At 66.7% G+C, this 56,855-nt stretch carries 50 protein-coding genes and 1 tRNA gene (1 of these 51 only partly in view); 27 read left to right on the top strand and 24 right to left on the bottom strand.

Annotated elements, in window-relative coordinates; translation table 11 throughout:
• Positions 1-94: 94 nt before the first annotated feature.
• Positions 95-424 (bottom strand): hypothetical protein, encoded by a 330-nt coding sequence (locus IEX50_RS06995; protein ID WP_157175023.1) that lies wholly within the window; start codon positions 422-424, stop codon positions 95-97.
• Positions 421-1,050 (bottom strand): acyloxyacyl hydrolase, encoded by a 630-nt coding sequence (locus IEX50_RS06990; protein WP_229673710.1) that lies wholly within the window; start codon positions 1,048-1,050, stop codon positions 421-423. Before IEX50_RS06990 ends, IEX50_RS06995 begins: the two co-directional genes overlap by 4 nt.
• 141 nt (positions 1,051-1,191) lie before the next feature.
• On the opposite strand from IEX50_RS06990, the gene IEX50_RS06985 reads away from it, so the two are divergent.
• Together IEX50_RS06985 and IEX50_RS06980 are read left to right on the top strand one after the other, a co-directional pair.
• Positions 1,192-1,818, top strand: coding sequence for a hypothetical protein (locus tag IEX50_RS06985; RefSeq protein ID WP_157175025.1), 627 nt, complete (start codon positions 1,192-1,194; stop codon positions 1,816-1,818).
• Positions 1,818-2,054 (top strand): helix-turn-helix domain-containing protein, encoded by a 237-nt coding sequence (locus IEX50_RS06980; RefSeq protein ID WP_157175026.1) that lies wholly within the window; start codon positions 1,818-1,820, stop codon positions 2,052-2,054. The genes IEX50_RS06985 and IEX50_RS06980 overlap by 1 nt, the downstream gene beginning before the upstream one ends.
• 7 nt (positions 2,055-2,061) lie before the next feature.
• Here the strand turns inward: IEX50_RS06980 and IEX50_RS06975 are convergent, their stop codons facing one another.
• The 4 genes from IEX50_RS06975 to hisI form a co-directional block, all read right to left on the bottom strand.
• Complete coding sequence (locus IEX50_RS06975) at positions 2,062-2,580, bottom strand: hypothetical protein (protein WP_157175027.1); 519 nt, start codon at positions 2,578-2,580, stop codon at positions 2,062-2,064.
• On the bottom strand, positions 2,580-4,373 hold the full coding sequence (locus IEX50_RS06970) for an acyl-CoA dehydrogenase C-terminal domain-containing protein (protein WP_157175028.1): 1,794 nt from the start codon (positions 4,371-4,373) through the stop codon (positions 2,580-2,582). The genes IEX50_RS06975 and IEX50_RS06970 overlap by 1 nt, the downstream gene beginning before the upstream one ends.
• A 54-nt stretch (positions 4,374-4,427) precedes the next feature.
• Positions 4,428-4,847 (bottom strand): MerR family transcriptional regulator, encoded by a 420-nt coding sequence (locus tag IEX50_RS06965; RefSeq protein WP_157175029.1) that lies wholly within the window; start codon positions 4,845-4,847, stop codon positions 4,428-4,430.
• 266 nt (positions 4,848-5,113) lie between these two features.
• A complete protein-coding gene (hisI, locus tag IEX50_RS06960) occupies positions 5,114-5,473 on the bottom strand; it encodes a phosphoribosyl-AMP cyclohydrolase (RefSeq protein WP_157175030.1) in 360 nt (119 codons plus the stop codon).
• 106 nt (positions 5,474-5,579) lie between these two features.
• On the opposite strand from hisI, the gene purF reads away from it, so the two are divergent.
• Both purF and IEX50_RS06950 read left to right on the top strand, forming a co-directional pair.
• A complete protein-coding gene (purF, locus tag IEX50_RS06955; RefSeq protein ID WP_157175031.1) occupies positions 5,580-7,055 on the top strand; it encodes an amidophosphoribosyltransferase in 1,476 nt (491 codons plus the stop codon).
• Positions 7,056-7,154: 99 nt separating this feature from the next.
• Entirely contained in the window at positions 7,155-7,868 is a 714-nt protein-coding gene (locus IEX50_RS06950; protein ID WP_157175032.1) for an SDR family NAD(P)-dependent oxidoreductase, read from the top strand.
• A 260-nt stretch (positions 7,869-8,128) separates the two neighbouring features.
• On the opposite strand, the gene IEX50_RS06945 is transcribed toward IEX50_RS06950, so the two are convergent.
• From IEX50_RS06945 to IEX50_RS06930, 4 genes are all read right to left on the bottom strand, one after another.
• Positions 8,129-8,905: an enoyl-CoA hydratase-related protein gene (locus IEX50_RS06945; protein WP_157175033.1), complete on the bottom strand. Its 777-nt coding sequence runs from the start codon at positions 8,903-8,905 to the stop codon at positions 8,129-8,131.
• 21 nt (positions 8,906-8,926) lie between these two features.
• A complete protein-coding gene (locus IEX50_RS06940) occupies positions 8,927-9,976 on the bottom strand; it encodes an enoyl-CoA hydratase/isomerase family protein (protein ID WP_184075042.1) in 1,050 nt (349 codons plus the stop codon).
• Positions 9,977-10,061: 85 nt separating this feature from the next.
• The gene (locus tag IEX50_RS06935; protein ID WP_157175035.1) at positions 10,062-11,207 is read right to left on the bottom strand and encodes an acyl-CoA dehydrogenase family protein; all 1,146 of its coding nucleotides are present in this window, start codon (positions 11,205-11,207) and stop codon (positions 10,062-10,064) included.
• Between the two features lie 95 nt (positions 11,208-11,302).
• On the bottom strand, positions 11,303-12,124 hold the full coding sequence (locus IEX50_RS06930) for a nucleotidyltransferase family protein (RefSeq protein WP_229673709.1): 822 nt from the start codon (positions 12,122-12,124) through the stop codon (positions 11,303-11,305).
• Positions 12,125-12,173: 49 nt separating this feature from the next.
• Between IEX50_RS06930 and IEX50_RS06925 the strand changes: the two genes are divergently transcribed.
• Both IEX50_RS06925 and IEX50_RS06920 read left to right on the top strand, forming a co-directional pair.
• Positions 12,174-12,881: a phosphocholine cytidylyltransferase family protein gene (locus IEX50_RS06925; protein ID WP_157175037.1), complete on the top strand. Its 708-nt coding sequence runs from the start codon at positions 12,174-12,176 to the stop codon at positions 12,879-12,881.
• A gap of 3 nt (positions 12,882-12,884) precedes the next feature.
• Complete coding sequence (locus IEX50_RS06920; RefSeq protein ID WP_157175038.1) at positions 12,885-14,048, top strand: hypothetical protein; 1,164 nt, start codon at positions 12,885-12,887, stop codon at positions 14,046-14,048.
• Between the two features lies 1 nt (position 14,049).
• Here IEX50_RS06920 and IEX50_RS06915 read toward each other — a convergent pair whose 3' ends face one another.
• The 4 genes from IEX50_RS06915 to IEX50_RS06900 form a co-directional block, all read right to left on the bottom strand.
• Positions 14,050-15,171 carry a CDP-alcohol phosphatidyltransferase family protein gene (locus tag IEX50_RS06915; protein ID WP_157175039.1) on the bottom strand — a complete coding sequence of 374 codons (1,122 nt, stop codon included), beginning with the start codon at positions 15,169-15,171 and terminating at the stop codon, positions 14,050-14,052.
• Between the two features lie 178 nt (positions 15,172-15,349).
• Positions 15,350-17,818, bottom strand: a complete 2,469-nt coding sequence (gyrB, locus tag IEX50_RS06910; RefSeq protein ID WP_157175040.1) for a DNA topoisomerase (ATP-hydrolyzing) subunit B — start codon at positions 17,816-17,818, stop codon at positions 15,350-15,352.
• A gap of 61 nt (positions 17,819-17,879) precedes the next feature.
• A complete protein-coding gene (gene recF / locus IEX50_RS06905) occupies positions 17,880-18,962 on the bottom strand; it encodes a DNA replication/repair protein RecF (RefSeq protein WP_157175041.1) in 1,083 nt (360 codons plus the stop codon).
• A 137-nt stretch (positions 18,963-19,099) separates the two neighbouring features.
• Positions 19,100-19,702 carry a TlpA family protein disulfide reductase gene (locus IEX50_RS06900; RefSeq protein WP_229673708.1) on the bottom strand — a complete coding sequence of 201 codons (603 nt, stop codon included), beginning with the start codon at positions 19,700-19,702 and terminating at the stop codon, positions 19,100-19,102.
• A 16-nt stretch (positions 19,703-19,718) separates the two neighbouring features.
• Between IEX50_RS06900 and argH the strand changes: the two genes are divergently transcribed.
• The 4 genes from argH to galU are packed head-to-tail and all read left to right on the top strand — an operon-like array spanning position 19,719 to position 23,482.
• Positions 19,719-21,089 carry an argininosuccinate lyase gene (gene argH / locus IEX50_RS06895; RefSeq protein ID WP_157175042.1) on the top strand — a complete coding sequence of 457 codons (1,371 nt, stop codon included), beginning with the start codon at positions 19,719-19,721 and terminating at the stop codon, positions 21,087-21,089.
• Entirely contained in the window at positions 21,086-21,328 is a 243-nt protein-coding gene (locus IEX50_RS06890) for a hypothetical protein (protein ID WP_157175043.1), read from the top strand. The genes argH and IEX50_RS06890 overlap by 4 nt, the downstream gene beginning before the upstream one ends.
• Before the next feature lie 7 nt (positions 21,329-21,335).
• Complete coding sequence (lysA, locus tag IEX50_RS06885; RefSeq protein ID WP_157175044.1) at positions 21,336-22,619, top strand: diaminopimelate decarboxylase; 1,284 nt, start codon at positions 21,336-21,338, stop codon at positions 22,617-22,619.
• On the top strand, positions 22,616-23,482 hold the full coding sequence (gene galU, locus IEX50_RS06880; RefSeq protein WP_157175045.1) for a UTP--glucose-1-phosphate uridylyltransferase GalU: 867 nt from the start codon (positions 22,616-22,618) through the stop codon (positions 23,480-23,482). The genes lysA and galU overlap by 4 nt, the downstream gene beginning before the upstream one ends.
• A gap of 48 nt (positions 23,483-23,530) precedes the next feature.
• Here the strand turns inward: galU and IEX50_RS06875 are convergent, their stop codons facing one another.
• On the bottom strand, positions 23,531-24,202 hold the full coding sequence (locus IEX50_RS06875; RefSeq protein ID WP_157175046.1) for a hypothetical protein: 672 nt from the start codon (positions 24,200-24,202) through the stop codon (positions 23,531-23,533).
• Between the two features lie 457 nt (positions 24,203-24,659).
• Here IEX50_RS06875 and IEX50_RS06870 point away from each other — a divergent pair, with 457 nt between their 5' ends.
• A complete protein-coding gene (locus tag IEX50_RS06870; protein WP_229673706.1) occupies positions 24,660-25,250 on the top strand; it encodes a hypothetical protein in 591 nt (196 codons plus the stop codon).
• A gap of 2 nt (positions 25,251-25,252) precedes the next feature.
• Here IEX50_RS06870 and IEX50_RS06865 read toward each other — a convergent pair whose 3' ends face one another.
• A complete protein-coding gene (locus tag IEX50_RS06865) occupies positions 25,253-26,569 on the bottom strand; it encodes a sigma-54-dependent transcriptional regulator (protein WP_229673704.1) in 1,317 nt (438 codons plus the stop codon).
• Positions 26,570-26,580: 11 nt separating this feature from the next.
• On the bottom strand, positions 26,581-28,407 hold the full coding sequence (locus tag IEX50_RS06860) for a sensor histidine kinase (protein WP_198350605.1): 1,827 nt from the start codon (positions 28,405-28,407) through the stop codon (positions 26,581-26,583).
• A 180-nt stretch (positions 28,408-28,587) separates the two neighbouring features.
• Between IEX50_RS06860 and IEX50_RS06855 the strand changes: the two genes are divergently transcribed.
• From IEX50_RS06855 to IEX50_RS06840, 4 genes are all read left to right on the top strand, one after another.
• Positions 28,588-29,931, top strand: coding sequence for a dicarboxylate/amino acid:cation symporter (locus tag IEX50_RS06855; RefSeq protein ID WP_157175048.1), 1,344 nt, complete (start codon positions 28,588-28,590; stop codon positions 29,929-29,931).
• Positions 29,932-29,980: 49 nt separating this feature from the next.
• Entirely contained in the window at positions 29,981-31,477 is a 1,497-nt protein-coding gene (locus IEX50_RS06850) for an alginate export family protein (RefSeq protein ID WP_157175049.1), read from the top strand.
• Between the two features lie 90 nt (positions 31,478-31,567).
• Positions 31,568-32,872: an MFS transporter gene (locus IEX50_RS06845; RefSeq protein ID WP_157175050.1), complete on the top strand. Its 1,305-nt coding sequence runs from the start codon at positions 31,568-31,570 to the stop codon at positions 32,870-32,872.
• Between the two features lie 85 nt (positions 32,873-32,957).
• Positions 32,958-33,338, top strand: a complete 381-nt coding sequence (locus tag IEX50_RS06840) for a cupin domain-containing protein (protein ID WP_157175051.1) — start codon at positions 32,958-32,960, stop codon at positions 33,336-33,338.
• Positions 33,339-33,569: 231 nt separating this feature from the next.
• Here IEX50_RS06840 and IEX50_RS06835 read toward each other — a convergent pair whose 3' ends face one another.
• Positions 33,570-36,416, bottom strand: a complete 2,847-nt coding sequence (locus IEX50_RS06835; protein WP_157175052.1) for a PAS domain S-box protein — start codon at positions 36,414-36,416, stop codon at positions 33,570-33,572.
• Positions 36,417-36,578: 162 nt separating this feature from the next.
• Between IEX50_RS06835 and IEX50_RS06830 the strand changes: the two genes are divergently transcribed.
• Together IEX50_RS06830 and IEX50_RS06825 are read left to right on the top strand one after the other, a co-directional pair.
• A complete protein-coding gene (locus IEX50_RS06830; protein ID WP_157175053.1) occupies positions 36,579-37,418 on the top strand; it encodes a class I mannose-6-phosphate isomerase in 840 nt (279 codons plus the stop codon).
• 97 nt (positions 37,419-37,515) lie between these two features.
• Entirely contained in the window at positions 37,516-38,442 is a 927-nt protein-coding gene (locus IEX50_RS06825; protein ID WP_157175054.1) for a DUF808 domain-containing protein, read from the top strand.
• Positions 38,443-38,455: 13 nt separating this feature from the next.
• Here IEX50_RS06825 and IEX50_RS06820 read toward each other — a convergent pair whose 3' ends face one another.
• Together IEX50_RS06820 and IEX50_RS06815 are read right to left on the bottom strand one after the other, a co-directional pair.
• On the bottom strand, positions 38,456-39,316 hold the full coding sequence (locus IEX50_RS06820) for a transcriptional regulator (RefSeq protein ID WP_157175055.1): 861 nt from the start codon (positions 39,314-39,316) through the stop codon (positions 38,456-38,458).
• Entirely contained in the window at positions 39,306-40,472 is a 1,167-nt protein-coding gene (locus tag IEX50_RS06815; protein WP_229673702.1) for a GNAT family N-acetyltransferase, read from the bottom strand. Before IEX50_RS06815 ends, IEX50_RS06820 begins: the two co-directional genes overlap by 11 nt.
• A 155-nt stretch (positions 40,473-40,627) precedes the next feature.
• On the opposite strand from IEX50_RS06815, the gene IEX50_RS06810 reads away from it, so the two are divergent.
• Positions 40,628-42,106, top strand: coding sequence for a lipopolysaccharide biosynthesis protein (locus IEX50_RS06810; protein ID WP_157175830.1), 1,479 nt, complete (start codon positions 40,628-40,630; stop codon positions 42,104-42,106).
• Positions 42,107-42,240: 134 nt separating this feature from the next.
• Here IEX50_RS06810 and IEX50_RS06805 read toward each other — a convergent pair whose 3' ends face one another.
• Positions 42,241-43,323, bottom strand: coding sequence for a polysaccharide deacetylase family protein (locus tag IEX50_RS06805; RefSeq protein ID WP_157175056.1), 1,083 nt, complete (start codon positions 43,321-43,323; stop codon positions 42,241-42,243).
• Between the two features lie 77 nt (positions 43,324-43,400).
• Entirely contained in the window at positions 43,401-44,018 is a 618-nt protein-coding gene (locus IEX50_RS06800) for a DNA-3-methyladenine glycosylase family protein (RefSeq protein ID WP_157175057.1), read from the bottom strand.
• An 84-nt stretch (positions 44,019-44,102) separates the two neighbouring features.
• Between IEX50_RS06800 and IEX50_RS06795 the strand changes: the two genes are divergently transcribed.
• Positions 44,103-44,420 carry a 2Fe-2S iron-sulfur cluster-binding family protein gene (locus IEX50_RS06795; protein ID WP_157175058.1) on the top strand — a complete coding sequence of 106 codons (318 nt, stop codon included), beginning with the start codon at positions 44,103-44,105 and terminating at the stop codon, positions 44,418-44,420.
• A 197-nt stretch (positions 44,421-44,617) separates the two neighbouring features.
• Here IEX50_RS06795 and rlmB read toward each other — a convergent pair whose 3' ends face one another.
• Positions 44,618-45,367, bottom strand: a complete 750-nt coding sequence (rlmB, locus tag IEX50_RS06790; protein ID WP_157175059.1) for a 23S rRNA (guanosine(2251)-2'-O)-methyltransferase RlmB — start codon at positions 45,365-45,367, stop codon at positions 44,618-44,620.
• A 140-nt stretch (positions 45,368-45,507) separates the two neighbouring features.
• Between rlmB and IEX50_RS06785 the strand changes: the two genes are divergently transcribed.
• From IEX50_RS06785 to IEX50_RS06755, 7 genes are all read left to right on the top strand, one after another.
• A tRNA-Tyr gene (locus IEX50_RS06785) sits at positions 45,508-45,594 on the top strand.
• 180 nt (positions 45,595-45,774) lie between these two features.
• The gene (locus IEX50_RS06780; RefSeq protein ID WP_157175060.1) at positions 45,775-47,022 is read left to right on the top strand and encodes a tyrosine-type recombinase/integrase; all 1,248 of its coding nucleotides are present in this window, start codon (positions 45,775-45,777) and stop codon (positions 47,020-47,022) included.
• 28 nt (positions 47,023-47,050) lie between these two features.
• Positions 47,051-47,767, top strand: a complete 717-nt coding sequence (locus IEX50_RS06775) for a replication protein A (RefSeq protein WP_229673700.1) — start codon at positions 47,051-47,053, stop codon at positions 47,765-47,767.
• A gap of 913 nt (positions 47,768-48,680) precedes the next feature.
• Positions 48,681-51,674 (top strand): TonB-dependent receptor, encoded by a 2,994-nt coding sequence (locus IEX50_RS06770; RefSeq protein ID WP_308419284.1) that lies wholly within the window; start codon positions 48,681-48,683, stop codon positions 51,672-51,674.
• 116 nt (positions 51,675-51,790) lie between these two features.
• Positions 51,791-52,495 (top strand): response regulator transcription factor, encoded by a 705-nt coding sequence (locus tag IEX50_RS06765; protein WP_157175062.1) that lies wholly within the window; start codon positions 51,791-51,793, stop codon positions 52,493-52,495.
• A 210-nt stretch (positions 52,496-52,705) separates the two neighbouring features.
• Complete coding sequence (locus IEX50_RS06760) at positions 52,706-54,154, top strand: sensor histidine kinase (protein ID WP_157175063.1); 1,449 nt, start codon at positions 52,706-52,708, stop codon at positions 54,152-54,154.
• Positions 54,151-55,350: an alkaline phosphatase gene (locus IEX50_RS06755; protein WP_157175064.1), complete on the top strand. Its 1,200-nt coding sequence runs from the start codon at positions 54,151-54,153 to the stop codon at positions 55,348-55,350. Before IEX50_RS06760 ends, IEX50_RS06755 begins: the two co-directional genes overlap by 4 nt.
• Before the next feature lie 287 nt (positions 55,351-55,637).
• Here IEX50_RS06755 and IEX50_RS06750 read toward each other — a convergent pair whose 3' ends face one another.
• Entirely contained in the window at positions 55,638-55,952 is a 315-nt protein-coding gene (locus tag IEX50_RS06750; RefSeq protein ID WP_184075041.1) for a hypothetical protein, read from the bottom strand.
• Positions 55,953-56,357: 405 nt separating this feature from the next.
• Between IEX50_RS06750 and IEX50_RS06745 the strand changes: the two genes are divergently transcribed.
• Positions 56,358-56,855: the 5' portion of a M16 family metallopeptidase gene (locus IEX50_RS06745; protein WP_184075040.1), read on the top strand. The gene runs 2,337 nt beyond the window's last position; 498 of the gene's 2,835 nt are visible here — the first part of the coding sequence; its start codon is at positions 56,358-56,360; its stop codon lies beyond the right edge, outside the window.

Raw genomic sequence — 56,855 nt, 5'->3', positions numbered from 1 at the left:
GCGTGATTGTGGCGAGGGGCGGCGGGACGGTTCCGGTCGTCGGAAGAAGGCGTGGCGGAAAGACGATAGGATCGGAGCGCCGCATGGCGACGCACTAGCGCTTCCTCTTCGGGGCTTCTGCGCTCCATGGCACGTCCTTCGCGACCAGGGCATTCATGGCCGGCGCAATACAGGCGCGCATCTCCTCCACCGTCTTCACCTTCGCGACGCAGGCGAGTGCGGCGTTGCAGACCGCCGAGTCCAGCGCGGGATCGTCGCTACGACGTTTGAAGATGCACCGGGTGACGCCGGTCGCTTGGTCGAGCTTGGTCGTCATCCGGAGCCGCTTGAGCCGCTCCATCCGGCGTGCCGTCACGACGATATCGTCCGTTGCGGCGGGTGGCGGGACGGTCTGAGCCACAAGTGCGAAGGCCAGCAGGATCATCGCCGCGGGCCAAAAGTGCGCACCAGCCGCAGGCCGAGACTGTCGAGGCCGGGATTTTGCAGGGAGAAGAGTTGGCGATGGCTGAAATGTTCCCAGGTCGCCTCGATCGCCCAACGCTTATCGAGGCGCACGCCCAGCGACGCGTTCGGGTTGAACAACAGCTGCGACCCGAACGATGTGTGCGTCCGGTAGATGGCATAGCGACGCCTCGCCTGGCCGATCGGCAGGCCGGGTTCGAACGGATCGGGCGTGAAGCGGTAGCCGTCGTGAACGGTCAGCCCGATCCCGATCTGCCCATAGACCGGACCCCGGAAGATGTGCTGCCGCCATTCGGCGCCGAAACTGGCAAAACTGGTGCGGCCGGCAGTATTGATCTGCACTTTGGCGGTCAGCCGCGGCTTCAGGGCGAACCGCAAGGGCGCGCTACGGTAGACCAGCTGGACATCGATTGTTCCGTCTTCTTCGCTGCCCTCGTAGATCTGGCCGGCGGGGAGCCTAAGCAAATCGAATATCAGCTCTTCCCCCAGCGGGTGAAAGTTCGACCCGTGGTGCAGTACGCCGACGGCAACTTCCGATCCCGCCCAGCGCGATGGCCGGTCACGCGGCATGGCGTCGTCCTGCGCCATGGCCGAGGTGGAGGCGAGCGCCAGCGCGGCGCCAATGACGCTGTTCCGAGATATCATGTGACCCCCTTGAGGACGGCTGTCGCATCGCCGTTGCCTATGGTGTATTATCACAATAAGTTTTCGTCAAACAGAAAGAAGACCTTGTCCGACAGCTATATTCTTCCCCCGCGGAAGGCGTTTATCTGCCGGATGGCCGGTGTCGTGTTCCTGCTAGTCGCGACGATCTGGGGCGGGGCAACCGTTTCGCAGTCGATCATGCCGGGATGGTCGCTGGCGTGCAGCGACTCGGGTGCATGCCACCCGGACGTCGACCCCGGCGCCCTGTTGCCGGACGCCGAACGTGCATCGGTTTCGAGCGACCCTGCGGCGCGTGCGCGTTTCGCCGCCTATGCCGCCCGGCCGCGCGTTCGCGCGGGGCTGGCCGGCCTGATCCTGTTCGACGAGGTCTTCCTGATCTTCCTGTTCGTGGCGGTCGGATTGACGTTGCGGCGGCTTGGGGGAGCTGGCGGGCCGGTTCTTGCGCGCGCCTTGCCGTGGTTAAAGCGGGGCGCACTGTCTGCGGTTCTCTGGGCGATTGTGCAGCCGCTGACCGACAGTTTGCGGGCGATGCTCCTGTTCCCGGGGACGCCGAGCGGTGCGTCCTGGTATATCGCGCTTGATCTGACCGTTGCCGGGCCGGCGATGTTGCTGGCGATCGCCGCCTACGCCACCGCCTGGGCGCTGGAGGCCGGGATCAGGGCCGAGCGCGATCTGGCGACCTTCGTCTGATGCCCGTTATCGTGAACCTCGACGTGATGCTGGCCCGCCGCAAGGTGCGCTCGAAGGCGCTGGCGGAGGCGATCGGCATTACCGAGTCGAACCTGTCGTTGCTCAAGTCAGGCAAGGTCAAAGGCGTACGCTTCTCCACCCTCGCCGCGATTTGCCGGTATCTCGAATGCGAGCCGGGCGACATCCTGGCCTATGAGATCTCGGACGACGATCTTCGCCTGGACGACAGCGAGTAGGTTTTGCTTACGGAGTCTCGCGGACGCCGAACAGGCGAGCGAGCGCCAGATTGGGGTGGTCGGTGCCGCAGCCGGGGAGGGCGCGGACGGTGCCGGCGGTAGCGCGCTCGCTGAGATAGTCGGAGCCGTCGGGGCAGGGGGTCGCAGGGCCGCCGGTGGTGATGGCGGTCGCGATGCGGCCGGACATGTAATCGAAGGTTTCTGGCGCGAGCCGCTTCGCCTCGCGTGTGTCCGGCGTCCAGGCGCCGTCGCGGAACGACAGTGTGACGATCGTGCGTTGCGACTCGGTGCCCGTGCGGCGCGCGTCGAAGATGGTCGCGACGGTGCCGCCGGGCGCGATGTCGGTGAAGCGGAACGCATCGCCGGCGAGTGCGGGGAGGCCGGAGGCGGCAACGATCCGGGTCAGGTCGCGCGTGGCGGCCGCGCCGGCGGAGAAGGCGGGAGTCGCGGCCGGAGCCGGCGGCGAAGCGGGCGCAGCGGTGACCGGTTGGAGCATGAGCATCAGGCCGGTCACCACTGCAAACATCAGAAAGCCTCCACCGGCAACGCCATGATCGCGTCCGCGCCGCCTTCGATCTTGCGACGCAGGCTCCCCGTATCAGGCAGCACGCGCTCCGCATAGAAGCGTGCGGTGACCAGTTTCGCTTCGTGGAAGGTCCGATCGCCTTCGCCCGCCGCGATCGCCGCACTGGAGGCGCGGACCATCTTGAGCCACATCCAACCGAGCGTCACGACGCCCATCATGGTCATGTAGGGATAGGCCGCGGCGCCGGCGTTGTTGGGGTTGGCCATCCCGTTCTGCATAAGCCACATCGACGCGGTCTGCAGGTCGCCCGCCGCCTTTTCCAGCCGGCCGGCATAGTCGGCGGTGGCGGGGTCGGCCTTCGCCTCCGCGATGTCGCCGCCGATCGCCTGGGCCAGCGCCATCAACGCGCGGCCGCCATTCTGGCCGATCTTGCGGCCGACGAGGTCCATCGCCTGGACGCCGTTGGTGCCTTCGTAGATCTGCGCGATGCGGGCGTCGCGGACATATTGCTCCATCCCCCATTCGCGGATGTAGCCGTGGCCGCCGTAGACCTGCTGCGCGTTCGTCGCGATCTCGTACCCCAGATCGGTGACGTAGCCCTTGATCACGGGGGTGAGCAGCGAGATAAGGTCGTTGGCGGCGACGCGCTCTTCCTCGGTCGCGGCGCGGTGCGCCAGATCGACCTGGAGCGCGCCCCAGAGACATAGCGCGCGCGCGCCTTCGAGCTTGGACTTGGCGTCCATCAGCATGCGGCGGACGTCCGGGTGGACGAACAGCGTGTCGGCCTTCTGGTCGAGATCGGCTGGGCCGGTGAGCGCGCGGCCCTGGCGGCGGTCCTTCGCGTAGGCGACGGCGTTCTGATACGCGACCTCGCCGATCGACAGGCCCTGGAGCCCGACGCCGAGGCGGGCGGCGTTCATCATGATGAACATCGCGGCGAGGCCCTTATTCTCCTCGCCCACCAGATAGCCGGTCGCGCCGTCATAGTTCATGACGCAGGTCGAGTTGCCGTGGATCCCCATCTTCTCCTCGATCGAGCCGCAGACGACGCCGTTGCGGGTGCCGGCGTTGCCGTCTGCATCGAGCAGGAACTTGGGCACGATGAAGAGCGAGATGCCCTTCACATTGTCCGGCGCGCCTTCGATCTTGGCGAGGACGAGGTGGATGATGTTGGACGTCAGATCATGTTCGCCGGACGAGATGAAGATCTTCGTGCCGGTGAGCGCGAAGCTGCCGTCGTCGTTGCGCGCCGCCTTGGTGCGGATGAGGCCGAGATCGGTGCCGCAATGCGGCTCCGTCAGGTTCATGGTGCCGCCCCATTCGCCCGAGATCATCTTGGGCGCGTAGGTGGCCTGCTGCTCGTCCGAACCCTTGGCCAGGATCGCCGCGGTCGCGCCCATGGTGAGGCCGTTATACATGCCGAACGCCATGTTGGCGGAGATCAGATACTCCTCGAACGCGGTCGACACGACGTGGGGCAGGCCCTGTCCGCCGAACCGTTCGATGCCGCCGAGCGTGGCCCAGCCGCCCTCGACGAACTGCGCATAGGCTTCCTTGAAGCCCTTCGGCGTCGTGACGCTGCCGTCCGGGTGGCGGGTGCAGCCTTCATGGTCGCCCGACTGGTTCAGCGGGAACAGCACTTCCTCGCAGAAACGCGCGCCTTCGGTCAGGACGGCTTCGACGGTGTCGGCGCTGGCGTTTTCGAACCCGGGCAGGTTGCCGTAATGTTCGAGACCGAGGATCGCATCGAGGATGTAGCGGGTGTCGCGCACCGGCGCGGTGTAGGTCGGCATCGGTCTCTCCCAAGACAATCTGGTTGGTCGGCCTGTTCGGTCGGGGGGCGGGGGCTATTTGTGGGCGGCTTCGTCGGCAGCGGCCACGACCGCCACGAAACTTTCGAGTTCCAGGATCGCCGCGTCGATATCCTCGCGCTGACGCCGGAGCAGCTCCATCCGGGCGTTGCACTTGTCGAGCGTGACGTGGCGCTGCGTCTCGCGTCCGTCGCCGATGTCGTACAAATCGATCATCTCGCGGATGTCGGACAGGCTGAACCCGACGCGCTTGCCGCGCAGGATCCAGGCGAGGCGCGCGCGATCGCGTTTCGAATAGACGCGGGTCAGGCCGATCCGCTGCGGCGCGATCAGCCCTTCGTCTTCGTAGAAGCGCAGCGCACGCGCGGTGACACCGAACTCCTCCGACAGGTCGGAGATGGTGAAGCTGTCCCGGTCATGGGCATCGGGGGTGTGGATCGCAGCATGCTGGGGCATGCGGCGCTTTTATGACAGGGTGACGTTCACGTCAACGTCAAAGGGTTCCGTAGGGGGAGGGTGGATTGTCCTAGGTGTTTGGCGTGGGGTGTTTGGGGTCTCCCTCTCCCCTCCGGGGAGAGGGTTGGGGAGAGGGGCTTGCCTGGGGTGGTTTGTGGGACGGCGTGGCTGAGCGTTTTGCGAATCTTGCTGCTCTTCTTGGGGCTTGGTTACCGCAAGCCACTCCCCCTCTCCCAACCCTCTCCCCGTGGGGGAGAGGGCTTTTGTCAGTCCTCGACGACCACTAGTTTTTCGCCTTCGACCCTGCGGTAGAAGCATGTCCTCGCCCCCGTGTGACACGCCGGTCCCGCCGGTTCGCAGCGGAGCCAGAGGGCGTCCTGGTCGCAGTCGATGCGGATTTCGACGACCTTGAGGACGTTCCCCGACTCCTCGCCCTTGCGCCACAGGCGGGCGCGGGAGCGGGACCAGAAGACCGCTTCGCCGCCGGCGATCGTGGCGGCGAGCGCGTCGGCGTTCATGTGGGCCAGCATCAGAGGTTCGCCGGTCGTGGCATCGGTGACGAAGGCGGTGACGAGGCCGTTCGCGTCGTAGCGCGGCGCCACGCGGTCGGTGGTTTCGATGGTCATAAACCCGACCGTAAGCCGGGTCGTTAAGAAGTTCGATGACAAATAGGCGACAAGGCCGACAAGCAGGCCTATGGGACCGGCATCCGCCGCCACCACGGATCACCCCATGATCATCACGAACCCATTCGACTCCGACCTGAACGGAGACAAGCTGCGTGAGGAATGCGGCATCTTCGGCATATGGGGGGCCGAGGGGACCGCCGCCGCGATGGTCGCCCTCGGTCTCCACGCGTTGCAGCACCGCGGGCAGGAAGCCGCCGGCATCACCAGCTGGGACGGCACGATGTTCCATACGCACCGCGCGATGGGCCATGTCGCCGGCAATTTCGACCGCGACGATGTGATCCGCGCGCTGCCGGGCGACGCCGCCTGCGGGCATGTACGCTATTCCACGACGGGCGAGACCGCGCTGCGCAATGTCCAGCCGCTGTTCGCTGAGCTTTACAGCGGCGGGTTCGCGGTCAGCCACAACGGCAATATCTCGAACGCCGCAAAGCTGCGCAACGAGCTGGTCCGGCGCGGGTCGATCTTCCAGTCGACGAGCGATACCGAGACGATCATCCACCTGGTCGCGATGTCGTCGTACCGCACGCTGCTCGACCGGTTCATCGATGCGCTGAAGCAGCTCGAGGGCGCCTATTCGCTGGTCTGCATGACGCCGGAGGGGATGCTGATCTGTCGCGATCCGCTCGGCATCCGGCCGCTGGTGATGGGGCGGCTGGGCGAAAGCTATATCTTCGCGTCAGAGACCGTCGCGCTCGACGTGTGCGGGGCGGAGTTCATCCGCCATATCGATCCGGGCGAGCTGGTGATCGTGTCCGACAAGGGGCTGCGCTCGATCCGGCCGTTCGCCGAAGTGCCGCCGCGGCCCTGCGTGTTCGAGCATGTGTATTTCAGCCGGCCCGATTCGATCGTCGACGGGTCGTCGGTCTACTCGGTCCGCAAGGCGATCGGCGCGCAGCTGGCGATCGAGGATCCGGTCGAGGCCGACATCGTGATCCCGGTGCCCGATTCGGGCGTACCGGCGGCGATCGGCTATGCGCAGCAGTCGGGCATTCCGTTCGAGCTGGGGATCATCCGGTCGCATTATGTCGGCCGCACGTTCATCCAGCCGGGCGACAAGGTGCGTCACCTTGGCGTGAAGCTGAAGCACAATGCGAACCGCGCGCTGATCAAGGGCAAGCGGATCATCCTGATCGACGATTCGATCGTGCGGGGCACCACGTCGGTCAAGATCGTGCAAATGATGCGCGATGCAGGCGCGACCGAGGTGCATATGCGGATCGCGTCGCCGCCGACGCGGCACAGCTGCTACTACGGCGTGGATACGCCGGAACGCGCGAAGCTGCTCGCCGCGCAGATGACGGTGCAGGAGATGGCGCGTCATATCGATGCGGACAGCCTGGCGTTCGTCTCGGTCGACGGCATGTACAAGGCGCTCGGCGAGAGCGGGCGCAAGGAAAGCTGCCCGCAATATTGCGATGCCTGCTTTACCGGGGACTATCCGACGCGGTTGACCGACCAGGAGGATGTCGCACCGGCGGACCAGCTGTCGCTGCTGGCGGAGCGGGTTCCGGCTTGATCAGGAAGCGCGCTCGATCGTGATCCTGACGGACGTCGGCTTCCTTTGTCGGAATGACGGGACCGACGGCCTTTCGAAACTTGCAGGCGAGTGAGAAGCATGACCAATCTTCCCCTTCAGGACCGACTGGCGCTGGTCACCGGTGCGTCGCGTGGGATCGGGGCGGCGACGGCGGAGGCGCTGGCCGCCGCGGGGGCGCATGTGATCCTGACCGCACGGACCGCCGGCGGGCTGGAGGAGGTCGAGGAGCGGATCTTCGCGGCGGGTGGGAACGCCACGATCGCGCCGCTCGATATCGGCGAGAGCGGGGGCGTCGCTAAGCTGGCGTCGGCGATCGGCGGGCGCTGGGATGCGCTCGATATCCTGGTGCTGAACGCGGCCTCGCTCGGCACGCTGACGCCGGTGTCGGCGATCGACCCGAAGGAGCTGGCGAACCTGCTGACGCTCAACATCTCCGCGCAGCAGGCGCTGATCGCGGCGTTCGACCCGATGCTGCGGATGAGCGACCGGGCGCGGCTGGTGATGCTGACGTCGTCGGTGGCGACGCGGCCGCGGGCTTATTGGGGTGGTTATGCCGCCACCAAGGCCGCGCTGGAGACCTTGGTGCTGACCTACGCCGACGAGATGGTGGGGATCAGCTCGCTGCGCTGCGCGATCGTCGATCCGGGTGCCACCGCGACCAAGATGCGCGCGCGGGCGTTTCCGGGTGAGGATGCTGCGATGCTGAAGCCGCCAGCGGTGGTGGGGGCTGCGATCGCGCGGATGGTGGTGGATGATTTCGAGAATGGGGCTCGGGTTCGGGTTGGGGCTTAGCCCTCACCGGTATTACGATCGCTGAACCAGCGGCACGTCACCCCGGACTTGATCCGGGGTCCCGCTTTGTCCCGCCGTGATTGAAGAGCGGGATCCCGGAGCAAGTCCGGGATGACGGTTTGGGGTAGGTTTAGAGTGAAGCTGACAGCGGAGCTAAGCTCACGCCTCGGCTGATTTCTCTGGTGGAGAGGTAGCCCCACCCCCAACCCCCTCCCCTGAAGGGGAGGGGGCTTTATGTTACGCCTGCCTTGCGCGTTGCGTTACCGCCCCGTCCACTCCGCTACGCGCTTCGCGACGAAGGCGGCCATGCCTTCCTTCTGGTCCTGCGTGCCAAAGAGGGCGTGGAAGAGGCGGCGTTCGAAGGCGATGCCTTGGCCGAGCGGCAGGTCGAACGCGGCGTTGACCATTTCCTTGTTCGCGATTGTCGCCAGCGGGGCCATGGCGGCGATCACAGTGGCGGTCTTGAGGGCTTCGGCGATCAGGTCCGCCATGGGGACGACGCGGGCGACGAGGCCGGCGCGTTCGGCCTCGTCGGCGCCCATCATGCGGCCGGTCAGGCACATTTCCATCGCCTTCGCCTTGCCGATCGCGTGGGCGAGGCGCTGCGATCCGCCCATGCCGGGGGTGACGCCGAGCTTGATTTCGGGCTGGCCGAACTTCGCGGTGTCCGCCGCGATGATGAAGTCGGCCATCATCGCGACCTCGCACCCGCCGCCGAGCGCGAAGCCGGAGACCGCGGCGATCCAGGGCTTGCGCGTCCGGGTGACCTGTTCCCAGCCGGCGAAGAAGTTGGCGGCGTACATTTCGGCGAAGCCCTGCGCCTCCATTTCCTTGATGTCCGCGCCGGCCGCGAACGCCTTGTCGCTGCCGGTCAGGACGAGGCAGCGCTGGTCGGGGTCGGCGTCATAGACGGCGAACGCGGCGATCAGGTCGGTCAGGGTCTGCGTGTTGAGCGCGTTCAGCGCCTGCGGGCGGTTGAGCCGGACCAGCGTTACCGCGTCGTGGCGTTCGATCAGGAGCGTTTTGTAGTCGGACATTCGGATCTCCTTTGGACGAGGTTACAGCCGGACCGGTTCCCATTCCTCGGCCGCGGGGAGCGGGGCGAAGATGGTGTCGAGCATGTGGTCGGTGACCGCCTCGGGCGTCGCGGGGTCCCAGCGGGGGGCGTTGTCCTTGTCGATCAGGAGCGCGCGGACGCCCTCGGCGAAGTCGGGGCGCTGGCAGATGTGGACGGCGACGGCATATTCCATGCGCATCTCGTCGGCGAAGCTCTGCATGCCGGAGCCGTCGGCGAGCAGGCGGAGCGAGACCTTGCAGCTGAGCGGGGACTTTGTCGCGAGTAGCGCGCGTTGGGCGGCGGCCCACTCGCCGGGGTCTGCCTCGAGCGCGGTCAGGACCTCCTCATAATCGTCGGAGGCGAACAGCCGGTCGATCTCCGGCTGGCGGTCGAGGATCGCGGCGGGCGGGGGCGTCACGGCAGCGGCGTCGAGGATCGTTTCGATCGCCTGCGGATCGGCGGCGATCGCGGCCTTTACGCCGTCGAGCGCATCGGACGGGATATAGTGGGTGGCGAGGCCCAGTGTGCAGGCCTCCGCGCCGTCGACCCGCGCGCCGGTGAGTGCGAGATAATGACCGATGCGGCCGGGCAGGCGCGACAGGTACCAGCCGCCGCCGACGTCGGGAAACAGGCCGATCGTGGTCTCCGGCATCGCCAGCACGGTGCGTTCGGTGGCGATCCGGTAGCGGGTGGGCAGCGCGATGCCGACGCCGCCGCCCATGACGATGCCGTCCATGAACGCGACGGTCGGCTTGGCGTAGGTAAAGAGCAGGTGGTTGAGCTGATATTCGGTGCGGAAGAAATCGCGGGCGGCCTGGCCGTCGCCCGCCGCGCTCGATGCGATGCCGCGCACGTCGCCGCCGGCGCAGAAGCCGCGGCCGTCGGCATGGTCGATCAGCACCGCCTCGATCTCGGGATGTTCGCGCCAGTCGGTCAGCGCCGCGATCATCGCGGTGCACATCGCCTGATCGAGCGCGTGGATCGGTTTGGGGCGGTTGAGCCGCAGGCGGGCAATGCGGCCTTCGGGCGCGGCGATGATGGTGTCGGTCATGGTCATCCCCGGCTTGTACCCCGGCGCAGGCCGGGGTCCAGATGCAACTGTTGCGTCCAGGCCCCGGCCTGCGCCGGGGAACGGATCAGGCTTCGCGCAGCATCTCGCGGGCGACGATGCTGCGCATGATTTCGTTGGTGCCTTCGAGGATGCGGTGGACGCGCAGGTCGCGCCAGAAGCGTTCGATCGGATAGTCCTGGAGATAGCCGTAGCCGCCGAACATCTGGAGTGCGCGGTCGACGACCGAGGAGCCAGTGTCTGTGGAGAGGCGCTTGGCCATGGCGGCGAACTTGGTCGCGTCGGGCGACTTGGCGGAGACCTTGCCGGCGGCGGCGTAGAGCAGCATGCGCGCAGCCTGGAGGTCGGTTTCCATGTCGGCCAGCACGAACTGGGTGTTCTGGAACTCGACGATCGCCTTGCCGAACTGGCGACGGTCGCGCGTGTAGCCGATCGCTTCGTCGAGACAGCGTTGCGCGCCGCCGAGCGAGCAGGCGCCGATGTTGAGCCGGCCGCCGTCGAGGCCGGACATCGCGATGCGGAAGCCCTGGCCCTCCACCCCGACGAGGTTGGCGACGGGCACGCGGACGGCGTCGAAATTGACCTGCGCGGTGGGTTGCGAGTGCCAGCCGAGCTTCTTCTCGTTCGCGCCGAAGCTGACGCCCGGCATGTCGCGTTCGATCACGAGTGCGGAGATGCCCTTGGCGCCCTCCTCCCCAGTGCGGACCATCGTGACGTAGATCTCGTTCTGGCCGCCGCCGGAGATGAACGCCTTCGAGCCCGTCACGACATAATGGTCGCCGTCGCGGACCGCGCGGGTCTTGAGTGCGGCGGCATCGGAGCCGGAGCCGGGCTCGGTCAGGCAATAGCTGCCGATCCGGTCACACGTGACCATCGAGGGGAGGTAGCGGGCCTTGAGATCGGGCGAGCCATAGCTGTCGATCATCCAGGCGGCCATGTTGTGGATCGAGATGAACGCGGAGGTGGAGGGGCAGCCGTAAGCCATCGCCTCCATGATCAGCGCCGCCTCCATCCGGCCGAGGCCGATGCCGCCGGATTCTTCCGACACGTAGATCGCGCCGAAGCCGAGGTCCGCGGCGGCCTTGATCGTGTCGCGCGGGAAGATGTGGTGTTCGTCCCACTCCGCCGCGTGCGGGGTGATCGCGTCGGCGGTGAAGCGGCGCGCCAGCTCCTGGATCTCGCGCTGATCGTCGGTGAGGTCGAATTGGGTCATCTCTGGCCTATGGCTTTTTTGGTTTGGCGGCGAAGGTCGGCAACCATTGTCGTTGCATATGAAACTAAAGCAAAGCGCGAAATGTCCCAGCTTCGTCAAGTCCGGGCGTCAGCCTGGTGGGCGGCCAGGATGCGTTCGGCCAGCGTGTGGTCGGCGGGTTTGTCGACGTCGATCGCGGCTTCGGCCTGCGGCAGGGCGACGAGGCGGGCGTCGAGGCCGAGGCGGCGGCCGGCAGTGCGGAGCGCGTTGGGGCCGGAGATGGTGCGGGTGACGGCGCGCAGGGCGAGCAGCGGGCCGAAATGCCAGAAAAGCTTGAGCGCGCGTTTGCGGTCCTGTTCGGCCTGCGCCCAGAGCGCTAGGGCGGGTTGCGCGCGCGGGGTGCGGAGCGCGAAGAGGTTGGCACCGCTATAAGCGCCGCCGCGGAAGTGGAGCCAAGTGCGTTTCGCGTCGGGATAGGCGGCGAGCATCGTGCGGCGCTCGACCATGCCGACCGCGACGTCGGCCTCGCCCGCGCCGGTGAGGAAGGCGGCGACCATATCGGGGGTCAGCAGCGGATGGTCCGCGGTAGTGACCAGCACGGGCCACGGTGCGGTGGGGGTGCCGGCGACCGCGGCGATGCTGCGCGAGATGCCGCCCTGGCTTTGCGTGAAGGAGAGGCGCGGTTCGGCGGCGCGCCAGCCCTGCGCGAGCGCATCGGGGGCTTGTCCTGCGACGACGATCCGGTCGATCTCGGGGCAGGCGAGCAGGGTGCGCAGGACGCGGTCGAGCATGGGTAAGCCGCCGACCGGGATCAGCGCTTTCCATTCCGCCCCGAACGCGTCCGCCAGCGGGTCGATTCCGGGGCGTTGTCCGGCAAGCACCAGTGCGGTCCAGCGCGCTTCCGGGGCATTCCCGCCGGTCATCCCGTTTTTCGCCACAATGTCTCCGTCTAACAGGTCGTTCCGATACCGGAACCGGATGGTCCTGATGTTTGTCCAAAATGCGGTGATCCTGAGCGCGGGCAGGGGTTCGCGCCTGCTGCCGCTGACGCAGGATCGGCCGAAATGCCTGATTCCGGTCGGCGGGCGGGCGATTCTGGATCACCAGATCGATGCGCTGGCGGCCGCGGGCGTGGCGCGGACGACGGTGGTCGGCGGCTATCTGTCCGACCGGATAACGGCGCATCTGGCGGGCGGGACCGCCGCGGCGGACATGCGGTTCAATCCGTTCTGGGCGGTGTCGAGCAGCATCGGCAGCGTGTGGACGGCGCGCGACCTGTTGCACGGCGACTTCGCGATCGTGAACGGCGATACGGTGTACCGCCCCGCGCTGATCCGCGAGGGGCTGGCGCAGGTGGAACCGGGCATCGCGCTGTTCGTCGAGCCCGCGCCGCAACCGGAGATCGACGACATGCGCGTGGCGGTGACGGGCGGCATGGTGCGCGCGGTGGGCAAGACGCTGGACCCGGCCGACGCGCCGTTCCGGTCGCTGGGTATCGTGGTGGGGCGCGGCGACGACGGGCGCTATCGCCGGATGCTGGACGCGGTGATCAGCGAGCCGGACGGGATCCAGAGCTTCCACCACCGCATCGTCCACGAACTGGCGCAGGCGGGGCCGGTGCAGGCGGTGGTGCTGCCCGGTGGCGGCTGGGTGGAGATCGACCGGCCCGAAGATATCGCGAACTGGGCAGGCTGAGCCATGGGCCGCACGCGCATCACCGATGTCGCCGTCCTGTGGCTGGGCGAGCCGTTATTGATTCCGCATCTGTGGCCGATCGTCGATGCGCTGGCGCGCCACCGGCCGGACCTGACGATCGACCTGTGGGTCAGCACGTCGATGCACGAGGCGCTGGTGATGTCGTGGTTGCAGCCGCATCATGGCGGTTTGCGGATCCGCCGTGCGCCGGGATTCGTCCACATTACCGCCTTCGCACCGGGGCAGGTCGTGCCGTTGCCGCCGAAGATCCCGATGTTGGCGCGGCTGGCGGGCTATCTCGCGTGGACGAAGGTGGTGCTGTGCGCGGAGCAGACCAGCCTGTGGCTGCCGAAGATGGTGCCGTTCATGCCGCCGTTCATCTTTACGGTGCACGGCGCGGGGCCGCTGAATTGCAGTCGGGCGCGACTGTCGCATGCGCACCGCATCCTGATCCCGAGCGCGCTCGATATCCCGCAGCATAGGGCGCAGGGCGTAGCGGCGGAGCGGATCGTGGTGACCGGCTATGCCAAGTGCAGCTTCGTCGGCGGGCGGCCGGCGCGCGCGCTGTTCGGTGACGACCGGCCGGTGCTGCTCTATGCACCGCACTGGCAGGGGCACCGGTCGTCCTGGCCGGCGTGGGGGCCGGCGATCGTCGCGATGCTGACCGTGCAGCGCGAGTGGAACGTCATCCTGGCACCGCACCAGCGGATGTTCGAGCGGGTGCCGGAGGCGAAGGCGCTGATCGAGGCGGCGGGCCGCGCGGACCATGTCCATGTCGATACGGGCAGCTTCGCGACGGTGGACGGCAGCTATACCGCCGCGGCCGACCTGTATCTGGGCGATACGTCGAGCCAGATCCTGGAATATATCGCGCGGCCGCGGCCCTGCGTGCTGCTGCGTCCGCCGGGGCTGAGCTGGGATGCGAGCGGGAGCGGGAATTATTGGGGCTGCGGCGCGGTGGTGGAGTCGCTGGGCGATCTGTCCGGTGCGATCGCCGACGCGGGGGCGCGGCACGGCGAGTATCGCGCGTTCCAGACCGATCTGGCAGCCGCGGCGCTGGGCGAGTGTGGGCCGGGGGCGCCGCTGAACGGTGCGCGCGCGATCGCGGCGGTGGTGGACCGACGGTGCCGGGTGCCGCGGGCGGGGCTGGTCGCGACGCCGTCCTAGGTCAGGCGTCGAGCCAGGAGCGGATCGGCTGGCCGCGCAGCTTGAAGACCGCTGCCTGCGCCATCTGCGACAAATGGACGACCAGCGAGATCGCGGTCCACCAGGCGACCGCGACGATGCTGAGATCGGGGCGGCCGACCGCCAGGAAGCCGGCGAGGATCACGAAGTTCGGGTTGCGGCGCGCGGTGATGAGCCGGAAGTCGCTGTCGATCTTGCGCCAGACATGGATGTGCATGCCGAACAGCGCGATGAACGCACCCTCGATCAAACGCTGCGCGACGTAGCCGCCGATGATGACCGCCATGACCGCGGTGAACACCGGCGGGCTGAGTTCCAGCCCCCAGGCGTAGAGGCCGAGGCCCCAGGCGACGTACCAGAAGGGCGGGTGGATCAGATCGACGCCGTGATCGAGCAGGTGGCCCCACTTGGACGAGGTGATGGTGCAGCGCGCGAGTTTTCCGTCGACGGTGTCGAGCACCATGAAGAACAGCCCGATCGCGAGCGCCGGCCAGTAGTGGCCGTAGGCGAACAGGATTGTCGTGATGATGCACAGGATCGCGCCGAAGGTGGACACCATGTTGGGCGTGATGCCCGCCGCGGCGCAACGGCGCGTCAGGAACAGCGCCCATTCGGGCCAGAGATATTTGGTGAGTGCGTCGGTCACGCCCTTGTACGCGCCGACATAGCTGGCGCGTTCGACCGCGGCGACGCTAGCCGGAGTGAGCGGGGTGGCGAAGGGCAGTTCGCGCTTGCGGAGCTCGTCGTTGACCATCGCGCCGCCCTGTTCGTGGGCCATGACGGTGAGGCCGGCGGGGATGCGGCCGGCGGCGATATCCTCTGCGGCCGTGCTGGCTTGATCGGTGACGTGGGCGATGACGGGTTTGCCGGCGACGGTCAGGACGTGGTTCGGCTTGGCGGCGAGCGTGCGGAGCCAGGCCGGGTCGAAGGCGTAGCCGGCGTTGACGAGGAGGCTTGGGCGGTGGCCGGGTGCCTCACCGAACGGAAGCTTTGCGGCGACGGCGATGCGGCGCGTGCGTTCGGCTGTATCCATGCCCCAGAGCAGGACGGGATTGTGGCCGACCATCTGGACGGTCGGACGGTCGGTGGCGCGCATATCGGACATGCCGCCCCCCATAGGACACACGGCGCGATCCGCAAATTCTTGGCGGGGCGATCGGCCACGTCGCGAAGCTGCTTACTGCTCGCCGCCCATCGTTCCCCGGCGGAGGCCGGGGCTGGGCGCCGCGGTTTCACCCAGGCCCCGGCCTTCGCCGGGGCACTTTGTTGGTCAGCTCTACGCGTTAGGCGTCCAGATTCGCCACCGACAGCGCGTTGTCCTGGATGAACTCGCGGCGCGGTTCGACGACGTCGCCCATGAGGCGGGTGAAGATTTCGTCGGCGATGTCGGCCTGTTCGACCTGGACCTGCAGCATCGCGCGGTTGCTGGGGTCGAGCGTGGTTTCCCAGAGCTGTTCGGCGTTCATCTCGCCGAGACCCTTGTAGCGCGCGATCGTGAGACCCTTGCGGCCGGCGGCGAGCACCGCGTCGAGCAGTTCGGACGGGCGCGAGATCGGCTTGCCGCGGGTGTCGACGATCGGTTCGTCGTCGTCCGCCGCGTCCGTTTCGGCTGGCTTCGGCGGGGCCTTCTGCGCGACGAGGCGGGAGCCCTGCGCATAGGCGTCGGCCTGTTCGGCGGCGAGGACGTGCATCTTGCGCGCTTCGGCCGAGGCGACGAACGCCGCGTCGATGACGTGATGGTCGGTCACGCCGCGCCAGTGACGCTGGAAATGATAGCCGCCGTCTTCCGACACGGTGACCGTCCAGCGCGCCTCCGGATCGGCGCGGCCCTGCCAGACCGCGGCGGCCTCGGCAGCGGCCGAGCGGTCCGAAACCTCGGGATCGAACCCGCCGAGCAGCGCGAGCGCCTCGATCACCGCTGCGTCGTAGCGCCGCGGGACATAGGTCATCAGCGTGCGCATGCGGCGGGCATGGTCGAGCAGGCCCTTGAGATCCGCACCCGACCGCGGGCCCTCCGCGGTTTCGAGCGCCATGCCGGACAGGCCGCCGTCGACGAGGTAATCGTCGAGCTGGTTGTTGTCCTTGAGGTACACCTCGGACTTGCCGCGGTTCACCTTGTAGAGCGGCGGCTGTGCGATGTAGAGATAGCCGCCCTCGATGATCGGCCGCATGTGGCGGTAGAAGAAGGTCAGCAGCAACGTGCGGATGTGTGCGCCATCGACGTCTGCGTCGGTCATGATGACGATCTTGTGGTAGCGCAGTTTCTCGATGTTGAATTCATCGAGGATGCCGGTGCCCATCGCCTGGATCAGCGTGCCGACTTCCTTTGACGAGATCATCCGGTCGAAACGCGCGCGCTCGACATTCAGGATCTTGCCCTTGAGCGGCAGAATTGCCTGATATTGCCGGTTACGACCCTGCTTGGCGGAACCGCCGGCGGAGTCACCCTCGACCAGGAACAGTTCCGACTTGGCGGGATCGCGTTCCTGGCAGTCGGCGAGCTTGCCGGGGAGCGAGGCGATGTCCATCACGCCCTTGCGGCGGGTGAGTTCACGCGCCTTCTTGGCGGCTTCGCGCGCGGCGGCGGCGTCGATGACCTTCTGGACGATCGCCTTGCCGTGCGCCGGGTTCTCCTGGAGCCATTCGGCCAGCTTGTCGGCCATCAGCGATTCGAGCGGCTGGCGCACTTCGGAAGAGACGAGCTTGTCCTTGGTCTGGCTGCTGAACTTCGGATCGGGGAGCTTGACCGAAACGATCGCGGTTAGCCCCTCACGCATGTCGTCGCCGGTCAGCGTCACCTTCTCCTTTTTCAGGAGGCCGGACTTTTCCGCGTAATTGTTGATCGTGCGGGTCAGCGCGGCGCGGAACGCGGCCATGTGCGTGCCGCCGTCGCGCTGCGGTATGTTGTTCGTGAACGCCAGGACCTGCTCGTAATAGCTGTCGTTCCATTCGAGCGCGACGTCGATGCCGACATCGTCGCGCTGGCCGTGGATCGCGACCGGATCGGGCATCAGCGGCGTTTTGGTGCGATCGAGATACTTCACGAACGCGGCGATCCCGCCTTCGTAGAACAGTTCGACCGTGCGCGGTTCGGCGTGGCGCGCATCGACCAGGAACAGCCGGACGCCGGAGTTGAGGAACGCGAGCTCGCGGAACCGGTGTTCGAGCTTGTCGAAGTCGAACTCGACGATCTTGAACGTATCGGGCGAAGGCAGGAAGGTGACGCGCGTCCCCTTCTTCTCGCCCGCGTCTCCGACGACCTTCAGCGGGGCGACGGCATCGCCGAGGGCGAAGCGCATGTAATGCTCCTGCCCGTCGCGCCAGATCGTCAGGTCGAGGAAGGTGGAGAGCGCGTTCACGACCGACACGCCGACGCCGTGCAGGCCACCGGAGACCTTGTAGGCGTTGTCGTCGTTGGCGTTGTCGAACTTACCGCCGGCGTGGAGCTGGGTCATGATGACCTCGGCCGCCGAGACGCCTTCCTCGGTATGGATGCCGGTCGGGATGCCGCGGCCATTGTCCTCGACCGAGACGGAACCGTCCGGGTTGAGCGTGATGGTGATGCGGTCGCAGTGGCCGGCGAGCGCCTCGTCGATCGCGTTGTCGCTTACCTCGAACACCATGTGGTGGAGGCCGGAGCCGTCGTCGGTATCGCCGATATACATTCCGGGGCGCTTCCGGACCGCGTCGAGCCCCTTCAGGACCTTGATGGAATCGGCGCCATATGCGTTCGTTTGGGGAGTGCTAGCCATCATGACAATATAGGGACTCGGGGCTCGAATCGGAAGCGAAATGGTCGGGTCTCTCGGGCGGTCAGTCTTGCGCCGGGCGGACCTGGCCCTCAGCGACGGTCAGTCGCGTGGCGCAGGTGCCGAGCCCTTCGAACAGCGCGGGTTCGGTGCCGGTCATCCAGCTCTGGCCGCCGGTGGCGTCGAGGCGGGCGAAGAGTGCGGCGCGGCGGGAGGGGTCGAGGTGGGCGGCGACCTCGTCCAGCAGCAGGATCGGGCGGGCGCCGCGGTCCTCCGCGACGATGTCGGCGTGGGCGAGGACGATCGAGAGGAGCAGCGCCTTCTGTTCGCCGGTGGAGCAGCGGTCGGCGGGCTGTTGCTTGTCGAGGTGCCGGACGACGAGGTCGGTGCGGTGCGGGCCGGTGAGCGTGCGGCCGGCGGCGGCGTCGCGGCCTCGCCCCTGGCGGAGGTCGGATGCGAAGCGGGGGGCGTCTTCCGGTGTCCAGCGATCGAGTGCGAGGTGGGCGCGCGCGAACGGGCCGGGGGGTTGGTCGGCCAGGCGGAGCGTGAGCGCGGCGACGGTGCGGGCGCGTGCTTCGGCCAGGGCGAGGCCGTGTTCGACCATGCCGGCTTCCAGCGCCGCCAGCCATGCGGCGTCGGCACCGGCTTCCTCCGACAGCAAGCGGTTGCGTGCGCGCATCGCGGCTTCGTAGCGCGCAGCGTGGACGCCGTGGCCGGGTTCGCGCGCGATCGTCAGCCGGTCGAGGAAGCGGCGGCGGGCGACCGCGCCTTCGACGAAAATCCGGTCCATCGCGGGGGTGAGCCAGAGGATGGCGAGCCGTTCGGACAGCGCGGCGGCAGAACTGCCGGCGCCGTTGATCCGGACCTGCCGCCGTTCTGGCGCGGTGGCGAGCGTGCCGGTGCCGATGTCGATCTCGCCCGCCAGATGCGCCGCGACCGCGAAGCCGCCGGGGCCGGCGTCGCATGCCATTTCGGACAGAGTCGACTGGCGCAGGCCGCGGCCGGGGCTGAGCAGCGAGATCGCCTCGAGGATGTTGGTCTTGCCGGCACCATTGTCGCCGCTCAGCACGACAGCGCCAGCGCCGCAGGTGAGGGTGGCCTGGCGGTAGGAACGGAAGTCGGTGAGGGTGAGGCGGAGGACGGGCATATGTACTTTTTCCCCCTCTCCCTTTGGGGAGAGGGCCGGGGAGAGGGGGATTGGCCTGGAGTGACGGTCGGTTCAAGCCGCGGCGTTGCTCCCCTCTCCCAACCCTCTACCCGGAGGGGCGAGGGCTTTGGCGGTGTCTAGCTCAGCGCCTTGTCGATGATCGACTTCGCGTCGGCGCCGGTCCAGTCCATGCCGCCGACGACGCGCCAGCGTTCCTTGCCGTCCGCGCCGTAGAGGATCGTGACGGGGAGCGTGTCGGCCTTGACCGCTTCCATGAGGACATTCTGCTTGTCGAGATAGGGCTGGAGCGCGGTGAACTTGTGCGAGGCGAAATAGGGGTCGACCGCGCGCTTGCCGGCGAGATCCTGGCTGACGACCATCAGGTGCAACCGGTCCTTTTCGCGCGTGGCGAGCGCATCGAGTGTCGGCATTTCGGCGAGGCACGGCGCGCACCAGGTGGCCCAGAGGTTGACCATCAGCGGCTTGCCGAGGTTGGCGGTCAGCGTGGCGGGCGCGCCGTCCGGGCCGGTGAACGGGATGGCGGGCATTTTCTCGCCGGCATGGCTGGTGTCGAGCTTGCTGGTGCCGGACGACACGGGGCTGCCGTCCCCCGCCGCGGCCGTCGCGTTGGAAGGATCGGCGGTGGCCAGCGTGTTCGCCGCGGGTTGCGGGGTTTCAGGCTTGCCTCTATCGCAGCCGGCGACTGCCAGCGCGAGGAGCAGGACGATCAGCGGCCGCAAGGAAGACTCCAATCAGATGTGGGGAGGGCGCTTTTCGGAAGGGCCCGCCGCGGTGATGCGTGAGATTAACGCATCCATCCCGTTCGACAAGCGATTGTGGCGCGAAGACATCGCCGGATCGCGCGCCCATGCCGCGATGCTGGGCGCCGCCGGGATCGTTTCGCCCGACGACGCAGCGGCGATCGACGCCGGGCTCGGGACGGTTGCCGGCGAATATGACGCGGATGGCGTGACGGTGGACCTCGCGCTCGAGGACATCCACATGGCGACCGAGCAGCGGCTGGCGCAGCTGATCGGGCCGGCGGCGGGCCGCCTGCACACGGCGCGGTCGCGCAACGACCAGGTCGCGACCGATTTCAAGCTGTGGGTGCGCAGCGCGATCGATGCGGTGCTGGCGGGGCTGGCCGGGTTGCAGGCGGCGCTGGTGATGCGGGCGGAGGAGCATGCCGAGAGCGTGATGCCGGGCTTCACCCATTTGCAGGTCGCGCAGCCGGTGACGCTGGGGCATCACCTGATGGCCTATTACGAGATGGTCGGGCGGGATCGGTCGCGCTTTGCCGATGCGAAGGCGCGGGCAAACCTGTCGCCGCTCGGGTCGGCGGCGCTGGCGGGGACCGGCTTCCCGATCGACCGCGATGCGACCGCGGCGGCGCTGGGGTTCGATGGACCGACCGCCAATTCGCTCGACAGCGTGTCGGACCGCGATTTCGCGATGGATTATTTGATGGCCGCCACGACGTGCGCGGTCCACCTGTCGCGACTGTCCGAGGAGTTCGTGATCTGGGCGTCGCAGCCGTTCGGGTTCGTGGCGCTGTCGGACGCCTGGTCGACCGGATCGTCGATCATGCCACAGAAACGCAATCCGGATGCGGCAGAGCTGGTCCGCGGCCATTCGGGGCGGATCGCGGGGTGCATGATGGCGCTGACCATGACGATGAAGGGGCTGCCGCTGGCCTATTCCAAGGACATGCAGGACGACAAGCCACCGGTGTTCGAGGCGCACGACCTGCTGGCGCTGTCGATCGCGGCGATGACCGGGATGGTGGAGAGCGTGACGTTCCGCACCGACCGGATGCGCGCGGCGGCGGAGGCGGGTTATTCGACCGCGACCGACCTGGCCGACTGGCTGGTGCGGGTGGCCGACGTGCCGTTCCGCGAGGCGCATCATATCACGGGGCAGGCCGTACGGCTGGCCGAGACGACGGGGTGCGCGCTGGACCAGATCCCGATCGATGCATTGCGCGCGATCGATCCGCGGATCGACCGGCGGGTCTATGACGCGCTGTCGGTCGATGCGTCGGTCGCGGCGCGGGTGAGCCACGGGGGCACCGCGCCGGTCCGGGTGCGCGAAGCGGTCGCGCGGGCGAAGGAGGCCCTGGCGCTATGAGACGGTTGATCCTGGCCCTGACGGTTTGTGCCGCGCTGACGGCGTGCGGGCGGCGCGAGGCGTTGCAGCCGGCGGAAGGCGCGTCGCTGCCCGTCGCGCCGTCGCAAGCGCGGGTGCAGCCGACGGTCGACGACCTGCTGACGCCGACGCCCAGCGCGCGGCCGGACCGCAGCGAGGAAGTGCTGCGCAAGTCGGAAATCCGGCAGGACGACCGCTTCGACCTGCCGCCGCAGCGTTGACGCACGCATGAACCATTTCGAACTGCGCGGCGGCGTGATGCATGTCGAGGACGTGTCGCTGCCCGTGCTGGCCGCCGCGGTCGGGACGCCGGTCTATGTCTATTCCACCGCGACGATCCTGCGCCATATCGCGGTGCTGCGCGAGGGGCTGCGTCAGGCGGAGAGCGGCCCGGACGGCCCGTGGATCGCGTTCGCGGTGAAGGCGAACCCCAATCGCGCGGTCCTGGCAACGATGGCGCGGGCGGGCCTCGGTGCCGACGTGGTGTCGGCGGGCGAGATGCTGCGCGCGCTGGCGGCGGGCATTCCGGCGGACCGGATCGTGTTTTCCGGCGTGGGCAAGACCGCGGACGAGATGGCGCTGGCGCTGACCCACGGGGTCGGCCAGTTCAACGTGGAAAGCGAACCCGAGGCGGCGACGCTGTCCGCGGTCGCGACGCGGCTGGGGATGACGGCGCGGGTCGCGTACCGGATCAACCCGGATGTCGATGCGGGCACGCATGCCAAGATTTCGACGGGCAAGTCGGACAACAAGTTCGGCATCCCCTACGACACCGCAGTCGCGGCCTATGCGCGGGCGGCGGCGTTGCCGGGCATCCGCGTGCAGGGCGTGGCGGTGCATATCGGCAGCCAGCTGACCGACCTGAAGCCGCTGGAGGCGGCGTTCGAGCGGGTCGGCGGGCTGATCGGCGAGCTGCGCGCGGCGGGGCATGTGATCGTGACGGCGGACCTGGGCGGTGGGCTCGGCGTGCCGTACGATCCGTCTCATCCCGCGCCGCCGAGCCCGGGTGACTATGGCGCGATGGTGGCGCGGGTAACGCGCGGCTGGAACGTGCGGCTGATGTTCGAGCCCGGGCGGCTGATCGTCGGCAATGCCGGCATCCTGTTGTCGACCGTGGTGCGGGTGAAGGAGGGGTCGACGAGCCCCTGGGTGATCCTGGACGCGGCGATGAACGACCTGTTGCGTCCCAGCCTGTACGATGCGTGGCACGATATCCGCGCGGTCGCCCCGGCGGGGGAACGGTTCGTCGCCAACGTGGTCGGGCCGGTGTGCGAAAGCGGCGATACCTTCGCGACCGCGCGGCCCATGGACTCGGTGGTGGAAGGCGACCTGGTCGCATTCATGACCGCCGGGGCCTACGGTGCGACCATGGCGAGCACGTACAACAGCCGCGCGCTGACGCCCGAAGTCCTGGTCGACGGCGCGGAGTGGGCGGTGGTCCGCGCGCGCCCGCCGATCGAAACGCTCATCGCGGCCGACACGCTGCCGCCCTGGTTGGAGGAACAAGCATGACCCAAGTCCGCACCGCCGTCTTCCCCGTCGCCGGCCTCGGCACGCGGTTCCTGCCCGCAACCAAGGCGGTGCCAAAGGAGATGCTGCCCGTCGTCGACAAGCCGCTGATCCAATATGCGGTGGACGAGGCGCTGGCCGCCGGGATCGAGACGATGGTGTTCGTCACCGGCCGCGGCAAGAACGCGATCGAGGACTATTTCGACATCGCGTTCGAGCTTGAGACGACGCTGCACGCGCGCGCCAAGCATGCGATCCTGGAATCGCTGGAAGGCACGCGGCTGGCCCCCGGCAACGTGGCGTTCGTGCGGCAGCAGGAGCCGCTCGGCCTGGGCCATGCGGTGTGGTGCGCGCGGCATTTCATAGAGAACCAGCCATTCGCCGTGCTGCTCGCCGACGAACTGCTATGGAACCCGGGCAATCCCTGCCTGAAGCAGATGGCGGAGACGCAGGACGCCAAGGGCGGCAACGTGATCGCCGTGCTGGAGGTGCCGCAGGCCCATACCAGCCGCTACGGCATCGTGTCGCCCGGCGTGGTCGAGGGTGACGTGACCGAAGTGCTGGGACTGGTCGAAAAGCCGAAGCCCGAGGACGCGCCGTCGCGGCTGGCGGCGATCGGGCGCTACATCCTGCAGCCCGAGGTCATGGAGCTGCTCGGCGCGCAGGAAGCGGGTGCCGGCGGCGAGATCCAGCTGACCGACGCGATGGCCAAGCTGATCGGCGTTCAGCCGTTCCACGCCCAGACCTTTGTCGGCCAGCGCCACGACTGCGGCGACAAGGCCGGTTTCATCCAGGCCAACATCGCACTGGCGCTGGAGAATGCGGAGATCGGCGACACGGTGCGCGAGTATCTGCGGGGGCTGTAACGGCCACGGTCGACCGTCGCGAGGCGCCGGGCCGCTGGTCGGCCGGCGCTAGCGCGTGAAGAGGAAGCCGACGACGAAGACGAAGACGGCCCCCTCCAATATTCCGACCGAAACGATGCCGGCCGCGCGGAGACGGCCGATGGCCAGGACCTTGGCGAACCAGCGGGCCTCGACCGCCCAGTAGTTGACGATGCCGAGCAGCAACAGGATGTGCCCGGCGCTGCGGACGTGCGGTTGCCCGTCCATGCCGAGGCTGGTGCCAACGCTGACGGCGAGGGCGAAGACAGCCGCAGGGTAGCATTGTTCGTAGAATGGCAGCCGCAGCGAGCCGCGGTCGAGGGCGATCCCGCTGCGTCGCACCAGTCGTGCCGCGAGGAAGAGCGGGAACGACGCGAAGACGATAACGCGCAGGACGAGCGCGCTGCCATTGTCGCTGACCAGCCCGGCCAGGCCGTGGTGGTTCGCGATGATCTCGTCCGTCTGGCCGAGGACCGTCGCGACGCTGTGCGCGAGCAGGAGGGCGAGGGCGAGGAACAGCGGGGGGCTCAGCAGGGCGGCATATTGCTGATCGTCGGGGAGTGCTGCCTCACGGTCGATCTGTTCCATGACGTCGATGGGCTTGAGGACTGCTCGCCAAAGGGTGAGCGGGAAGAACAGCAGCCAGCTCATCACTTCGTAGAGAAGTTCGTCGAGCGAGTTCAGCCACTTCATGAAGTCCATGCGGCATCATGCGAGATACATCGAACAGGTGCAACTGCGGATCGATATACGACTAAGGTCGATACCATCGGATGGGGAATGATGGTTACGGTCGTAATATCATTGAACTGTAATAGTTGTGCTGTTCGTGGTTAGCGGCAGTTGGTAGCAGACGAAGCGATGGACGGTTCGGTTCGATCGGCATATGTTTCCTGCTCAGCCGATTTTGGGATCAGTATTGGAACGGGGACCTTTGCAATGCGCTGCTCGAGAATGGTGACGGTCGTGACCGCTTCGATCCTGGGGACGGCCGTGCCGACCGGCGCGTTCGGGCAGGCGACCGGTCTGGAAGACATGGTGGGCGCGGGCCGGACAGGCGGAGGGGGAACTGCAGCGTCGCGGTTATGTGAATACAGGCGGCTCAAAAGGTGACGATCGCAGCTACACCAACTGGTGGAGTGCCGCGCGGGGCCGATGTGTGACGATCGCGACGATGAACGGGCGGTACGATTCGATCACGCCGACCAGCCCACCCGATTGCCGGAAACCGGCGAATGCCCGCCCGGTGACCGACTATTCGGATCGCCCCGCCTATCGTCCCGACCGACCGTCAGCCGCGCGCGACGACGATCAGCCGGTGGTGGATGGCCAACCGGTGAGCCTCGGTCTCGTCTGTTTCGGTGACGGGAGTCGCGACGGGATCGCCAGCGGTACGTCGTGGACGTGGAACAGCCGGCGCGATCGGTATGAATATGGGCGGTACAACGAGACGCGGAAGGAACAGTTCGACGCGTCGCTGACGGTGCAGACATGGGACGGCGGCGGGCGCATCCGACTGCCCAAGTCGCTGGTGCCGCCGCTGAACTCACGCGGGAGCGACGGGTGGTGGGATCTGTCGGACGTCGTGGTGGAGCCCGATACGATCCGAGCGACGTACCGGCTCAACGGTTTGAATAAGCCCAAGGTGGTGATCGACCGCCGCACGGGGCGGATCACCGTCAAAGGCTTCTCCGACTACGGGTTCCGCGGGACGTGCGACACGATCGGGCATGAGCCACGCCGGTTCTGACTTCACCCGCCCCGGTAGCTGTCCAGCTCGATGCCGTGGCGCGCGACCTTGTCGTAGAAGGTCTTGCGGGGGATGCCGAGCATGGTGAGCGCGGTGCGGACGTCGCCGGCGGTCTGTTCGAGGGTGGTGCGGAGGATGGCGGCTTCGAACCGTTCGACGCGTTCGGGGAGGGTGGCGTCGGGGGTGGCGGCCTCGGGGGCGGGGGCGTCGACGCCGAGCACAACGCGTTGGGCGAAGTTGCGCAGTTCGCGGACGTTGCCGGGCCAGTCATGGTCGGCGAGCCGCGCCTGGACCGCGGCGTCGATGCGCGGCACGTCGCGAGCGAAGCGGGTGGCGGCGAGCGTGAGGAGGTGGCCGAACAGCAGCGGCACGTCCGCGCGGCGTTCGCGTAGAGGTGGCACGCGCAGACGGACGGCGTCGAGCCGGTAGAGCAGGTCGGCCCGGAACCGGCCGTCGGCGACCGCGACCGCCAGATCCTCCTTGGCCGCCGCGACGATGCGCAGGTCGAGCGTGCGGGGGGCCTCCGCGCCGATCGCCATGACCTCGCGCTCCTCGATCACGCGGAGGAGCTTGCCCTGCACGCCGGGGGTCATACTTTCGATCTCGTCGAGGAAGAGCGTGCCGTGGTCGGACGCCTCGATCCGCCCGACGCGCGCGAGCCGCCCGCTGCCGCCATAGACGTTTCCGAACAGCTCGCCCTCCGCGATCCCGTCCGGCAATGCGGCGCAGTTGACGGCCACGAACGGCCGGGCGCGGCGCGCGCTGCCGCGGTGGAGGAGGGTCGCGACCATTTCCTTGCCGGTGCCGGTTTCACCCTCGATCAGGATGTCGACCTCCGCCTGCGCGACCTGGACGATGGTGTCGCGCAGCCGGACCATGACGGCGGTTTCGCCGATCAGCGCGTCGCCGCCGGCCGCCTGCTCCGCGGCGGCGCGCAGGGCCCGGTTGTCGAGCACGAGGCGGCGGGTGGCCATGGCGCGGCGCGCGCTGGCGATCAGGCGGTCGGCGGCGAACGGCTTCGTCACGAAATCATGCGCGCCGTCCTTGAGCGCGGCGACCGCCATCGCGACGTCGCCGTGGCCGGTCATGAGGATGACGGGGATCTCCGCATCGATCGCGGCGATGCGGCGGAACAGCTCGGTCCCCTCCATGCCCGGCATGCGCACGTCGCTGACCACGATGCCGGGGAAGGCGGGGTCGATGCGGGCGAGGGCGGCGGCGGGGCGGTGTTCGGCGATGACGTCGATGCCGGCGAGTTCGAACGCCTGCGCCAGTGCGCCGCGCAGGCCGTCGTCATCGTCGACCAGCAGGACCTGCATGTCGTTCTCCATCAGGTGGCGACCCGGACGAGCGTGGCGCGGAACGCCGCGCCGCCGAGCGGGGAGGCGACCGGTTCGAGCGTGCCGCCGAATTCGGTCATGATATCGCGCGCGATGCCGAGACCGAGGCCGAGGCCGTCCGCGCGGCCGGTGATGAACGGTTCGAACAGCGTGTCGAGCAGGTCGGGCGCGATGCCGGGGCCGTTGTCGGCGATCAGGATGGCGACGCAGTCGTCCTGTGCCACGATCGACAGGCGGACGCGCGCGTCGGGGCGGCCGGTGACCGCCTCCAGCGCGTTCTGGAGCAGGTTGACCAGCACCTGTTCCAGCCGGACGCGGCCCGCGCGGACGGTGGGGAGCGGGCCGGCGGGCAGCACACGTTCGAGCAGGACGCCGGCGGCGCGGAACCGGTCGCCGATCAGCAGGTGCGTGCCGTCGAGGACGTCGGCGATGGCGACGGGGCCGACCTCGCGCGTGCCGCGCCGGGCGTAGCGGCGCAGTTCGGCGGTGATCGTGCCGATCCGCGCGGTCAGATCGACGATCGCGGACAGGTTGCCGCGTGCGCGGTCGGTGTCGTCGCGGTCGAGCAGAGTCGCGGCGTTTTCGGCATAGGTGCGGATCGTGGCGACGGGCTGGTTGATCTCGTGCGCCACGCCAGCGGTGATGGTGCCGATCGAACCGAGCCGATTGGCCTGCGCCAGTTCCTCGCGCGCGGCGCGGAAGCGGCGGTCGGCGCGTTCGCGTTCGGCGACTTCGATACGGAGCTGGTCGTTCGCGTCGGACAGCTCGATTGTGCGGCGCGCGACCTCCGCCTTCAGCTGTTCGGCGGAAGCACGCGTGCGGGCGGCGCGGGCGGCGCGCCAGGCCCAGGCGGCGGCGAGTGCGGCGAGCAGCACCGCGAGGACGAAGGTGGCGGACCGGACCCGCGCGTCGGCGGCGCGGAGTGCGGGGGCGAGGCCGACGACGTGGAGCAGCCGCCAGCCGGGCAGGTCGACCGCGACGGTACCGACGACGATCGGCTGACCGCGGCGGTCGTGCCCGCCGGTGCCTGCGATGGCGAAGGGGGCGGGCGGGAGCGTCTTGTCGCCGAACTGGAGCGAGGTGCGGATCGCGGCACGTTCGGCCGCGGACAGTGGCGCGGTGGTGGTGAAGCGGAGCGCGGGGTCGCTGGCGATCAGCACGATGCCCCTGTGATCGACGACCAGCGTGGTGCCGCCCGCCGCGGCCCAACTGCGGGCGATGCCCTGGAACTCCACCTTCACCACCACGACGCCGATCACGCGCGGGCCGTCCATGATGCGGCGCGCGAGGAACAGCCCGGCGCGGCCGCTGACGTTGCCGAGCGCGAAATACTCCGCGTGGCCGGTGCGGATCGCCTGCACGAAATAGGGGCGGAAGCCGTAGGTGCGCGCGACGAAGCTGTCCGGGCGGCCGGCGTTGGAGGCGGCGACGGTGAAGCCGGCCGGGTCGATCGCGTAGATCGCCGAGGCGCCGGTGCGCGCGGCGAGCAGCGCGAGCTTGCCGTCGAGCCGGCGGGCGGCGGGCGAGGCATCCGAACGTGTCTTCATCGCGGCGCGGACGTCGGGATATTCATCGAGCACGAGCGGGAGCAGCCGGAACTTCTGAAGCTCGCTTTCGAGCAGGCGGGCGTGGGTGCGGGCGGCGCGCATCGATTCGGCGGCCTGTGCCGCGACCGCCGCGCGGCGTGCGACGGCGCCGAACCCGACCGCAAAGGCGAGCAGCACGAGCAGCAGCAGGGCGGGGAGGATCAGTCGCCGGGATACGAGGGCAAGGCGCGGCATCTGCGCCGAATACCGCACAAATGCCGTCTTGCCCATGCGTAACTCCGCACGGGTCCGCAGAGTCCTGGCGGGGTTGGTACTCGTAAGCCGTTCAGAACAAACGATAACCATTTGGTCAGGATTTGATCTCGGCATCGTGCGGAAAAGGGGGCATTGTCGGCCTCAAGGTCGAAGGACGCTCATTCGAGGCGTCCCTGAAGAGGATGGACGAGGTCGATGATCGCACAGGATTATGCCGTAGCCGAGGCGCCGAAGCGCGGACGGGTATGGAACCAGCTTTATTTCCAGGTGGTCGTGGCGATCGTGCTCGGCGCGCTGCTCGGGCATTTCTACCCCGCACTGGGCGAGGCGCTGAAGCCGCTGGGTGACGGGTTCATCAAACTCGTGAAGATGATCATTTCGCCGGTCATCTTCCTGACCGTCGTGACCGGCATCGCCGGCATGCGCGAACTGGGTTCGGTCGGCCGCGTGGCGGGCAAGGCGTTCGCCTATTTCCTGTTCTTCTCCACGCTGGCGCTGATCGTCGGCCTGGTGGTCGCCAATATGGTGCAGCCGGGCGCGGGGATGAACATCGATGTCGCCTCGCTCGATACCGGTGCGATCCAGGATTATGCGGTCAAGGCGCACGAGACGACGATCACCGGCTTCCTGCTGTCGATCATCCCCACGACGCTGGTCAGCGCGTTCGTGGACGGCAACATCCTGCAGATCCTGTTCATCGCGATCCTGTTCGGCATCGCGCTGTCGCTGGTGGGCGAGCCCGCCAAGCCCATCCAGACCGCGCTCGAGAAGCTCGGCCTGATCGTGTTCCGGCTGGTCGGCATCCTGATGCGGGCCGCGCCGATCGGTGCGTTCGGCGCGATCGCGTTCACGATCGGCAAGTACGGCATCGAGAGCCTCAAGAATCTCGGGATGCTGGTCGCGACCTTCTACGTCACCTCCGCGCTGTTCGTGTTCGTGGTGCTGGGTGCGGTCTGCTGGCTGAACGGTTTCTCAATCTTCAAGCTGGTCCGTTACCTGAAGGCCGAGCTGCTGCTGGTGCTCGGCACGTCGTCGTCCGAGGCGGCGCTGCCCAACCTGATCACCAAGATGCAGGCCGCGGGCTGCGAAAAGTCGGTCGTCGGGCTGGTCGTGCCGACCGGGTATTCGTTCAACCTGGACGGGACGAACATCTACATGACGCTGGCCGCCTTGTTCATCGCGCAGGCGTGCAACGTGGACCTGACGCTGGGGCAGGAGCTGTCGCTGCTCGCCGTTGCCATGATCTCGTCCAAGGGTGCCGCGGGCGTTACCGGCGCCGGGTTCATCACGTTGGCCGCGACGCTGTCGATCGTGCCGACCGTGCCGCTGGCCGGCATGGCGCTGATCCTGGGTGTCGACCGGTTCATGTCCGAATGCCGTTCGCTGACCAATTTCATCGGGAACGCGGTGGCCACGGTGGTCGTCGCGCGGTGGGAGAATGCGCTCGACAAGGATGCACTGCACGCAGCACTCGACGGGCGCCCGATGCCCATGCCGGTCGAGACGGCGGCACCGTTGCCGACCGCCGCACGCGCCTGAGTTTTACCGGGCGGCGCCGTGTCGCCGCCCCTGTTACTGGAGTGTCCCGATGATCCGACCGCTATCGCGGACGGCGCTGCTTGCGCTCGTTCCGGCAATGACCATCGCCGCCCCCGCCATGGCGCAAGACGAGCGACGCCCGATCCAGGCCCCCAAGGCACCGGCAACGCCGATCGCCGACAGCTATCCCGCAGGGGCCGCCGGCGACGGTGCGACGACCAACGGGTATAACCTGTCGCGCTGGGCCGAGGACTGGCGCGGGAACAAGGACCCGAAGAAGCGCAACGATATCTTCGACGAACTGAAATATGTCGAGATCGCCAACGACGGCGATGTCTACGCGACGTTCAGCGGCGAGTTGCGGCTGCGGCTGAACCTGACCACCAACCCCAATCTGGCGAAGGGCGAGGCGCAGCGCCAGGACATCAACCGGATCGTCGGCGGCGTCGACCTGCATCTCGGGCCGAACTTTCGGGTTTACGGCGAGCTGGCCCACGGCGGGATCGACGGGCAGAATCTGGGCACGCCGGCGACGAACCTGCGCAACGACCTGGCGGTGCAGCAGCTGTTCGCCGAAGCGAGCGGCGACATCGGCGGCGGGATCGAGGGTGGCGTGCGCGTCGGCCGGCAGGAGTTCACCGACGGATCGAACCTGCTGACGTCGGCCCGCGACAACAACACGCTTCGGTTCGTGCTGAACGGCGTGCGGGCGTTCGCGCGGGGCAAGCGCCTGCGCGCGGACGTGTTCGACTTCACCTACACCGCGTACGGCAGCCAGGGGCTGGGCGACGATCCGCGCGACAAGGATCGGCGCTTCTCCGGTGGCGTGGTCGGCTATGCCGTGCCGACCGACCTGTTCGGCAAGTCCAAGCTGTATGTCGATCCGTTCGTGTACCGGCTGCGGTCGCGGGCGCAGGTTTGGGGGACCACGACGGCGCGCGAGGAGCGGATGTTCGCGGGCGTGCGGGCGTGGGGCGATGTCGGTCCGGTGACGATCGACTGGACCGTGAACCACCAGTTCGGCAATTATGACGGCCGCGACATCGACGCGTGGCAGGCGTTCGTCGCGCAGACCTACAAGCTCGGCACCTCGGCCACCGCGCCGCGGATCGGCGTCCACATGGACTATGGTTCGGGCGGCGGATCGTTCGGCACGGGCAAGCTGAAGACGGCGAGCGGGCTGTTCGGCAACAACATCTATTTCAGCTACGGCCTGTTCCTGACGCCGACGAACTTCATGGGCGTGGCGCCCAACTTCACGTTTAATCCGGTGAAGTCGGTGCGCGTGACGACCGAATATCAGTTCGCATGGCGGCCGAGCGAGACCGATGCGGTGTACCGCGCGAGCGGTGCCGCCTTTGCCCGGACGCAGAACGTCGCCGGGCATGAGATCGGCCAGGTCGCCCGGTTGCAAGCGGTGTGGACGATCACGCCGCGGCTGGCGCTGACCGGGCGGCTGGAGCATCTGAACGCCGGCAACGCGTTCACGCGGGCGGGATATCATGACAGCATGTTCGGCGCGGGCTGGATCAGTTTCCGCTTCTGACGCCGGCAGAGAAGGGGAGCGCCGATCGCGACCGCCGGCTTTGCGTCGCAGCGGCGGATGCGGCAGACGATCGAATACAGGGAGAATGACATGACGGCCACCGACATGGGCCACGCGCCCCCCAGTCGCGGGATGCGATTGAAGTCGATCATTGGCGGATCGACCGGCAACCTGGTCGAATGGTACGACTGGTACGTCTATTCGGCGTTCACGCTGTATTTCGCACCGCACTTCTTTCCGAAGGGCGACCGGACGGCGCAGCTGCTGAGCGCGGCCGCGATCTTTGCGGTCGGGTTCCTGATGCGGCCGATCGGTGCGTGGATCATGGGCGTCTATGCCGACCGCAAGGGGCGCAAGGCCGGCCTGACGCTGTCGGTTACGTTGATGTGCGCGGGGTCGCTGCTGATCGCGGTGACGCCGGGTTATGAGACGATCGGGGTCATGGCGCCGACGCTGCTGGTGATCGCGCGGCTGATGCAGGGCCTGTCGGTGGGCGGCGAATATGGTGCGAGTGCGACCTACCTGTCCGAGATGGCGGGCAAGGACCGGCGCGGTTTCTTCTCCAGTTTCCAGTATGTGACGCTGATTTCCGGGCAGCTGCTCGCGATCTGCGTGCTGCTGATCCTGCAGTCGACGATGGCGGAAGCCGACCTGGACGCCTGGGGCTGGCGCATTCCGTTCGCGATCGGCGGCGTGCTGGCGGTCGTGGTGTTCTACCTGCGCCGCGGGCTGGCCGAGACGCAGAGCTTCACCAAGGCGAAGACGGAGGGTGCGCCCAAGTCCGGGTTCCTGGAGCTGATCACCAAGCATCCGCGCGAGACCGCGACCGTGATGCTGCTGACTGCCGGCGGTACGCTCGCCTTCTACGCATACTCGATCTACATGCAGAAGTTCCTGGTCAACACGTCGGGGTTCAGCCGCGAGATCGCGTCGCAGATCAATGCGGCGACGCTGTTCGTATTCATGCTGATCCAGCCGCTGGCCGGCGCGCTGTCGGACAAGATCGGGCGCAAGCCGTTGATGATCGGGTTCGGCGTTGCTGGCGTGCTGGCGACCTATCCGATCTTCACCGCGCTGGAGACGACGCGCGATCCGGTGGTGGCGGGCCTGCTGGTAATGGGCGCGCTGATCATCGTCACGGGCTACACCTCGATCAACGCGGTGGTGAAGGCGGAGCTGTTCCCCGCGCATATCCGCGCGCTGGGCGTGGCATTGCCCTATGCGCTGGCCAACACGATCTTCGGCGGGACGGCGGAATATGTCGCGCTGTCGTTCAAGGATTATGGCTGGGAGCGGGGGTTCTACTGGTACGTCACCGGGATGATCGCCATCTCGCTGGTGGTGTATATCCGGATGCGTGACACGTCGAAGAACAGCCAGATCATGGAGGATTGATCGGTATCAAGCGGGGGCGCGTTGGACCCCGTGGCCGTCCCGAGGTGTTGACCGACCGAACCAACACCGAAAGGACGGCCGAGCTATGGCGATCTTCAACAAAGACATGATCGAGCAGGCGACCAAAAACACGCTGTACCAGAAGGAAGTGTATCTGGATGACAACATCCAGATTGTGATGATGAGCATCGAGCCGGGCGACGACATCGGCGCCGAGACGCACGAAGCCGATCAGACGACGTTCTTCGTCAGCGGCGAGGGCCAGGCCGTGCTCGACGGCAGCAAGACCAAGGTGACCGCGAACCACGTCGTGGTGATCCCGCAGGGTGTCGAGCACAACATCATCAACAAGGGCGACGAACCGCTGAAGCTGTTCACCGTCTATGCGCCGCCGGCCGAAGAGCCGGGGATCAGCCACAAGACCAAGGCCGAGGCGGATGCCGCCGAGGAAGCCGAAGAGGATTGATCTGCGCGTCGCTGGCTAGCGGCGAGTGAGTGAGAAGCGGCGGCATCCCGAGAGGGGTGCCGCCGCTTTTGTTTGGGGTTGGGAGCTGTTGGCTTCTCGGCTTCGCTCGAAGGGGGATCGCCGAAGCGACCCTCAGCGCCGTTCGGTTCGAGCCTGTCGAGAACTCAGCGCAGAGTTCTCGACAGGCTCGAACCGAACGGGTTTGAAGGGGGGTTTACTCCCCCTCCCGCCTCAGTCGCCGTCGGTCAGGGCGGAGACGGCGGCGAAGAGTTCGGACTGGCGGAAGGGCTTGGCGAGGCGGGGAAGGTCGGGGTCGAGGCTTTCGACCTCGGCATAGCCCGACACGATCAAAACGGGCACGTGCGGCCAGCGGGTGCGGACGGTGCGGGCGAGCGCGACGCCGGTCATGCCGGGCATCAGGTGATCGGTGACGACCAGATCGATCGGGCGGCCGGCGGAGAGCAGGGCGAGGCCCTCCTCCGCCGATGCGGCTTCGGTGACCTTGTAGCCCAGGTCCGCGAGCATGTCGGCGGTGCTGAGCCGAACGAAATCCTCGTCGTCGATGACCAGTGCGTTGCCCGTCGCGGTAGCACCGCGGCCGGCGACCGACGAGGGAGCGGCGATCGATTCCGCGCTGATCGGCAGCCAGAGTTCGATCTGCGTGCCGAGCCCGCGCCGGCTGACGATCGTCAGCGCGCCGCCGAGCTGCGCGGCCAGGCCATGGACCATCGACAGGCCGAGGCCAGTGCCCTTGCCAATCCCCTTGGTCGAGAAAAACGGCTCGATCGCGCGGGCGATCGTCGCCTCGTCCATGCCGGTGCCGGTGTCGGACACGGACAGCCGGACATAGTCGGCGGGCGGCAGGCCGGAGCGGTGGCCGGGACCGACCGCCTCGGATGTGGCGGCGATGGTGAGCGTGCCGCCGTCGGGCATCGCATCGCGCGCATTCACGGCGAGGTTCAAGATCGCCATTTCGACCTGGTTCGCGTCCGCGGTCGCAGCGGGCACGTCGGGCGCGACGTCGACGACCAGCCGGACCTGCGGGCCGGACGTGCTGGTGATGAGGTCGACCATGCCGTCGATCAGTTCGCCGAGGTCGATCGCCGCCGTCTTGAGCGGCTGGCGGCGCGCGAACGCGAGCAACCGCTGGACCAATGTCTGCGCGCGTTCGGCGGACTGCATCGCGCCGGCGATCAGGCGTTGCTGGCGCGCCGTACCGAAGCCGTGGCGTTGCAGCATGTCGAGCCCGCCGATGATCGGGGTGAGCAGATTGTTGAAATCATGCGCGACGCCACCGGTCAACTGGCCCATCGCCTCCAGCTTCTGCGACTGGCGGAGCGCGTCCTGCGCCTGTTCCAGTTCGGCCTGGCGCGCCTTGTCGCGCGTGACGTCGCGGGCGATGCAGTAATAGAGCCCGTCTTCCGGCACGACCGTCCACGACAGCCAGCGATAGCCACCGTCGCGGTGACGCTGGCGATTTTCGTAGCCGGCGAGCGGCTTGTCCTCGCCCAGTTCGACCAGCGCGCGGCGGGCGTCGGCCACGTCGTCTGGGTGGATCAGATCGAACGCGCTACGCCCGACGAGTTCGCGTTCGGTCCAGCCTAGCAGCAGTTCCCAGGCGGGGTTAACCGCCTCGAACAACCCTTCCGCATCGATGACGCAGAGCAGGTCGGGCGTGACGACCCAGGTCCGACCGCGCTGGCGAGCGCGATCGATGACGCGCCGTTCCAGATCGATGTTGAGCGCGCGGAGATTGGCCTCGCTTTCCCGCAGCGCCGCCTCTGCCGCGCGACGGGCGGTGACATTGACGAAGGTGCATACCGCGCCTTCGATCCGGCCGTCGCGCACGATGGGGTGCGCGCGATATTCGACGGGCATTGCCGTGCCGTCGATCCGGAAGAACAGTTCGTCCGGCACTTGGGCGGGTTGCCCGTCGCGCGCGCAGCGGAGGATCGGGCATTCGCTGGACGGATAGGGGGATCCATCGGCATGACTGTGGTGGATGACGTCGTGCAGGCTGTGACCAATGACGGCATCCTCGGACGCGAAGCCGAGCATCGACAGGAACGCCGGGTTGCACAGGGTGGTGCGCCCCTCGGTATCGACGGCGTAGAATCCCTCCGCCGTGGAATCGAGCAGGAGGCGGACATAGGCTTCGCTGTCGCGCAGTGCCTGTTCCGCCTCGCGCCGTTCGTCGATGTCAATGACCGAGCCGACGAAGCCGAGCCAGGCGCCGTCCGCGTCGAACCGCGGGGCGGCGGCGTCGATGGCGTAGCGATATTGGCCGTCCGCCCGGCGGAGGCGATATTCCACGCGGAACGGCGTGCGCGCCGCGTTCGCCTCCATAAATGTGCGTTCGGCCTCCGCGCGATCGTCCGGATGGGTCGCGTCGAGCCAGCCGAAGCCAAGCGCCTGGTCCTCCGTCTGTCCGGTGTAGTCGTACCACAGCCGGTTGAGGTAGGTGCAGCGGCCGTCGGCATCGGTCACCCACATCATGACGGGCGAATGATCCGCCATGTTGCGGAATCGGGCGTCGGCCTCCGTCTGGGTCCGCAACGCGCGGCGCAGATCGATCAGGCGCATGACCTGGCGCGCGAGCCGTTCGAGCGCGCGGATCTGGAGCGGTTCGAGCGTGCGGGGGCGGTAGTCGAGGACGCAGATCGTGCCGATGATATGCCCGTCGGCGGTGCGCAGCGGCATGCCCGCGTAGAAGCGCAGGCCCATCTGCGTCACCAGCGCATTGTCGATGAAGCGCGGGTCGTCGAGCATGTCGGGGACGATCAGCAGGTCGTCGGCGGCGATCGCATGGATGCAGAAGGAGTCGCCCGCGGCGGTTTCGCGGACCTCGAAGCCGACCGTGGCCTTGAACCATTGTCGCTCCCGCTCGACGAAGCTGACCAGCGCGATGGGCGTGTCGCAGATGTCGGCGGCAAGTGCGGCGAGATCGTCGAAGTCGCGTTCCGGCGGCGTGTCGAGGATACCGCAGGCGAGCAACGCGTCCACCCGTGGGCCATCGTCGGGGCGCGGCGCGTGCCACCAGGGTGTTTGGCCGGCCTCGACCTGGGCACTGTCCGTCATTCAGACCCGTTCCTGCTAACCCTGTATCAGCGTGGACCCGTCCCATGCCGATTGATCGGGATTAAGTCCAGTCCGGACAACCCGGCTTTGAAACCACTCGCCGAGACGGTACGTTCCCTCAATGCCGACTCCTTCTAGAGGGGTCCCGTTCAGGAGAATGCGATGCCGGCCGTCCGTCTGGAAACCAAGCGCGTGGAGAAGCCGTGGGGGCGTGAAACCCTTTGGGCCGGGTTCGATCCGGTCGAGCCGGGCGGAGCGAAGGTCGGCGAGATCTGGTTCCAGCACCCCGACGGGCGCGATACCGACCTGCTCGTGAAATATTTGTTCACGAGCCAGAAGCTGTCGATCCAGGTGCATCCGGACGATGCGCAGGCGCAGGCGCGTGGTTATCCGCGTGGCAAGAGCGAGGCCTGGGTGATCCTGGCGGCGGAGCCCGACGCGACGATCGCGATCGGCACGAAGGAGCCGATGACCGCGGACGAACTGCGCGCGGCGTCGCTCGACGGGTCGATCGACGACGACATGGTGTGGCACAAGGTGAAGAAGGACGACTTCTATTACTCGGCCGCCGGCACCGTGCACGCCATCGGGCCCGGCCTGACGCTGGTCGAGGTGCAGCAGAATGTCGACCTGACGTACCGGCTGTACGATTATGGCAGCGATCGCGAACTGCATCTGGACGACGGCGTCGCGGTGTCGGACGCGGTGCCGTACGTGCCGCCCTACACTCCTGCGCCGATCACGGACGGGCGGATCATGATGGCGGACAGCCCGAAATTCGTGCTGGAGCGCTGGTCGCTGACGGGCGAAGGCACGTTGCGCAGCGACGGGCGGCCGATCTGGTTGGTGCCGCTGGCGGGCGACGGCACGATCGACGGCGAACCGTTCCTGGCCGGTGGCGTGTGGATGGCGGACGGCGACACCAAGCTGACGCTGGGTGCCGGGACGGACCTGCTGGTGCTGTACACCGGGCCGGGCGCGAACCCGACCATCTGGGGCTGAGGCCTCAAGCGGCGGGGGCGATGTGCCTCCGCCGCCGACTTATTCGGGCGCAGGTGGGGGCAAACCCTGCGTCGACACGGAACAGGGACAGCATGACATGGCATCGGGACTGGTAGCCCTGCTGGACGATATCGCCGGCATCACGAAGCTGGCGGCGGCGTCGCTCGACGATATCGGCGCGGCGGCGGGCAAGGCCGGGACCAAGGCGGCCGGCGTGGTGGTGGACGATGCCGCGGTGACGCCCAACTATGTCGTGGGGTTCAGCCCGGACCGCGAGCTGCCGATCATCGCGCGGATCGCGAAGGGGTCGCTGCGCAACAAGCTGATCTTCATCCTGCCGGTCGCGTTGGCGCTGAGCGCGTTCGCGCCTTGGGCGCTCAACCCGCTGCTGATGCTGGGCGGCACTTACCTCTGCTTCGAAGGGGCGGAGAAACTGCTCGAGGCGTTCGGCGGCGGGCATGATCATGCGGCCGAGGCGGAAGCGACACTCGATAGCAAGGCGCTTGAGGAACAGAAGGTCGGCGGGGCGATCCGTACCGACTTCATCCTGTCGGCGGAGATCATGGTGATCGCGCTGAACGAGGTGGCGTCGGGGACGATCTGGAACCAGGCGATCGTGCTGGCGGTGGTCGGCGTGCTGATCACCGTCGCGGTGTACGGCGCGGTCGCGCTGATCGTGAAGATGGACGATATCGGGCTGTATCTGTCGCGCAAGCCGTCGTCCGGCATGGCGATGTTCGGGCGGGGCCTGGTGAAGGGCATGCCGATCCTGATGAAGGCGCTCAGCATCATCGGTACGGCGGCGATGCTGTGGGTCGGTGGTGGCATCCTGCTGCACGGGCTGGAGGGGTTCGGCGTCACGGCCCCGGCGCATCTGGTGCATGACTGGGCTGTCGCGGCGGGGTCTGCGATGCCGGCGGTCGGTGGTGCGGTGGAGTGGATCGTGTCCGCGGCCGCGGCAGGTGTGCTGGGTGTGGTCGTGGGCGGTGTGGTCGTCGCGGTGGTGCACCGGTTCAAGCACTGACTTTCCCGAAGGTTCAGTCCTTGCCGAGGATCGTGCGGGCTTTCCCGATCGCGCGGTAGGCAGCGGACTTGGCGTGGTTCTGTGCGGGGAAGCGGGCGGGCATGGCAGGGTCGATGCCGGTGCGGCGCAGGATGGCGTTCAGGCCGTGCGCGCTCGCCTCGCGGTAGCTCCATTCCGATCGCCAGGTGATCGAGAAGGAGATCGAGGTGGCGGGACCGTTGCGGACGAAATGCGGCGCCTTGACCGGCACGTGGACGGCCTGGCCGGGTTCGAGTTCGACCGCGACGCCCTTGGCCAGAAAGGCGTCCTGCCACGGCAGGTTGCGGTGGCCGCCCATGTGGAAGGTTTCGTGCTGGAGCGGGCCGGCGATGGTCGGGTCGTCCGCGGGGAAGACGGTCATCGTCTTGGTGCCGCGAAGTTGCAGCAGGATATTGTGTTCGGGATCGAAGTGGAACGGCGTCATCGAGCCGGGCGACGAGACGAAAATGAAACCCTCCATTTTCAACATCGGGCCGGTGGTGGGGTCCACGACAGGGCGCAGTTCGTGGAGCGTCTCCTCCAGGATCGCCCTGTAGACGGGATCGCGCTCAACGAATTTCAGGACCATCCAGGATCCGTTGTCCTCGATCGATCGGATCGTGGCGGCGATGTCGAGCCCGTTTGCGACGTCCGCCTTCGGATCGACGCCGACGGGCAGGTCGCCGCGATTATACTCCACTTGCGCCGGATCGAGCCGGGTCGCCAGATCGACCAGCGCATCAAGCGCGAAGGCAGGGTGGCCGGCCAGGCTGTGATCGATACGGCCGGGACGCTCGGGATAGAGCGTCTTGAAATCCGCGAGGGCGGCGGGCGCGAAGACGGGCTCAATCGGCATGGGACGGCTCCGGTGAGGATCGGCGGACGCGGGCGGCGAGCCGTTCGGCGAGGCGGGAGAGCGTGAAGGTCAGCCCGCGGCGCGGGCCGGCGAGCGGCACGGTGAGGCGGACCAAAGTACGGCGTTCGCCCCACAGGCTGTTGATCATCGAATGGTTTTCGACGGCGCAGCTGTCCATCCAGGCGATGTCGGTGTGATCCAGAATGTCGAGATTGGCGATCTGGATCAGGACGCCGGGGGAGAAGCGCGCATAGGCCTCGTCGAACGCGATCTTGAACGAGAAGCTGCCGGGCGCGGTGAGGAAGTTGACGAGCATCGCAACGGGCGCGCCGTCGAGGTCGATCCGCAGCAGGTCGAGCCGGCCCGCTTCGTGCGCGCCCCGGAGTGCGGCGCGGAAGAAGGCGGCGGTTTCGGGGCGGCTTGCGAGGGCGGAACCGGCGGTACCCTTCCAGCCCGAGGCCTCCAGCGTCAGGAACGCGTCGGTCCAGGCGTCGAGATCGTCGCCGACCGCGAAGTGGCGCGTGGCGACGGTGCCGGCTTCGGCGAGTCGCTGTTCGAGGCGCTTGATCTCCTTGCGCTTCTTCTTGCGGACGGTGTGCTCGTAATAGGCCGCGGGGCCGAGCGTCGACTGAAGCAGCGCGCGGTCGTGGCGGTGGACGATGTCGCAGGGCCGCCCGCGCGTCGCCGCCGCGGCGACCAGCCCGCGGTGGACCGGGCCGTCCGCGGGGATGGCGGTCAGGTGGAACAGGCCGCGTGCCCAGCGCGCTTCGTCGAGCTGATCGAGGATCGCGCCCCAGAACAGCGCTTCAAGTCCGGCGCGGACGAGCGGCGTGCCGAGGAAGCTGTGATAGTGGAGCGCGTTCTGAACGTGTGCGACGGGCAGCCGGCCATAGTGCCGTGCGATGCAGACCGGCAGCAGGCCGATCAGGACGCGCCCCTGCCGCACGACGAGCAGCCGGATGTCGTTCGCGCCGGGGAGATGCGCCGATGCCGCCGCGAACCACGGTTCGGCGAAGGCGTTAGGTTCCGCGGCATGTGGCACGAGCGCCGCCCAGTCGGCCATCAGCGCGGACATCTGCGCCGCATCGACCGCGCGCACGCACACCGCGACCGCAGGGGCGACGGGCGGCGCGGCGTGGATGCGGTCGAGGTGCATGGTGACTTTCGGGAAGGGACGAATCGTGACGTAGGTTAGCGCGGAAGCGTTACCAGCGTCTTTGCGTTCCATTGTTTGGTCCCCGGTGATCCGTACAAAAGAGCGGTCTTCACCGTTCATGCACCCGAACCGGTGAAACATGCGTAATGAGCGGGATGGTGCCGGAAGAGCGAATCACGGATGCGGGCGAACCCGCGGGCTTTGCCAAGCGGGTGATGACGGCCGTGCTGTGGCGGTCGGGCAGTCAGTTCGCGGCGCAGATGGTGATGTGGACCGCGACGTTCTTCGTCATCCGGTTGCTGCAGCCGTCCGATTACGGGCTGTTCGCGATGACGCAGAGCATCCTGGTGCTGTTGAACCTGCTATGCGGATACGGGTTCGCCAGTTCGCTGATCCAGGCCAAGGAGATCGACGACCGCAAGGTGCGGCAGGTGTTCGGCCTGCTGATCATGCTGAATGGATCGATCGCGCTGGCGCAGGTGCTGCTGGCGCCGCTCGCCGCCGCGTATTTCCGGCAGCCGATGGTGACGCACATGCTGCGCGTACAGGCGCTGATCTACATCTCGACCCCGTTCATCGCGTTGCCGTCCGCATTGCTGGCGCGGCGGATGGATTTCCGGCGGGAGGCGCAGGTCAATTTCGCCGGCGCGATCGCGGGGGCGCTGACTGCGCTGACCTGTGCGTTGGCGGGGGCGGGGGTGTGGACGCTGGTGATGGCGCCGATCGCGCTGTTCTGGACCCGGGCGATCGGCATGACGATCGCGGCGCGCGCGCTGGTGTGGCCGAGTTTCCGGTTCGCCGGGATGGGCGGCACCTGGATGTTCGGCGGCGCGATGATCCTGAGCCAGTTCCTGTGGTTCGTGCAGACCCAGGCCGACGTCGCGATCGGCGGGCGCGCGCTCGCGCCGCATGAACTGGGGCTTTACACGACCGCGCTGTTCCTTTCGCAGATCGTGACGTCCAAGTTCATCCCGCCGCTGAACGACGTTGCCTTTTCCGCTTATGCGCGAATTCAGAACGACCGGGCTGCGGTGGCGTACGGGTTCGGCAAAGCGGCGCGGATCGTCATGCTGATCGCGGCGCCGTTCTGCCTGGGGCTGGCGGCGACGGCCGAGCCGCTCATCCTGACGGTGCTGGGCGAGAAGTGGGCGGAGGCGGTGCCGCTGGTGCGGATCGTGGCGCTGGCGATGCCGGCGCTGGCGATGCAGATCCTGTTCTCGCCGGCCGCGACCGCGCTGGGGCAGCCGGGCGTGCAGGTGCGGGTGAGCGCGTGCGGCGCGGTGATCATGCCGGTGGCGTTCATCGTCGGAATCCATGCGATCGGCGGCGGGATCGGGCTGGCGAGTGCCTGGGCGTGGGGGACGCCGCTGCTGATGCTGGCGACCGCATGGCTGGCGATGCCGGTGATCGGGGTGACCGCGAAGGCGATGGTTCGTGCGGCGTTGCCGGGGCTGGGATCGGGGATCGTGATGGCGCTGGCGGTGCTGGGCGTGGACCAGCTGATCGACATGCGGAGCCCGGCTCTGCGGCTGGCGGTGCTCGTTGTGGTTGGGGGTGCGGTGTATTGCGGGCTGGTGATGACCTTTGCGCGCACAACGGTGCTGGAGGCGATGCGGCTGTTGCTGCGGCGGTAACCCGAGCAATTCGTGCCCCGGCGAAGGCCGGGGCCTCGGTGGGGCTTTGCAGCAGCGGCTTCCTCAACGCTTCGACAGCAGTGTGACGCGGTTTCACCTGGGCCCCGGCTTGCGCCGGGGAACTTGACGGTTGGTTATGCGGTCCTTGGCACCGCGGCGGCGATGATTTCGCTGGCGCGGGCGGGCTTGACGCCGTGGCGGTCGAAGCGGTCGAAGACGGCGTCCCACCAGCTCCAGAAGGTCTTCAGATCGGCCTGGTCGCGCACATAGGGCGTGTGGCCGGGGACGACCGAGGGGGTGTGGAACGACAGGCTGAACAGCGTGATGCCCTCCTCGAGCAGCCGGTCGATCACGGCCAATGCCTCGGCCCGCGGCATCCCCTCCGGCGTCAGCGCGACGCGGTTGAGCAGGCGCAGGCGTGCGAGCGGGCCGCGTAGCGTGACGTGGCGGTGCAGCTGGGAGTGGCGGTTGAGGAGGCCGGTGTAGCCGGCGGTCAGCGGCAGTTCGAGCATCGTCGGCGAGACCCACCAGGGCCAGACCGGGTGGGCGGCAAAATTGGGGCCGGTCTGGTCGCTATAGTCGAACAGCGCGCGGACCGAGACGTCGAGCCGGTAGCCCGCCTCCGCCAGCAGGCCGGCCGTGTTCGGGCCGATGCCGTAGCGCCCGGCGCGGTAGATGACCGGGCGGACGCCGGTGGCGACCTCGATCTGAGTGGTCAGCGCGTGGAGCTTGGCGCGTTCCAGCGCGCGCGGCAGGTTGCCGACGAAGCTGTTGGGTTGGGACACGACCTCGTCATAGGGCGGGTTGACCCAGGGGTGGAGCTGGGTCCCAACCTCGCATTCGCCGGCTTCGATCATGGCGCGGACCGCCTCGGCGCTGGCGGGCGTTTCGACCACGGGGTAGTCGACGAGATAGGTCGGCACGATGCCGCGGTCGATGAACCGCCGGTTGGCGGCGGGCAGTGCCAGCATCGCGGTGGTGGCGCGCGCATCGCGGCGGACCGGCTGTGTCCAGTCAAATTCCTCTTCCGCATCGCCGAAGATCGCGAAGCGGCAACCGAAGTCCGGCGCGAACGTGGCGCGGTCGGTGGCGACCGGCGGACGGTCGAGCCGGCGTGGCGCGGCGGCGTTCACCCCGGACGATTCCTGGTCGGCGGATACCGGCCCGGACTCGACCGTGGCGGCCGTCGGCAGATCATGTACGTTCCAACTATCCATAGGCAGACGGTCCTGTACCTGGACCGGTTTAAAATTTGATACCGCAGGCGTCGTTCGTTGACCAGTGGCGGACGGTTCTAGAGCACGAGCGTGTTGTAATGCGCCCAGGCGAAGATCGCGGCCGCCCCGCGATGTGGCCGCCAGGGTTCGGCCAGCGCGCGGGTTTCGCGTTCGGTCGGACGCGCCGGCAGGCCGAGCAGCCGGCCGACCTCGATCTGGATCGCGAGATCGCCCGCCGGCCAGACGTCGGGGCGCCCCTCGGCGAACAGCAGGTAGATTTCGGCGGACCAGCGGCCGATCCCCTTGACCGCGACCAGCGCGGCGATCGCGGCTTCGTCGTCGGCGGGGAGCGCGTCGAGATGGAGTCGGCCGGTCAGCACCTCGTCCGCGAGACTGCGCGCATAGGCCGATTTCTGGCGGGAGAGCCCGGCGGTGCGGAGTGTCTCGTCCGACATCGTCGCGAGGGTGTCGAGCGGGAGGCCGGGGCCGACGAGCGCCTCCAGCCGGGTCCAGACCGCGGCGGCGGACGCGACGCTGACCTGTTGCCCGACGATGGTGCGGAGCAGGGTGGCGTGGCCGCGGTCGTAGATGCGCGGCGCGGGCATGCCGATCCGCCCGATGCTGGCCGCGAACGCCGGTTCGATCGCCGCCAGCGCGGTGAGGCCGGCGTCGAGGTCTTCCGCGTTCAATCCCATGCGTTTGACCTGTCTGCTACGCTTGCGTTCGCCGGGGCACGCGGACATAGCGCGACCAGGACGGTTCGTCGGAAGGATGCCCTAATGCCCAAGTTGATTGTCGTCACGCGCGACGGGACCGAACATCCGATCGAAGGCGAAGCCGGGCTGTCGGTGATGGAGGTCATCCGCGACGCGGGGATCGACGAATTGCTCGCACTGTGCGGCGGATGCTGTTCGTGCGCGACATGCCACATCGTGGTCGATCCGGCGTTTGCCGACAAGCTGTTGCCGATGGACGCGGACGAGGACGACCTGCTCGACAGTTCGGACGCGCGCACGCCGACGTCGCGGTTGTCGTGCCAGATCCCGTTCGATGAGGCGCTCGACGGGCTGAAGGTGGCGATCGCGCCGGAGGATTGAGGGCTGCGACTGCCTCTTAGTCGTTCCCCGGCGCAGGCCGGGGCCTGGACGCAGCCGTTTCACCTAGGCCCCGGCCTGCGCCGGGGAACTGTCGGTGCGTGGACACGGGCTTAGTGCCCCCGTGGAGGCGGGGATCCGGATCGGAGTGCGGAGCTGGACCCCCGCCTGCGCGGGGGTACGGTACGTGTAGTCTGTGCTCAGCCCAGCTTGCGGGTGGACGCGGCGTAGAGTGCGATCGCGGTTGCGTTCGAGACGTTGAGGCTTTCGACCGCGTCGCTGATCGGCAGGCGGGCGAGGGTGTCGCAGTGGGCCTGGGTGTTGACGCGCATGCCTTCGCCTTCCGAGCCCATGACGAGCGCCAGCTTGGCTGTGCCGAGCGCTTCGTCGAGCGTGCGGGGGGCGTCGCCGGTCAGGCCGATGCGCCAGTAGCCGGCCTCGCCAATCTCGTCGAGCGCGCGGGCGAGGTTCACGACGCGGATCCAGGGCAGGACCTCCAGCGCGCCGGATGCCGACCGCGCCAGTGCGCCGGATTCGGGCGGGGAGTGGCGGTCCTGCGTGATGATGCCAAGCGCGCCGAACGCGAGGGCCGACCGCATGATCGCGCCGACATTGTGCGGATCGGTGACCTGATCGAGCATGACGAGCGGGCGTTCATTGTCCTGACCCAGTTCGAGCAGATCGCCGAGCCAGATGTCGGGCAACGGCTCGACCTCAATCACCAGCCCCTGGTGCGGCGCGTCGCTCGGCACCAGCCGGCCGAGGTCGGGACCCTGGGCGAAGGTGATCGGGATTGACTTGTCGATGTCCAGCCCGGCCAGCGCCTCCTGCGTGCCCCAGACGCGACGGACGTCGCGGTTCGGGTTGGCGAGGGCGGCGAGAACCGGATGCTTGCCCCAGATACGGGGACGGCCGGGGGCGGCGGATGAGGGGCGATGACCTTTGCGCATAGCGGCCCTTAGCCCGGTCGCCGCGGATAAGCCAATCGTGGCCGTCCAAACATGTGGATTACTGCACCATGGGGCGACGAGTGGCGTTGACAGCCGGGTCGGCATTCGTCATTGAGCCGCCTCCCGCAAGGGACGCCTGTGGACAGGTGGCCGAGTGGTTAAAGGCAGCAGACTGTAAATCTGCCGGAGTTTCTCCTACGTAGGTTCGAACCCTACCCTGTCCACCAACTCCCTAATTTGGGGAGGTTCCGCAAGATACCGCGACGTCCCGAGAGCCCGCAAAAACCTTTGCACTGTAGGGTTTTCGGCGCGATACGACGTCCCACAATGTACCGTAGCTATCCGCAACAGCATCACCAACCGGGGGGTACTCTCGGGGTATCGCCTTCCGGCCTTGGGGGTACCCGATGCTGACGGATATTCAGTGCAAGGCGGCGGAGAAACGCGCGGCCCCATACAAGCTGGCGGACGGCGAGGGGCTTTACCTGTTCGTCACGACTACCGGCTTTCGTTCGTGGCGGCTGAAATATCGGTTCGAGCAGAAGGAAAAGCTGCTGACGTTCGGGCCGTATCCGAAAGTCAGCCTGAAGGACGCGCGCCGGATGCGCGACGACGCACGTCGTCTCCTTCACGACGGACAGGATCCAGGAGCCAAGTCGACACCGCAGGACGTCGAACACTCGCGGAAGTTCGAGACGATCGCCCGGGAGTGGCATGCGCTCCAGTCGGCGATCTGGACGCCGCACTACGCGGACGACGTCATTCGCAGTCTGACGGACTACGTCTTCCCGGTGATCGGGCAGCAGGATATTGCGACGGTTCGTTCGGACCAAGTGCTGACGGTCGTTCGGACGATCGAGGCCCGGCCCGCGATCGAGACCGCGCGACGAGTTCGTCAGCGGATTTCGGCCGTGTTCGGCTATGCAATCGCCGACAGCAAGGCGACCAGCGACCCAGCGGCCGTGATCGTTGGCGCATTGGCGCCGTTGATCACGAAACGATATCCAGCGCTGCTGAACCTGCAGGAAGCGAGGGATTTCTTGATCGCGGCCGAGAATTCGACAGCCCATCCGCTCACCAAGCTGGCCTCGCGGTTCATCGCGCTTACTGCGGTCCGTCCCGGGGTCGTTCGTTTATTGCCCTGGTCGGAGTTGCACGATCTGGATGGCCCTGCGCCGCTCTGGCAGGTCCCGGCCGAGCGGATGAAACTGCGCCAGCACCGAAAGCAGGACGAGCGGTACGATTTCCTAGTCCCGCTTGCCCGACAGACAGTGGAGCTGCTCGAGGTTGCAAAGACGTTCAGTGGCAAAAGCGGGATCGTTTTTTCAAGCAACCACAATATCAAGAAGCCGATGAGCGAGAATGCAGTCGGCTACTTCTACAATCGACTGCCGGGCTATCAGGGGCGCCACGTCCCTCATGGTTGGCGATCGACGTTCTCGACGCTGATGAACGAGCGGGCAGACGAGATGGATCGACCAGCCGACCGGGCAATCATCGACCTAATGCTCGCGCATCTGCCGACTGGTGTGGAGAGCAAATACAACCGCGCCGCGTATATGCCGCGCCGCCGTGCGCTGGCGCAAGCTTGGGCAGACATGCTGCTCGAGGGCTTGCGGCCGGTGGCGTCCCTTGTGGAAGGGCGTCGCCACTAGGCGATGTTGCTTGTCTGGGAGCCGTGGCATGACCGCGCGTTCCTTCGGCGAGATCCTCGGCGGCGCCAAGCAAAAGGCCGCCCGCACCTATCAGCCGATCCACCGCTGCAGCTACAACGTCGGCGAACGAGAGGACCGCTTCTATCGTCCGGTGCCGAAGTCGGAAGTCGGCGCACGGATGCGTGCGGCTCAGGCATATGACGTCGAGTACCGTGCACAGGGCAAGCGCAACGGGCCGCTTGGCCATATCGGCCTGGAGGTGCTGCGGCAGCTCTACCGCATGTGCTGCCCAAGGACCGGCCGGCTCGATCCGGCGATCAACACGATCGCACAGAAGATCAGGCGCGGGCGGACGGCCGTGTTCGACGCCCTGGCGGCGCTGAAGCGGCACGGCTTCCTAGACTGGATCCGGCGCACCGAACCAACCGGTAACGAAGGGGCGGGGCCTCAGGTGAAGCAGGCCAGCAACGCCTATCGCCTCGATCTACCCGCCAAGGCCCGCGCCCTGGTCGCGAAAATCGTCGGCCGGGCACCGAGGCCGGTCGACGACGAAGCCCGCCGCGCCGGCGACGCGGCCGAGACCGACCGCATGGTCGCTTCGCTTCCCCTCCGCGAAGAGATGGCGACGCGTATCAGCGACCCATTGCTCGCCGCCGTTTTGGCTCGTTTCGGCGAGGCGGTCGCTAGTCAGGAGCGCGAGTCCGCTAAGCGGGATGAATCAGGCCAAAGTAGGAATGAAGGATGAGGAACGGCTTCGCCGTGCGTAATTTAAGGGTCTGATCAGACGATGCCCCAGCTCAAATCCTACGACCGACAGCGATACCTCGATGTCAGACGGTGCGGCTGCGCCGCCCCGAGACTCTCCGGGGAGAGCAAGCGGATATCTCAGCTCTCTGCCGGCGAGATCGTGTTCGCGGCGAACTCCCCGCGGGGTGGGCAGGAGCAGGCATAGGCGCTGACAACTGACCTCAACGCCGCCATTCCACCTCGTCACCTGGCCCGAGCTTAAATGGCTTCCGACTGCAGGGATCCGCAGGAGCGATCTGACCTGTAACGAGCTCGAAGAACCGCCCGTGGTGCGCGGGTTTCGGGCCAATCTGGACTGCTCGAAACAGTGCAGGAAAAGCGACACGAAAAGCGGGCAGGCGAGGCGGGGGGAAAAGCGTGTAATTTGGGGTCGCAACTTCGTCGGGGCCGGACGCCCGTCGGACCTAGGCGAGGCGTCCGACGCCGCGCCGGGGAACGCTGGATGGCGTGGCAAAGCGTAGGGCGGCAGCTGATCACGCGCCTGCCCGCGTCCCGCCCCATTGGCCACCTGCGCAACCGCCTTAAGTCCGCTCGCACACTCTCCGCCACTCGAATCACGACGGAAGAGCGGCGATCCCTTTCCCCAACAATACCAAACAATTAATATTTCCTAATAATTCATCATCGTCACAAAAGCGCAATTGCTGGCTCATATCGCAGCCGCGAACAGAGAACGATACAGGGAATAAATGTTGGCAATGGTGGCAGTGATCTCGACAAAGCATACACAAGTCCAAATATAATTATGACTCGCCTCACGCGCCATTGGTAATTGTAGAAACCTACTGACTGTTCAAAGTCTCATTCCACGTCACGCGATACTAGCGCTGGACCTCCGGGGAAATCATGTAATGTTATCGTCACGTCTTAGTCGACGCAGCCTTATGCTTGCGCATGTTGCCACGGCGGCGCTGATACCTGCGGCCGCCGCACAAGCTGAAGCCCAGCCTAACGCGACCGTTGCGGTTGGCGCAGGCGAGCAACCGTCGGTCGAAGGCCGGATTTCGGGCCAGGTAACCAATACTGCGGGCGCGCCGTTGACGGGCGCGGAAGTCCGCGTCGAAGGCAGCGACGGCGTAAGCGTCACCAACTCCGCCGGTCAGTTCCTGCTTCAGCGCGCACCGGTCGGCCAGCAACGTCTGACCGTCTCCTTTTTCGGTATGCAGACCCGCACCGTGACGGTGGATGTGACGGACCGCCAAACCGCCGAAGTCGCAGTTCCGCTCGACCCGGAGCAGGCCAATGACGGCGAGATCATCGTCTCCGGCTCCCGCCCCATCGCGGAATCGGAACAGGCCGCGATCCAGATCAAGCGGGCGTCGAATTCGCTGGTCGACGTGATCGCAGCCGACAGCATCGGCCGTTTCCCCGACCAGAACATTGCCGCTGCGTTGAGCCGCGTCCCCGGTGTCAGCGTGGGCCGCGATCAAGGGCAGGAACGTTATATCAGCCTTCGTGGTGCACCCGCCAACTGGACTACGCTCGCCTTCGACGGCGTGAACGTCATCAGTCCTGACGGCCGCCAGGCGCGCTTCGACACGATCCCGTCGGCGATTGCGAGCAAGACGATCATTCGGAAAGCAGTCACAGCCGATATGCCTGGTGAGACCGTTGCCGGTAACATCAACATCATCACGCGCAGTCCGTTCGACTACAAGGGGTTCAAGCTCGCTGCCGACATAGGAGCCGGTTACAACGATCTCGGTCAGGGCGCGCAGTATAATGTGAACGGCTTCATTTCTGACCGGTTCGCCAACGACACGATCGGCGTACTCTTCTCGGCGTCGCGCTACGAACGCAAGATGGTCACCGACAATTTCGAAAACGCCTACGAGATCGCGCCGGAGGATCTGGAGCCGGGCCGCGAGACGCGGATCTGGAATTCCGGGACTCAGAACAAGCTGTATCGGCTGACCCGGAGCAACACGTCGCTCACCGGTCGACTGGAATGGCGGCCGAGCAGCGCGCATCAGATCTTCGCTAGCTCGATCTGGACCCAGTTTCGCGACGACGAACTGCGAAACGCTTATGTCTTCGACCTGGATCAGGATGCGGTGCGCACCACGGACACTGCAACGCCCGCGTCCAAGCCGCGGACGGGTTACGCCGACATTCGCACGGGCAACACTCCGGTGCAGGGCACGTTGTACGGGGTCGAGATCGAAAGTACCCTGAACAGCAACTCGTCACGGCAGAGCATTTTCACCAACACGCTCGGCGGCGACCATGATCTGGGGACTTGGCGCGCAGCATGGCGCGCGAACTTCACGCGCGCTGACGCGCGCAGCAAGCCGCCGTTCGGTACGTCGTGGCGCAGCCCAGCCGCGTTCACCGCCCGGCCGACGATCGACTATGACTTCACGAACCCGGACATGACGCAACTGCGGTTCTACGACACCGTCCGCAACGCCAACGGCACCTTTTCCAAGGGTGCGGAACGGCCGTTCATTGGCCCCGACGAACTCGCCTTCCAGACGATGACGCGCAACCGTCAGCTCGACCGGACCGATGCCTATACGGGCAAGCTCGACATCGCGCACGACCTGTCGTTGCTCGGGGCGGACACGCTGTTCCAGTTCGGTGGCGAGTATGACAAGCGCGCCAAGACGTCGACCCGGACGGTCCTCGAAGCGACGGCCGCCAATCTGCGCGCCGCGGGCCTGGCTCTGCCGACGCAGCGGACGATCAGCATCGACGATCCCTACAAGGGCAAGTTCCCGCTCGGTTACGGCTTCCGCTACTTCTCCAGCCAGGTCGGCGAGGATCTGTTCAAGAGCTACGTGGACGCGGGTGCGGCGCGTGTCCAGGCCAACACCAGCGAACGCAACAACTACGAAGTCAGCGAGGAGGTGATCGCCGGCTATGCAATGGCAACGACGTCGTTCGACTGGGGCAATGTCGTGTACGGCGCGCGCGTCGAACGGGTGAACAACAGCAGCGCCGCGCTGGCCGAGACGGGCGCGGGCTTCGTTCAGACGAACGTGTCCGGCGGCAACACCTTCGTTTATCCGAGCGTCCACCTGAACTGGAACCTCAACAGCGAGTTCAAGCTGCGTCTGTCTGGGAACACGGGTGCGGCACGGCCGGATTACGACCAGCTGCGCCCTAACTTCTCGTTCAGCGATACGGACGAGATCGTGTCGGGCGGCAATCCGCTGGCCAAACCGGAACGCGCCAAGGGCGTGGATGCCTATCTCGAATGGTACATGCCATCGCGCGGTTTTTTTTCGGTCGGCGCCTATTACAAGAACCTGAAAGACATTCTGTACGATGTCGAACTGCCGTCTTTCGATCTAGACGTGCTCAATTCGAACGGCATCGATCGCTCGACCTATCGCTACTCGACGATCGCGAACGGCGAGGGCGGCCATATCAAGGGCATTGAGTTTGCGCTCGTCCAACCGCTGGGAGCGGTCGTCCGCGGTGTCGGGTTGCCGGAGTGGATGGAAGGCTTCGGCCTCAATGCAAACGTCACGATCAACGACTCCAAGGCGACGACGCCCGATAAGCGCAAGACCGACCTGCCCGGTGCCTCCGCACGGATCTACAACGTGTCGGGATATTACGAGCAGTATGGCGTGTCGGCACGGGTCAGCTACCAGTGGCAGTCGCGCTATCTAGACGCGATCGGAACGGACGCCTTCATCGGCGACACCTACTGGGCGGATGTCAGCCGGCTGGACGTTTCGCTGCGCTATTCGATCAACGAGGCCGTGCAGCTGTACTTCGACGCCAACAATCTGACCAACGAGCCGGGTATCCGCTTCCGCGGCAATGCCACGCGCCAGATCGAGCATGAGAGCTTCGGCAGGCGTTATCTCGGCGGCGTTCGGTTGAACTTTTAAGCTGTGTGACGGAGGCGGCGCGTTCTGTGGAACGCGTCGTCCCATCGCCAAGACGGACATCGGCCGGACAGGCTGGCATGGCCGGCAGGCGAGCAGGCAAGACAGGGTAATCGGACGTGCAAAGAAAAATCCTGGTCGTCGAGGACGACGTGGCGACCGGTACCTATCTCCTGACGGGCCTGCAAAAGGCCGGTTATGACGTGGAGTGGGCACAGGACGGCAGCGGCGGTATCGAACTGGCGCGGCGGCAGGACTTTGACGGCATCGTCCTCGATCGGATGCTTCCCGGTATGGACGGCCTTCTTCTTCTACAAACCATACGTGCGGAAGGCGTCAATACCCCGGTCATCATTCTTTCCGCGATCGGCAAGACGGATGAACGCGTCCGGGGATTGCGCGCCGGTTCCGACGATTATCTCATCAAGCCGTTCGAGATAGATGAGCTGATCGCCCGCCTCGAAGTCCTGCAACGCCGACAAGGACGATCCGCCACCGTGGTGACCCGGCTGACCTGCGAGGACCTGACGCTCGACCTGCTCGCCTCGCGCGCGGAGCGCGCGGGGCAGGTGCTGCTCCTGCAGCCCCGTGCCCGTCAGTTGCTTGAATTCCTGATGCGCAACCAGGGTCGGATCGTCACCCGGTCCATGATTTACGAAAAGGTCTGGAACCTTGATTTCGATCCCGGAACGAACGTCATCGACGTCTATGTGAGCAGCCTGCGCAAAGAGATCGACCGCCCGGGCCTCGCACCGCTGCTCCAGACCGTACGCAAGTCCGGATATGTCCTTGGACTACCCGGCAACGTCGATCCCCAGATGTAAAATACGGTCTGGATGCCCAGCGAGCTTGGATCGATTTTGAAGAGGCGTTTTGATGATGCGTAGTTACGTTATGCGCCGATACCGCCTTGCCGACGTACCGGCTTCGAACGGCATGCGGCATATGAGACCCGCAACGTGCGCGTGGCGCGGCAGGCTGCGGCCCGGCGCCTGCAACGCCTACGGCAAGCCGCGTCTTCGGGACCGGATGTAATGCCCATCGGCAGAACCTGGCCCTTAGCGACGTGGCTGCGCGACCGGCAGGGACGGCGGCCGATCTGGCGGTCGACTAGTGCGCGCTTCCTGCTGCTGCACCTGGCGCTTGCCGTGGGCTGTACCGTGCCGGCGTTGCTCTACGTCTATATCAAAACTGACCAGATCCTCTTGGAGGATTTCCAGCGACCGCTCGAGTTTCGCCAGAGCAATCTGGAGAAACAGTACAGGATCGGCGGCATCGACAAACTGACGCTCGCGGTGACCAGTCGGGCGGAGCGCGCGCACCGCGACCGAACCGCCATTTTGCTGGTCGACCGGCATGGCCGAAAGCTTGCCGGCAACCTAGCCGCCTGGCCTGCCGGGGTCGGGTCGCCGCAAGATTGGACGCCGACCATGCTGCGTCACGACCGGGCGGCGAAATCGGAAGAGTATTTGACGCTGACGACGCGTTTGCCCACGGGCCATAGCCTATTGCTGGGCGGCCTGCTCGACAACCGTGTGGACATGCAGACGGCGCTGTTACGGGGCCTAGCCGCCGCCTTCGCCCTTGCCATTCCCATCGGCTTGTTGGGCAGTGTCGTCATCGTTCATGAAATGAACCGAATGGTGCAGGCCATCGCTGTAGTCGGCCATCAGGTCGCCGCTGGCGATCTTGCTCGTCGGGCGACGACCGACGGAAGCGGCGATCCCGTCGACCGGCTACGGACGACGCTCAATGTGATGCTTGATCGGCTCGAGGTGCTGGTGGGCGAACACCGCATGCTGACGGACGCATTGGCCCACGACCTGCGTTCGCCGCTGACCCGCATCCATATCCAGCTCGCGCATGCGCAGGACGACGCGCCGGGACTGGACCAGCGCCCCCGGTTCCGGGCCATAGAGCAGGAGGTCGAACTCGTCCTGCACATGCTGGAAAGCGCGCTGGAGATCAGTCGTGCCGAAGCGGGCATCGGGCGCGGTGCGTTCGAAGCGTTCGATGCCGGCGAGCTGCTGCGCGGTCTGGGGGAAATCTACCAGCCGCTGGCCCTGTCCCGCACGGTAGGGATCGCGATTGAATGCGCCTCCGGTCTCGACATGCTGGGTGACCGCGGTCTGGTCGCCCGGGCCGTGGCAAACCTAATCGACAACGCGCTGAAATACGGCGTCGGCGGCGGCGAGATCCTGTTGCAGGCGACGGCCGAAGGCGATGCCGTGCATCTGGTGGTCGCCGACCGCGCCAACGGCATCCCCGCCGATCGCCGCGGCGATGCGCTGCGTAAATTCGGGCGGCTGGACGATGCGAGGAGCAGCCCCGGCAGTGGTCTGGGCCTGAGCCTGGTCAGCGCTGTCGCGTCGCTCCACCGCGGCACGTTTGTGCTCGAAGACAATCACCCCGGTCTGCGTGCGCGGCTGATCCTGCCACGCAACCTCGATTCATCTCACATCCAACAAGGAGTTCCATCATGAACAACCGTCTCGTTCCCGCGAATGGCGTGACCGCCCTGATCCGCGGCCCGCATCGTGGTTTCCGTCGGGCGCTTGCCCGGCTGGCAACCACCGGGTGCATCGCCGGCACCCTGCTTGCCGGTGCTACCGCGGGTGCCGCTGCCCCCGTTCCAACAAAGGCGCGCAACGTCATCCTGTTCCTTGGCGATGCAGGTGGCGTCTCGACGGTCAACGCTGCCGGTATCCTCGCGCACAACAAGCCGCAGTCGCTGTTCATCCAGTCGATGCCCTATGTCGGCCTTTCCGACACGTCGTCGCTCAACCGTTGGGTCACCGACTCCGGCGCGGGGATGACCGCGATCATGACGGGCGCTAAGACCAATAATTCCATGGTGTCCGTTCTGCCGGCGGACGGCGCCGGACCGGTGAAGCCGTTGAAGACGGTGCTGGAATACGCGGAACAGCGCGGCCTTTCGACCGGCGTCATCACTAACATGAAAATATGGGATGCCACCCCCGCGGCCTGCTACGCGCACGTCGCTTCGCGTAAGGACAAGGACGAGATCTTCCGGCAGATGCTCGCACCCCGCTTCGGTAACGGCGTCGACATCCTGGTCGGCAAGGGCCAGGCGGACGCCGTCGCGTCGTTCGCCAAGGGACCACGGACCGCTGAGCAGGCCTTCACCGCTGCGGGCTACAAATTCGGGACCGAGCCGGCGCTGGTTGGTGAGGCCGATCGCGCCGTCGTGCTCCGGGACGAGGATTTCGCACCCATTCCGGCTGTGGAAGCGGCGATCGGTCAGCTTTCTCGCAACCCAAAGGGCTATTTCCTGATGGTCGAGTGGGACATGCACACCAGCAATCCCGACAAGGGACTGCGTCACGTAGTCGAGATGGATGAAATGATCCGTCGGATCAGCGCAGTCGCGGGCAAGGACACGTTGATCCTGTTCACGGCCGACCACAGCTTCGGACTACGGATGAGCGGTGGTCAGCGCAACGCACCGCTGGCGGACCAATACGCAGCCGAAGCCGCCAAGCCTGGCGTGACTGTTGCTACCAACGCGGTAATGAGTGTCCAGGCCACGCACACCGGCGAAGAAGTCATTGCCGCCGCATCAGGACCCGGCGCGGAACAGGTGCATGGCTTCTTTGCCAACGCGCGTCTGTTCGACGTCATGCTCGGGGCTTATGGCTGGAAACCCGAGCCGAAATAACGACTGCGGGGCCGGGCGAGAGCAACTGATACTCAGACCTGTTTCTCGTCCGGCGCAGGTCCGTTTCTTGATCGACAAGGACCGTCACGATTTAGGCCGTCTCTCTCGCGACTGTCCTAAGTTTCGGACGTTTCGAATGTCGCTACTTTTGCGACACTAGCATGGCGCCAGATGGTGGACTGCGAAGAAACTTTTCGAGGCGAGCTATCCGCTAGATGCCTTCTCACAAACGATCGTTGATCGGGAGTGTCCGGGTTTGGTGGTTAGCAGGCATAGGGCAGTCTTGGTTAGACACCCCCGCTCAACATCATTCCACACCCCAGAAGCCCAATCAGAATTGCAGACATCCATGCGTTCAAACAGAATACAACCAAACGTGATTGACGAATGGTATAGATTGCAACTGCTGGAAGAACCACGCCAGCCATAATCAAGCCCAGTGATCCGCAACGATACCAGAACTCTTGCTCGCGACTCTGGAAGGGAAGCTGTTCTATAAGTGCGACGCAGAACCCTATGAAGATCGCGTTGACGATGAGCATTGTCCACACGTCTCCAACGCCTTTAGCTGGTTCCTGCTCAGTCTGCTCCGCCGGTTCCATTCGAGCAACGTGGCAGGGTCTGGGAACGTCCGCAACTGGGCGTTAACGGACAGTCCGCTTTCGGACCCTGCTCGACCGTGTCGCGCAAGTCCTAAGTTTCGGACGTCTAGAATGTCGCCACTTTTGCGACAGCGGCATGGCGCCACCCGCTGGAATGCAAGGAGGCTTTTTCGAGGCACCGCCGATAGACGCCTTCCCGGAAACGATCGGTGAATGAGAATGCTTATCCCACAGGATGCCGGCCTTTCCGACGAACTTTTCCAATCATGCCATTGCAACCACGCGCGGCTGCCCTTCCTCGGTCATTAGAGCGTTATTGCGGCAGCTTATTGCAAAGAAACGCAATTGGGATGGGTGCAGAACTGCTAGATGCGGATCGGTCGTCAAACGACCAGGGGAACAATCTTGAAAAGTCTGCTTGCTTGTGCCGTATCCATAGTTGCGCTGACGGCAATGCCGGCCGCGGCGCAAACGCCGCCAACGGCGAGCCCAGGCGTGGTGATGGCCAACTGGCTGGGTCAGGCCAGCGACATTCCGGTCGACCCCACGTGGCGGCTCGGTACCTTGCCGAACGGTCTGCGCTATGCGGTACGGCGGAGTAGCCAGCCGGCAGGCACGATCGCGGTCCGGGTGCGCGTGGGCGTCGGCGGTCTCATGGAAGCGGACAACCAGCAGGGCTGGTCCCATCTTCTGGAGCACATGGTTTTTCGCGGCACCGCCCGATACGCGGACGGCGAGGGCATGAAGCTTTGGGAGCGGCTGGGCGCCACGTTCGGTTCGGACACCAATGCCGCGACAACGCTGACATCGACGACCTTCCAACTCGATCTGCCGCGGGCGGATCCGGCAAGCTATGCGACGGCGATGTCTGTGTTGGCGGACATGATGGATACTGCCAAGATC

This window comes from Sphingomonas prati (genome assembly GCF_014643515.1).
In the GTDB taxonomy this organism is placed as follows: Bacteria; Pseudomonadota; Alphaproteobacteria; order Sphingomonadales; family Sphingomonadaceae; genus Sphingomonas_R; species Sphingomonas_R prati.
Note: the sequence above shows the minus strand (reverse complement) of the source record. Positions and strands in the feature narration are given on the sequence as shown.

Coding starts and splice junctions, on each gene's coding strand:
- IEX50_RS06995 (WP_157175023.1), bottom strand. CDS start 424: ATGATCCTGCTGGCCTTCGCACTTGTGGCTCAGACCGTCCCGCCACCC.
- IEX50_RS06990 (WP_229673710.1), bottom strand. CDS start 1,050: ATGGCGCAGGACGACGCCATGCCGCGTGACCGGCCATCGCGCTGGGCG.
- IEX50_RS06980 (WP_157175026.1), top strand. CDS start 1,818: ATGCCCGTTATCGTGAACCTCGACGTGATGCTGGCCCGCCGCAAGGTG.
- IEX50_RS06975 (WP_157175027.1), bottom strand. CDS start 2,580: ATGTTTGCAGTGGTGACCGGCCTGATGCTCATGCTCCAACCGGTCACC.
- IEX50_RS06970 (WP_157175028.1), bottom strand. CDS start 4,373: ATGCCGACCTACACCGCGCCGGTGCGCGACACCCGCTACATCCTCGAT.
- IEX50_RS06965 (WP_157175029.1), bottom strand. CDS start 4,847: ATGCCCCAGCATGCTGCGATCCACACCCCCGATGCCCATGACCGGGAC.
- hisI (WP_157175030.1), bottom strand. CDS start 5,473: ATGACCATCGAAACCACCGACCGCGTGGCGCCGCGCTACGACGCGAAC.
- purF (WP_157175031.1), top strand. CDS start 5,580: ATGATCATCACGAACCCATTCGACTCCGACCTGAACGGAGACAAGCTG.
- IEX50_RS06950 (WP_157175032.1), top strand. CDS start 7,155: ATGACCAATCTTCCCCTTCAGGACCGACTGGCGCTGGTCACCGGTGCG.
- IEX50_RS06945 (WP_157175033.1), bottom strand. CDS start 8,905: ATGTCCGACTACAAAACGCTCCTGATCGAACGCCACGACGCGGTAACG.
- IEX50_RS06940 (WP_184075042.1), bottom strand. CDS start 9,976: ATGACCGACACCATCATCGCCGCGCCCGAAGGCCGCATTGCCCGCCTG.
- IEX50_RS06935 (WP_157175035.1), bottom strand. CDS start 11,207: ATGACCCAATTCGACCTCACCGACGATCAGCGCGAGATCCAGGAGCTG.
- IEX50_RS06925 (WP_157175037.1), top strand. CDS start 12,174: ATGTTTGTCCAAAATGCGGTGATCCTGAGCGCGGGCAGGGGTTCGCGC.
- IEX50_RS06920 (WP_157175038.1), top strand. CDS start 12,885: ATGGGCCGCACGCGCATCACCGATGTCGCCGTCCTGTGGCTGGGCGAG.
- IEX50_RS06915 (WP_157175039.1), bottom strand. CDS start 15,171: ATGTCCGATATGCGCGCCACCGACCGTCCGACCGTCCAGATGGTCGGC.
- gyrB (WP_157175040.1), bottom strand. CDS start 17,818: ATGGCTAGCACTCCCCAAACGAACGCATATGGCGCCGATTCCATCAAG.
- recF (WP_157175041.1), bottom strand. CDS start 18,962: ATGCCCGTCCTCCGCCTCACCCTCACCGACTTCCGTTCCTACCGCCAG.
- argH (WP_157175042.1), top strand. CDS start 19,719: ATGTGGGGAGGGCGCTTTTCGGAAGGGCCCGCCGCGGTGATGCGTGAG.
- IEX50_RS06890 (WP_157175043.1), top strand. CDS start 21,086: ATGAGACGGTTGATCCTGGCCCTGACGGTTTGTGCCGCGCTGACGGCG.
- lysA (WP_157175044.1), top strand. CDS start 21,336: ATGAACCATTTCGAACTGCGCGGCGGCGTGATGCATGTCGAGGACGTG.
- galU (WP_157175045.1), top strand. CDS start 22,616: ATGACCCAAGTCCGCACCGCCGTCTTCCCCGTCGCCGGCCTCGGCACG.
- IEX50_RS06875 (WP_157175046.1), bottom strand. CDS start 24,202: ATGGACTTCATGAAGTGGCTGAACTCGCTCGACGAACTTCTCTACGAA.
- IEX50_RS06865 (WP_229673704.1), bottom strand. CDS start 26,569: ATGCAGGTCCTGCTGGTCGACGATGACGACGGCCTGCGCGGCGCACTG.
- IEX50_RS06860 (WP_198350605.1), bottom strand. CDS start 28,407: ATGGGCAAGACGGCATTTGTGCGGTATTCGGCGCAGATGCCGCGCCTT.
- IEX50_RS06855 (WP_157175048.1), top strand. CDS start 28,588: ATGATCGCACAGGATTATGCCGTAGCCGAGGCGCCGAAGCGCGGACGG.
- IEX50_RS06850 (WP_157175049.1), top strand. CDS start 29,981: ATGATCCGACCGCTATCGCGGACGGCGCTGCTTGCGCTCGTTCCGGCA.
- IEX50_RS06845 (WP_157175050.1), top strand. CDS start 31,568: ATGACGGCCACCGACATGGGCCACGCGCCCCCCAGTCGCGGGATGCGA.
- IEX50_RS06840 (WP_157175051.1), top strand. CDS start 32,958: ATGGCGATCTTCAACAAAGACATGATCGAGCAGGCGACCAAAAACACG.
- IEX50_RS06835 (WP_157175052.1), bottom strand. CDS start 36,416: ATGACGGACAGTGCCCAGGTCGAGGCCGGCCAAACACCCTGGTGGCAC.
- IEX50_RS06830 (WP_157175053.1), top strand. CDS start 36,579: ATGCCGGCCGTCCGTCTGGAAACCAAGCGCGTGGAGAAGCCGTGGGGG.
- IEX50_RS06825 (WP_157175054.1), top strand. CDS start 37,516: ATGGCATCGGGACTGGTAGCCCTGCTGGACGATATCGCCGGCATCACG.
- IEX50_RS06820 (WP_157175055.1), bottom strand. CDS start 39,316: ATGCCGATTGAGCCCGTCTTCGCGCCCGCCGCCCTCGCGGATTTCAAG.
- IEX50_RS06815 (WP_229673702.1), bottom strand. CDS start 40,472: ATGCACCTCGACCGCATCCACGCCGCGCCGCCCGTCGCCCCTGCGGTC.
- IEX50_RS06810 (WP_157175830.1), top strand. CDS start 40,628: ATGGTGCCGGAAGAGCGAATCACGGATGCGGGCGAACCCGCGGGCTTT.
- IEX50_RS06805 (WP_157175056.1), bottom strand. CDS start 43,323: ATGGATAGTTGGAACGTACATGATCTGCCGACGGCCGCCACGGTCGAG.
- IEX50_RS06800 (WP_157175057.1), bottom strand. CDS start 44,018: ATGGGATTGAACGCGGAAGACCTCGACGCCGGCCTCACCGCGCTGGCG.
- IEX50_RS06795 (WP_157175058.1), top strand. CDS start 44,103: ATGCCCAAGTTGATTGTCGTCACGCGCGACGGGACCGAACATCCGATC.
- rlmB (WP_157175059.1), bottom strand. CDS start 45,367: ATGCGCAAAGGTCATCGCCCCTCATCCGCCGCCCCCGGCCGTCCCCGT.
- IEX50_RS06780 (WP_157175060.1), top strand. CDS start 45,775: ATGCTGACGGATATTCAGTGCAAGGCGGCGGAGAAACGCGCGGCCCCA.
- IEX50_RS06775 (WP_229673700.1), top strand. CDS start 47,051: ATGACCGCGCGTTCCTTCGGCGAGATCCTCGGCGGCGCCAAGCAAAAG.
- IEX50_RS06770 (WP_308419284.1), top strand. CDS start 48,681: ATGTTATCGTCACGTCTTAGTCGACGCAGCCTTATGCTTGCGCATGTT.
- IEX50_RS06760 (WP_157175063.1), top strand. CDS start 52,706: ATGCCCATCGGCAGAACCTGGCCCTTAGCGACGTGGCTGCGCGACCGG.
- IEX50_RS06755 (WP_157175064.1), top strand. CDS start 54,151: ATGAACAACCGTCTCGTTCCCGCGAATGGCGTGACCGCCCTGATCCGC.
- IEX50_RS06750 (WP_184075041.1), bottom strand. CDS start 55,952: ATGGAACCGGCGGAGCAGACTGAGCAGGAACCAGCTAAAGGCGTTGGA.